This is a genomic window from Sinobaca qinghaiensis (genome assembly GCF_003610495.1).
GTDB classification, from domain to species: Bacteria; Bacillota; Bacilli; order Bacillales; family Marinococcaceae; genus Sinobaca; species Sinobaca qinghaiensis.
The window spans coordinates 343882-400741 of record NZ_RAPK01000007.1 but is presented as its reverse complement, the minus strand read 5'-3'; the positions used below and the strand labels follow the sequence as shown (position 1 = coordinate 400741).

Below are 56860 nucleotides of genomic sequence, written 5' to 3'. Positions count from 1 at the left end.
ATTGCTGAAGCTTCCAGACTGGAAGGGACCATCCGCACGCTCTCGGAAGAAAGCATGCAGAAAGTGAAAACAAGAATCAGGCAGCTCACTGCCGGTATAGAAACAGCTTTCGACTGCGAAGCAGAAATTGACTGGGGCGCCAACTACTGTCAGGTATACAATAATCATGAGATCGCCGCTTCTTTTCGGGAATTTGCACAACAGCATGGAGGTGTAACCTATGTGGAGAGCGGGGAAGCGATGACCGGAGAGGATTTCGGCTACTTCCTGCGCGAAGTGCCGGGATTGATGTTCTGGCTTGGTGTTGATACCCCATACGGCCTCCATGATTCGCGGCTGGAGCCTAAAGAAGAAGCAATGAATACCGCTGTTGAATTTATGACTGATTTTCTAAAAAGCAGATAATAAAAAACGGCTCTCTTTTATAAGAGACGCCGTTTTTTTTCGGATTGTCGATCACTGCTTTTATTTGTTAACAGGAGCGGGCTCGTGTTTATCAATATACACTTGGTGTGGAAATGGTATTTCTATTCCGTTTTCCTCGAGAGCTTCTTTGCAGGCTTTTAAAATCTCACGCTGCATAGCCCACTGCATCATATTTTCTGTTTTTCCGATAATACGAAGCACTACTTCAGAATCTCCGAGTGACTGAACACCAACGACATCAGGTCCTTCTACAATTTCAGGATGAACAGACGCTACTTTGTTACACGCTTCCTGTAGAACCGAAATTGCTTTATCAATATCATCATTATACGAAATGCCTATATCGATAAGTGCCTGCATGTTTCCTCTGGAATAGTTGCTGACCGTAATAATTTCTCTGTTGGGAATAAAGTGAAGAACTCCGTCAAAGCTTCTGATCTGAGTGGTGCGGAGACCGATTTCTTCTACTACGCCGTCCAGGCCTGCCACGGAAATATAATCATCAACGTCAATCTGCTTTTCAATTAGCAGAAAAACTCCCGTTACAACGTCGCTTACGAGGCCCTGCGCACCGAAACCGACTGCCAGTCCTACAACACCTGCGCCTGCAATCAATGAAGCAATTGGCAGGTTAAAAATACCTAAAATAATAGTAATCAGCACAAAAATAAGTACGTAGGAAAAAACGTTAACGAGCAGCTTGGAAATAGTTTTTACTCTTCCGGGATGCATGTTTCGTTTTTCCTGCATTTTGGAAAACCCACGTGTAATGATCCGCTTTCCCACGGCTCTTGCAATAAAGTAGCCTACAACAGCTAAGATAATTTGGATAACCACCATAAGGGCGGCGCTTAAAATTCCAGTAAGAATTGTTTCGTCAATAAAACCCGGCATAAACGGATCTCCTCTCTTTATTGTCTATTAGAATAAAGCACGATAAAGAGTATACCATACGTTAAGGATGTTGAAAAAACATAATTGCCATAAAGGCTGGTGTACTCTGTTTGACTTTCAAAACAGCTCCATATTACAATTAAATACGTGAAAAGCAGTACACAAGGAGTGGAACACTGTATGACTGAAAAACGAATGGTAGGTATGCAGGCACCAGGATTTAAAATGGATGCTGTCATGCCAAACAAAGAGTTCGGCACAGTAAGTCTCGAAGAGAATATGAAAAATGATCTATGGACGGTATTGTTTTTCTACCCGATGGACTTTACTGTAATATGCCCTACAGAAATCACATCAGTGAGCGATCAATTTGATGAATTTAAAGAACTGGATACAGAAGTAATCGGCGTCTCTACAGATACTATACATGCACATAAAGCCTGGATTAATACCTCACGGGACGATAATGGACTGGGCGGTCTTAACTATCCGCTGGCAGCAGATACGAATCATAGAGTATCTCGTGATTACGGCGTACTAATTGAAGATGAAGGAATAGCGCTGCGCGGATTATTTATTATCAGCCCGGAAGGTGAACTGATGTATTCTGCGGTTAATCATAATAATATCGGACGTGATGTAGATGAAACGCTGCGCGTGCTTCAGGCTCTTCAGACAGGCGGATTGTGTCCGGCCAACTGGCAGCCCGGTCAGGAAACCCTTTAAATAAAAGCGATGCCCCGTTCTAGTATAGAGAAAAGCATAAAATAAACGGGCAGCGGTACACGAAATCTTCATTTCGTGTGCTTTTTCATGTAAAATTAAAGAGAAACAACCGGTTTAAATGAAGAGTGGAGGAAAAGGCATGAAAAAGCAATTTGCGGTTATCGGACTTGGCCGGTTCGGCGGCAGCATCTGCAAGTCACTGATGAATGAAGGAATGGACGTACTGGCTATTGACCAGGATGAAGAAAAGGTAAATGAATTCGCCTCTATTGCCACACAGGCGGTTATCGCGGACAGTACAGATGAAAAAGCATTAAAAAGTCTTGGGATACGAAATTTTGACCACGTGGTTGTAGCGATCGGAGATAATATCCAGGCAAGCATTTTAACAACCCTTATTTTAGATGAAATGAAAGTGAAGCATATTACCGTAAAAGCACAAAATGACTATCATGAAACAGTGCTCAACCGAATTGGTGCCCATGAGATTGTTCATCCGGAAAGAGATATGGGTATTCGCATTGCCCATAACGTTGTATCGGATAACGTTCTTGATTATCTTGAGCTGTCGGATGAACACAGCATAGTAGAGCTGGCAGCGGGACCGACTATTGATGGAAAAACGATAGTTGACCTGGACGTCAGGTCAACTTATGGTTGTAATATTCTGGCTATCAAACGAAATGAAGAATTGACTGTCTCTCCTGAACCGGAAGTGAAGCTCTATGAAGGGGATATTTTAATTATTATAGGCGCTGATGCCGATATCAGCCGGCTCGAATCCTACTGGATTGATGAAAATTAAAAACTATCAAATTGTACGGGCTGATGGACTGGTTTCATAAATGGCCGGTTTTCCTGACAGACAAAAAAGGAGTTTCCATTTTTAAATGGAAACTCCTTTTTATTAAACTTCCATAATAATAGGAAGAATCATAGGCTTACGTTTTGTCTTTTCGTATAAATAAGGAGAAAGCTGGTCAATAATTTCATTTTTGATTTCAGCCCACTGCTTTGTTTTACGTTTCATAACTTCATCTAAATGAGTGGAAAGCATCTTCTGAGCATCGTTGATCATATCACTGGATTCCCTCATATAAACGAAGCCTCTGGAAATAATATCCGGACCGGCGGAAACCGTGAAGTTTTTCATATCAATACTCACGACAACTACGACGAGCCCTTCTTCAGAGAGAATGCGGCGGTCCCGCAGAACGATATTTCCTATATCACCGATTCCGTTACCGTCAACGTAAACAGAGCCGGACGGGATTTTCCCTACAATAGAGGCGGAATCCTTTTTCAAACCAAGCACTTCACCTATTTCCATTACAAAGGAACGATCCAACGGAATGTCACAATCCTCTGCGAGCTTCGTATGCATTTTCAGCATCCGGTATTCTCCGTGAATAGGCATGAAATATTTTGGTTTCATCAGGCGGAGCATCAGCTTCTGTTCTTCCTGAGCGCCGTGGCCGGAAGTATGAATGTTGTTTAATGAGCCGTGAATTACTTTAGCACCGGCTTTAAGAAGCTGATTAATAATTTTATTTACGGATAAATTGTTACCCGGAATAGGGGAGCTTGAGAAAACAATGGTATCCCCGGGAATAATCTGGATCTGCCGGTGGGTGCCATGGGCAATTCTCGATAAAGCGGCCATTGGTTCACCCTGGCTTCCCGTGCATAGTATAGCTGTTTCATTATCAGGCATCCGGTTCAGCTGGCCCGGTTCAATGAATGTGTCTTTAGGTGCTTTAATATAGCCAAGCTCCTGGCCGATCGTAATAGCATTATCCATGCTTCGGCCGAATACTGCTATTTTTCTGCCGTGATGAACAGCAGCGTTTACAGCCTGCTGGAGACGGTAAATATTGGAAGCGAAGGTGGCGAATATAACCCGTCCTTCTGCATTCTGGAATATTTTATCAATACTCTTGCTTACCGTTCTCTCCGACATGCTGAATCCCGGAACTTCACTGTTTGTACTGTCAGAAAGAAGGCACAATACTCCTTCATCCCCGATCTGGGCCATTTTGGAAAGGTTCGCAGGCTGGCTTACCGGAGTGAAATCAAATTTGAAGTCACCAGTATGAACAATATTCCCTTCAGGTGTGTTTACAACAACACCGAGAGAATCGGGAATGCTGTGCGTTGTTTTGAAAAATGAAATAGAAAGATTCGCAAAGCTGATCACATCTTCTTCCTTAATAACATGCAGCTTCGTTTTACGGAGCAGACCATGTTCCTCAAGCTTTCTTTTCAGAAGGCCCAGAGCAAGCTGCCCGCCGTAAACGGGAATGTTCATCTCGCGAAGAAAATAAGGAATGCCGCCGATGTGATCTTCGTGTCCGTGCGTAATAAATAAGCCCTTTATCTTATGCTGGTTTCGAACAAGGTATGTGTAATCCGGGATAACATAATCGATACCCAGAAGTTCATCCTCGGGAAACATAATCCCTGCATCAATAACAATAATTTCTTCTTTATATTCAATTGCATACGTATTTTTGCCGATTTCCCCAAGTCCTCCAAGGGCAAATACAGCTACCTGGTCGTTTTGTAGTTGTTTCATATTTTAGATGTTCTCCACTTTGAAGTCTTCTTTTTGTTTTTCAAAAGCAAGAAGAGCTTCTGATACAGGCTGAACAAATTCAATATTGTATGGACGGTCTTTTAGTTTTATTCTAACGTCCATTTCTGAATCTGCTTCTATATACATAGACTCTGTGTTTTCGCGAACAGCTATTTCCGTTGAATCCTTTTGATATAATACTTTGTAAATCATAGGTATAGTCTCTCCTTTGTATTGGGTGATTTTCTATTAAGCAGGATGCGTGAACCCCGTTATTACTTCATGTACCGGATAAGAAAAATTAAGGACCTCGTTTCTTGTGCATCCGAAAAAAACATCAAGAAATAAGCATAGGATTTCATAATATAAATTAAGAAAAGGGCTTCAAATATTTATACGCAAAGCGGAACGGGCGGACAGTCCACTTTGATAAAACACTCGATTCTCAAATTGTAATCGATTTACAGCTTTTTTTCAATAGACGAAGCTATCTAAAGGACGGGGACCGATCTTTAGTATGCTAAAGCTTTAAAACAAAAATCCCTCCTCTCATCTACTCCCCGGCAAATTAATAAAGCTGCAAGGCAGAAATGAAAGGGGGGACTCGGTTAATTGGATTCTTCTTCAATTCTGTCATAAAACATAATACCGTCAAGATGGTCAAGCTCGTGCTGAAAAGCAATAGAAGGAAGGCCTCTGAGGCGCAGGCGGATTTTCTCATTATCCATCGTGTATCCTTCAATAGTAACGCGTGAATAGCGGGGGACTTCCCCTTCTATTTCTCTATCTACAGACAGGCAGCCTTCGCCGCCCTCTAAATGATTGAGTTCTACAGAATGACTGACTATTTTTGGATTAACCAGGCCGTAGCTGTACAATTTATCCTTATCATCTGTAAGATGCAGTGCAAACATTCGTTTATTAATTCCTAATTGAGGAGCCGCAATACCTACTCCAGAACGCAGGTCGTACTTTTCTGCTATATCATCGTCCTGTGAATTTTGAAGAAATTCAAGCATGTCCTCCAGTGTTTTTTTGTCCTCAGCTGATAAGGGCAGCTGCACAGGCTCTGAGATTTTACGTAGAGCAGGGTGTCCTTCACGGACAATGTCATTCATTGTTATCATTATATGTGCCTCCTGCATAATCTGCTTCATCGAATCAAAATGAATGAAGATGACTCGCTGATTTTGTCTATAAAATAGTATAGCAAAACAGGTGCTATTACAAAAGAAAAATCATTCCGAAGAATAATTATCCAAACAGTAATATAGGAAGAAATGTGAAAGGAATAATAGAAGCAGGTGTTTGTACCTCCAGTTTATTGATTTCCCTATTTTTTTCCTATATGATGAACAAATAGAAGGAATTTTAAGAATAGAAAGGAACAAACATGCCCATACATAAAAAAACAGCGATCACGTACACGGCTATAGGCGCAGCATTATTATTAGGAGGATGTGGAGGAAGTCCCGAGGAACAGATGCAGAATAGTCTGGAAGGGGCTGCAGAAGCAGAGGAAGAATTTGCAGAACAGCAGCAGCCAATGATGGATCTTCATGAAGAAGAACAAAGCCTGTTTGCTTCCATGCAGGAGCTTTCTGTCGAAGAAATGGACGAAATTGAATCGCAGTCAGAAGAGGCAGTCAGCCTGGCTGAAGAGCGGGAAAGTCACCTGGAAACGGAAAAAGAAAGTATTGAAAGTTCTTATGAAGAATTTCAGCAGGGCATCGAAAGCGGGGAAGAGGCAGAAGCGGATCTCAGCTCAGAGCTTCAATCGGCACAGGAGTCAATGGAAGGACGCTACAATGCCTATCAGAACCTCAACGAAGCTTATGCAGAAGGTATTGATCGAGATAAAGAATTGTACGAGGCTCTAACGAACGAAAACCTTACTATAGATGAGCTTCAAAATCAGATTGACAAGGTTAACGAGTCCTACACAATTGTGGCAGATGAACAGGAGCAGTTTAACACGTATACCGACCAGTATAATGAAGCAAAAACTTCTCTTTATGAAGCAGCCGGTATTGAACAGGAATGAATAGTAACCTGAATGGATTATTCATTCAGGTTTTTTCTTTAGAAAAATAAGGGAAGACAGATGGGCAGGGGTGTTGCTTATCTGTATTAACACCTAAAAAAGAATATTCTCCTCTTAATCGGAAAAGCTGTTAGTGTCGGGGAAGGAAATGCTATATAACAGTTTACATAAAGATTCAATCCGCATAAACATAAATTATGCTGAAAAGCCTTTAGTTAAAAAGGATTGACTAACCTTTTTAATATAGTATATTCTAACAATATAGCTTTATTGTTATAATCTTTATTTCTTTTCTAATGAGACAGTTTCCGCAAAATGATAAATGCAATAACAGGTTATTTTTTCTCCGAATCAGGGTAGTAAGTTTAGAGTTAACGTATCTGACTGGACACGGGCTTTAATGCTGGCTGCCTGTTTGGAATGAAGAGGAAATTGTTTTAATAGAAAATAATCGAACAATTAGGAAGGTAGAGGTGACTGCAGTGGCTGAAAAAACACTGAAAAATATTGAAGAGCAGTTTGAAATGTTCCAAATCCTCAATGAAGAAGGCAAGATAGTAAACAAAGATGCTCTTCCGGATTTATCAGATGAAGAGCTTCAGGAACTAATGAGAAGAATGGTTTATACAAGAATATGGGATCAGCGTGCAATTTCCCTTAATAGACAGGGAAGACTTGGATTTTATGCACCGGTAGCCGGACAGGAAGCGTCTATGCTAGGTTCTCAGTTCAGCCTGGATAAAGAAGACTGGATTCTGCCGGGTTACCGGGATATTCCACAGATGGTATGGCATGGTATGTCACTTCATCAGGCATTTCTTTTCTCCCGCGGCCATTTCAAAGGCGGCCAGATGGCAGAAGGACTTAATCTTGTTATGCCCCAGATTATTATTGGAGCACAGATTATTCAGACAGCCGGCGTAGCACTTGGATTGAAACGCAGAGGCAAGGACAATGTCGCTATTACGTATACCGGTGACGGCGGTGCCTCGCAGGGTGACTTCTATGAAGGTATGAACTTTGCAGGCGCATATAAAGCCCCGGCTATTTTTGTTGTGCAGAACAACTACTTTGCCATTTCTGTTCCCGTTGAAGAGCAGTCTGCTGCAAAGACTATTGCCCAAAAAGCAGTGGCAGCAGGAATTAATGGAATTCAGGTAGATGGAATGGACGTTCTTGCAGTTTATGCGGCAACTAAAGAAGCCCGTAAAAACGCATTAGAAGGTACACCTACCCTTATTGAAACATTAACGTACAGATATGGACCGCACACGATGGCCGGTGATGACCCAACAAGATATAGAACGTCCGAGCTTGACAGTGAATGGGAAAAGAAGGATCCAATCGTTCGTTTCCGTAAATACCTTGAAAGCAAAAAGCTCTGGTCTGAAGAAGAAGAAAACAAAGTAGTTGAAAAAGCTAAAGAAGAAATCAAAGCAGCAATTAAAGAAACAGACGAAGTTGCTCCTCAAAAAGTAACAGATTTAATCGGCAACATGTTTGAAGAGCTTCCAGTAAATCTGCAGCAGCAGATGGACGAATATAAAGAGAAGGAGTCGAAGTAAGCTATGGCGCAAATGACAATGATTCAGGCTATTACCGATGCGATGCGTACGGAGCTGAAAAACGACGAAAATGTCTTAGTTTTCGGCGAAGATGTCGGTAAAAACGGTGGAGTATTTAGAGCAACAGAAGGACTGCAGGATGAATTCGGCGAAGAACGCGTATTCGACACACCACTTGCAGAGTCAGGAATCGGCGGGCTTTCAATCGGTCTTGGCCTTACAGGCTTCCGTCCTGTTATGGAAATTCAGTTTTTCGGTTTCGTATTCGAAACAATGGATGCAGTAGTAGGACAGATGGCAAGAATGCGCTATCGTTCAGGCGGGCATTATAACATGCCGGTAACGATCCGCTCTCCATTTGGAGGCGGGGTTAAAACACCTGAGCTTCACGCGGACAGCCTTGAAGGCTTAATTGCGCAATCGCCCGGCGTACGTGTAGTTATTCCGTCCACTCCTTATGATGCAAAAGGTCTTCTTATTTCTTCTATCCGTAATAACGACCCGGTTGTTTTTCTTGAGCACATGAAGCTTTATCGTTCTTTCCGTGAGGAAGTACCAGAGGAAGAATACACTATTGATCTTGATAAAGCAGACGTAAAGCGTGAAGGTAAAGATGTAACGCTTATCGCTTACGGTGCCATGGTTCACACTTCACTCAAAGCAGCGGAAGAACTATCAGAAGAAGGCATTGAAGCGGAAGTTATTGACCTTCGCACGATCAGCCCTATTGATATAGAGACTATTCTTGAGTCCGTGAAGAAAACAAACCGTGCCGTTGTTGTTCAGGAAGCGCAGAAAATGGCTGGTATCGCAGCAAGCGTAGCAGCTGCTATTACAGATGAAGCTATTCTTCATTTGGAAGCGCCTGTTCTTCGTGTTACAGCTCCGGACACTGTCTTTCCATTTGCAGCAGCAGAAGATGTGTGGCTGCCTAATGAAACAGATGTTAAAGAGCGCGTAAAAGCAGTTATAAACTTCTAAATAAAGCAATTCAAGAAAGCAGGCTGAAAAAGAAATCAGAAACAAGGTTTCCTTTTTCAGTCTCTTTTATCCTTTATATAAAAAATGATAGGTAGCAGAAAGGGAGGCAATTATAGTGGCTTTCGAATTTAAATTACCAGATATTGGTGAAGGTATCCATGAAGGCGAAATCGTTAAATGGTTCGTCAAAGTAGGAGACACCATTAAAGAAGACGATATCCTTGTTGAAGTGCAAAACGATAAAGCTGTAGTAGAGATTCCTTCTTCAGTTGACGGCACGGTTAAAGAAGTAAGGGTAGATGAAGGTGTTACAACTACTGTAGGTGAAGTCATTCTCGTTATAGATGATGGCAGTGAAGATGCACCTTCAGAAGAAGCGCCGAAAGAAGAGCCAAAAGAAGATAAAAGTAAATCAGGTGAAGAACAAAACGCAGAAAATCCTGCAGACGAAACAGAAAAACAGCCTGATGAACAGCCATCTGAAAAGCCGGCTGCTGAAGATACAGAGGATGATGACTCCAGAGTAATCGCAATGCCATCTGTACGTAAGTTCGCCAGAGAAAAAGATGTTAACATCCGTAAAGTCAGCGGAAGCGGCAAAAACGGACGAGTGTTAAAAGAAGATATTGAGTCCTACTTGAGCGGCGGACAGGAAACTGAGGAAGCATCATCAGATTCTGCTGACGCAAAAGAAGAAAGCAAATCTGCTTCTAAAGCTCCTGTTTCCCAGAACACAACGGAACTTGAAGAGCGTGTACCGATGAAAGGTATTAGAAAAGCAATTGCCAAGGCAATGGTTAATTCTAAGCACACCGCTCCTCACGTAACGCATATGGATGAAATTGATGTAACAAACCTTGTAGCAAACCGTAAAAAATTCAAGCCGATTGCTGCAGATAAAGGAACAAAACTTACGTATCTGCCATATGTCGTTAAAGCACTTACTTCAGCTTTAAGAGCATATCCTTCATTAAATGCATCAATTGATGACGAAAACCAAGAAATTGTTTACAAAAACTATTATAATATAGGTATTGCTGCAGATACGGAGCAAGGACTTGTTGTTCCTGTAGTAAAAGATGCTGATCGTAAATCAATTTTCATGCTTGCTGATGAAATTAATGAGCTGGCTGTAAAAGCCCGCGACGGCAAGCTCAGCTCTGATGAAATGAGAGGCGGAACAAGCACTATTTCCAACGTAGGATCTGCTCAGGGTCTCTGGTTTACTCCAGTTATTAATCACCCGGAAGTAGCAATCCTTGGTATTGGCCGTATTGAAGAAAAAGCAGTTGTACGCGATGGGGAAATTGTAGCCGCACCAATGCTTGCTCTTTCATTAAGCTATGACCACAGACTAGTGGACGGCGTAACAGCTCAAAGCGCATTGAACCACGTGAAGCGTCTATTGAATGATCCAGAACTAATCATCATGGAGGGATAAGAATGGTAGTAGGAGATTTCGCAGAAGAAGTAGATACACTGATAGTAGGTTCTGGTCCAGGGGGCTATGTCGCGGCAATCCGTGCAGCCCAGCTTGGACAAAAAGTAACAATCGTAGAAAAAGGCGAAATAGGCGGTGTCTGCCTTAACGTCGGATGCATTCCATCTAAAGCGCTTATTCAGGCCGGTCACCGTTTCCATGATGCACAGCATGGAAGCGAAGATATGGGAATTGCTACAGAAAAAGCAACAGTAGATTTTTCGAAAGTCCAGGAATGGAAAGCCGGCGTTGTGAAAAAGCTGACCGGCGGCGTTGAAGGGCTTCTTAAAGGTAATAAAGTTAACATCGTACAGGGAGAAGCATACTTTTCTGATAAAAATCAGGTTAAGGTTTCTTCTGATGAATACAACTCACAGACGTACAAGTTTAAAAACTGCATTATCGCTACTGGTTCAAGACCAATTGAGATTCCGACTCTTAAGTACACGGACCGTGTGATCAATTCCACAGGCGCCCTGCAGCTTGAAGAAATTCCTAAAAAGCTGGTTGTTGTCGGTGGAGGATATATTGGTGTCGAGCTTGCTACAGCCTATGCAAACCTTGGTTCTGAAGTAACTATTCTTGAAGGTGAAAAGCGGATTCTTGGCGGATTTGAAAAGCAGATGAGCCAATTGGTTGACCGCCGCCTGAAAAAGAATGGTGTAACGGTAGAAACAGAGGCATTTGCTCAATCTGTTAAAGAAACGAAAAAAAGCGTTAAGCTTACAGCTGAAGTTAAAGGCGAAGAAAAAACGTTTGAAGCAGACTATGTTCTTGTATCTGTAGGCCGCAGACCAAACACGGAAGAACTCGGTCTGGAGCAGATCGGTGTAGATATGACGGACAGAGGGCTTATTAAAATCGACAAGCAGTCCCGTACAAGCTTAGATAATATCTATGCTATCGGAGATATTGTAGATGGTCCTGCACTTGCTCATAAAGCTTCTTATGAAGGTAAAGTAGCAGCAGAAGCAATTTCCGGTGAAGCATCGGCTATTGACTATCTTGCTATCCCTCTTGTAGCCTTTACAGAGCCTGAACTTGCAAGCGTCGGCTATACTGAGGACGAAGCGAAAGAAGCGGGCTATGATGCTAAAGCATCTAAATTCCCATTCCAGGCAAATGGAAGAGCACTTTCTCTTAACGACTCAGAAGGCTTTATGAAGCTCATTACCCGCAAAGAAGATGGATTAGTGATCGGTGCACAAATCGCAGGTCCTAACGCTTCTGATATGGTAGCAGAACTTGGTTTGGCTATCGAAGCTGGTATGACAGCTGAAGATGTAGCAATGACTATTCACGCCCACCCAACTCTTGGTGAAATTACGATGGAAGCAGCAGAAGTTGCTTTGGGATTACCAATCCACATTAAATAAAATGCGTCAAAGAGCGGCCTTCTTCCTAAGAGGCCGCTCTTTTTTTATTTCAATAAGATGGAAGAAGTAAATAGTATAAATACATACAAAAAAGGCTGCCCCATTTAGGGACAGCCTTTTAATTAAAATGATTATTTTTTTCCTGCGCTGAGATCTTCTTTTTCTTTTTTGATTTTTTCTCTTTCTTCACGAAGGCGTCTGCGTTCAGCCTGATTATTTAATTTATCAGCCTGCAGAATTTCATGCTCCGTCTGAAGCGATTTTAAGAGGGAGACGATCATTGCCAGCATTATAAAGGTGAAAGGCAGAGCTGCAATAATCATGGCCGTCTCGAGACCGCCGATACCGCCGGAAATTAAAAGGACGGCAGCAGCAGCCGAGATAATAATACCCCATGTGAATTTAACAGAGTTGGAAGGATTCAGGCTTCCATTTGTTGTTAGCATACCGAGTACAAATGTACCGGAGTCTGCTGATGTAATAAAGAAGGAGATAATCAGCAGTATGGCTAGAATGAGTGTTACTGAGCTTAATGGAAATTGATCGAGCAGGGAGAATAAGGCAATTTCATCGCCGCGTTCTACCATGATGTTATATAATCCTCCGCTGTTCTGTCCATCAAGGAAGATAGCCGTTGAACCAAATACAGAGAACCAGAGGCCGCTGAAAATAGTCGGTACAGCAAGCACACCGATAAGAAACTCGCGAATCGTACGTCCGCGGGATACGCGTGCGATAAATGTACCAACAAATGCAGACCAGGCAATCCACCAGGCCCAATAGAAAATGGTCCAGCTTTCGAGCCAGTCACGGTCACCGCTGAATGTATTTGTACTGAAACTCATGCTTGGAAGGTTTTGAACATAGCTTCCAATTGTGGTCGTAAAGGAATCCATAATATATACAGTAGGGCCTAAAATCAACACGAACAGCATAAGCAGGATGGCAAGTACAACGTTTGTCATACTTAAGATCCGTATACCTTTGTTCAGGCCGGTCATAGCTGAAGCCAGGAATAATACAGTAATAACAATAATGACAACTACTTGTGTAAATGTATTGTTTGTAATGAAGTCAAATGTATAACCAAGACCACCGGTTACCTGTACGGCACCAAAACCAAGTGAGGTAGCTATACCAAATATGGTTGCAAAAACAGCAATTACATCGATAGTAGTACCGATAGGTCCATCCACTTTGTCGCCAATAAGAGGACGGAATGTGGCGCTGATTACACCAGGTGCATCTTTTCTAAACTTAAAGTAAGCAAGAGTAAGAGCTACAATAGCGTAAATAGCCCACGGATGAAGTCCCCAGTGAAAGAAGGAATACTGAAGCGCTGCTGCTGCTGCGGCAGTACTTTCTGCTTCCTGATCAGGAGGACCATAGTAATGGTAAAGTGGCTCTGCCACGCCCCAGAAGACAAGGCCGATTCCCATACCGGCTGTAAATAAAAAAGCAAACCAGGTAAAGTAACTATACTCAGGCCGCTCATCCGGTTTTCCTAATCTGATTTTTCCATACGGGCTGACAATAAGAAACAAAGCAAACAACAAGAAGATTGTTGCCGCAATTAAGTAGAACCAGCCAAATGATTCTGAAATGTTAGCCTGGATTCCGCTTGTAATACTGTTCACATTTTCAGGAGCAATAACACCCCATAATATGAAAGCAATAGCAATTGCCAGGGAAATAAAGAACACGGGTGTTAATTTCTTCATAACGGACGTCAACCACCTTTCTTCGATTTTAAAATTTTACAGCTTGTAATATTATACCGATTTATGCAAGTATCATGCAAAATCCCTTTAAAGCCACAAAGATTATTATAACATGGTACGGGTATGTTGCAAGTTCAGTACTAAGTATATATAGGCCCGAAAAGTTTTATTCAGAAAAAGTGATCTTAAATCCATTACGTACTATCTATATATTTAACAATTTATTCCTTATATATATAATTAATCTAATGGTTTTGATATGATATAGATATTCTACAGGCTGGAGGCATACATAGTGAAAAAGTTTATGATGATTAGTTTTACGGCGCTTGTGTTAGCAGGCTGTTCCGATAGCGGACAGGAAAATTCAGAAGCGGAAGAAGTGGAAGAAACAGAAGAAACTGAGGAAGCAGCTGAACAGGAGGAAACGGATACCGAATCCGAATCATCGCAGGAGGAAGAGCAGCAATCGGATAATGCAGCAGCTTATTCTGTGAATGAAGCGGATGCTTCTCTGCAGGCAGAGACAGAAACAGAAAATCCAGCTGTACTTTTAACAATTGATGACGCACCTGATACATACGGGGTGGAAATGGCTGAAAAGTTAAAAGAAAGAGATATTCCAGCTATTTTCTTTGTTAATGGGCACTTCATTAACGACGAAGAAGGTAAAAAAGATCTTCAGGCGATATATAACATGGGCTTTGAGATTGGCAATCATACCATGTCGCATCCGGATCTGACATCTCTTTCTGAAGAAGAACAAAAAACAGAAATAGTAGAACTTAATAATGAAATAGAAGAAATAACAGGAGAAAAACCACAATTTTTCCGTGCTCCGTTTGGTATGAATACAGAGTATTCAAAAGCGCTGATGGAAGAAGAAGATATGATTTGGATGAACTGGACCTATGGTTATGACTGGGAACCGGAATATCAAAATGCAGAGGCACTTGCAGACATTATGGTCAACACAGAGCTGGTAAGAGACGGTGCTAATTTATTAATGCACGATAGAGAGTGGACAAACGAAGCTCTTCCGGAAATAATTGATGGATTCGAAGAAAATGGCTATGATTTTATTGATCCGGCTCATATTGAATCCAATTAAAGCATATAAAAGACTGCCCCTATTTCAGGGGCAGTCTTTTAATATTTAAATAAGTTATACTATTTAGTGTTGACAAAGCAAATGTGACATACTAATATAAAGGTACAGCATTTTTAAAACGCTTACAAAAAAGGGAGAGATTAGAATGGGAACAATTGTATGCCAGGTATGTAACGAAACAATTGAGCACTTTGAAGGAGAAAAGGTTGCTACACTGTACTCATCCTGCTCTTCATGTGGTTCTGAGAAAAAAAATCACGGACAACGGTAAATATAACTAGAAAAACCGGAGAGAAATTCTCCGGTTTTTTATTTGCCTTTTCGCCTGGAGGAAAAGCTATGCATGATGATGCCTGCTACAATAATAAAAATACCTGTCCAGGCATAGGTGTTTGGCATAGGGCTCGATAAAAGCAGCCATTCGCCGACAACGACAAATAAAATCTGCAGGGACTGTGTGGCTTCTACGGAAGCGAGCGCAGTTTTATTTTTTCTGGCTGCGTTTGTTGCGATGAAAAACAAGGTAGTAGCAATTACCCCGGAACAGACAGCTACAATAAACGTCTGAACGGTCTGGTTTACAGAAGGCGGCCCGGACTGTACTAATTCTATTCCTGCGACAATAAGCCATACAGGTAGGGTGCATAACAGCATTCCTAAAATGCGCTGAAAAGTATCCAGTCTCCCGTCACAGAGATCCATCATTTTTCTATTTCCAAGCGGATATGCAAAAGCTGCTGCCAGCACAGGAATAAGAATAAACATCATATCCTGAGAAGAGATGTAGGTAAAGGACTGGGCCTGAATAAGAGCAATACCGGATAAAATGAAAAGTGAAATCCATAAAGAACGAACCGGCCATTTATCCTTTAGTTTTTCTTTGCGGCTGGAGGCAGAAAGAAAAGGAGATATGAGTACTCCGGCAACAATCGTAATCTGCCATGAGCCTGCAACGAGCCACCCCGGTCCGTAGGCAGCCGCAAATGTAAGCGGGGCATAGAACAGGACAAAGCCTGTAAAGCTCCATATTATCCAGGGGAGGGGCTTAGCGGCTATTTCAATGAATACTTGTTTCACTCCCCTGCGCAGAAGTACAATAAGAAGAAGGAAAGGAATCATGAATAAAAATCGCAGGGATGCACTCCATGCCCAGCTTCCGCCATCCAGTTCCATAGCACGGTTTAATATAAAAGTAATCGAAAAAAATAAAGAAGCTAAGAGCCCCAGTCCCATTTCACGCATAAACTTCACCTCAATTTAAAAAGTTCATTATAATATACCATAAGTTAATTATAATTATAAGGGGGCGTAAAAGATGAAAGAAGAAGATCCGCTTAGACTATCAAAAAAGCTTGGTACCATCTTAAAAAAGTATCGGAAGGAGCGGGGGATAGGAATTCAGGAGCTTGCAGAAATGTCTTCTGTAAGTAAACTGACGTTAATTAATATTGAAAAAGGGGAAGCAAATCCATCTTTATCTATTATGTGGAAACTGGCAAACAGTCTGCAGATTCCAATTTCTTCACTGCTTGAGGAAGAAAGAAGCATTACCATATCTAGAAGCGGAAAAGGCTATCAAATGCTTAGTGCTAATGAAGCGTGTACGCTTGAAACTGTTTTTCACACGACTCACAGCGGAAAAATAGAAATGCACAGGGCTTTTTTGAAACCGGGTGGAAGTTATTTTTCAGAAAGCCACCAGCCGGGCGTTGTGGAATATGTAACCGTGATGAAAGGATCGGCTGCCATTATGATTGGGGAGGAAATAGTCGAACTGAGACAGTGGGACAGCGTAAGCTTCACCGCTGACGTAGAGCACGGATACGTAAACAGAAACCAGGAGGAAGAAACCGTTCTTCATTTTGTTATGACATATTCGGGCACTACTACATAAAAAAAGAAGCACATTGCTGTGCTTCTAACGAATTGGCCGTGCTTCTTTGATAACACGTATTTGTTCAAGGGAAGAATCTTCCGGTCCCTGAACAGGAAGCCCGGCCGCGGCATTTTCTTTAATATAAACAATGTTGGTTTCCGTAATCACTTCACCAGGAAGCAGGACGGGAATACCTGGGGGGTAAATCATAACAAATTCAGCAATAATCCGGCCGGCGCTTTCTTCAAAGGGAATTGTTTCCGTAGGTGCATAAAAAGCATCGCGCGGAGGGATGGCAAGAACCGGTATGTCTGGAAGGTGAATGGAGACGGGACTTCCAAGTTTACCGGCTCCGACAAACGCTTCGGATAGATTCCTAAGGGCGCGTAATAAAAAATCTGTATCGCTTCTGTCGTCTCCAAAGGAGATAATGCAGAGAATATTATATAAATCAGAAAGCTCAATTTCAATATTGTACTGGGAGCGAAGCCATTTCTCTACTTCATAGCCGGTTATTCCAAGATCGGCAACAGAGATTAAAATTTTTGTCGGATCAAAGGCAAAAGCGGCGTTGCTGTCGAGCATTTCCCGGCCCGGACAGTACAGGCCGGGAATGGCGTTAACTTCTTTTCTCACGGATTCAGCAAGAGCGATGGTCTGCTCCAGCAGACGCTCTCCCTGCGTGGCAAGGTACTTTCTTGCTGTATCCAGAGAAGCAAGAAGAAGATAAGACGTGGAGGTGGTAGTGAGCATGCTCATTACTGCCTGGACGTGGTGGGGGTCCACCAGTCCTTTCTTCACGTTTAATACAGAACTCTGTGTCATCGACCCCCCAAGTTTATGAACGCTTGTAGCGGCCAGATCAGCACCTGCCTGCATGGCGGATAAGGGGAGATCCGGGTGGAAATGAATGTGAACGCCGTGGGCTTCATCAACTAAAACCGGTATACCGGCCTGATGAGCAGTATCAACGATCAGCTTCAAATCAGCAGAAACGCCGAAATAAGTAGGATTAATGACAAGAAGAGCTTTCGCCTCGGGATGTTCCTGCACAGCGGTCTGAACAGAGGCTGGAGTAATACCATGCGAAATTCCCAGTTTTTTATCAAGTTCCGGATAAATAAATACCGGAACGGCACCGGCAAAAATGATCGCTGACATAATTGATTTATGCACATTGCGCGGAACGAGAATCTTATCACCGGGGGCGCAGACAGATAATATCATCGTCATAATCGCGCCGCTTGTTCCCTGTACCGAAAAAAAAGTATAATCAGCAGAAAATGCGTCGGCGGCAAGCTCCTGTGCTTCATGGATGATGCCATGCGGATGATGGAGGTCGTCGAGCGGTTCAATATTTATTAGATCTATAGATAAAGCATTATGGCCGATAAAATCCCGGAATTCGGGATTCATTCCTTTTCCTTTTTTATGGCCGGGAATATGAAAAGGTTTTGGTTCGGCGGAAGCATGCTTTAATAACGCATGAAATAAAGGTGTTTCCCATTGGTTGAGCATATGACGGCTCCTTCTATTAAAAATTCAAAACAAGAAAAAGTATACCAAACATACAGGCAGGTGCAAACAAATACTATTTGCTGGAGGCAGAAATTATGGACTGGACAACCCGTATTACATCTATGCTGGGAATCAAATATCCAATTATTCAGGGAGGGCTTGCTTATTTAGCCTACTCGGATCTGGCGGCAGCCGTATCAAATGCGGGCGGGCTCGGTCAGATAACGGCGATGTCTTTAAATAATGAGGAAGAACTGGTCGAGGAAATACGTAAAGTCCGGATGAAAACGGATCGTCCTTTTGGCGTAAATTTTGCTATCGGCCAGCACGGCCGCCCTTTTGAACATATGGTGCAGGCAGCTGTTGAGGCAGAAGTTCCTGTCATCTCCATGACTGGAGGCAACCCAAAACCTATTTTGGACATGCTGGAACATACTCCTATTAAAAAGCTGGTTCTCGTGGCTGCTAAACGGCAGGCGGTAAAAGCAGAAGAACTTGGCGCGGATGCTGTAATGGTTGTGGGTCAGGAAGGTGGAGGGCATTTAGGACGGAATGATACCGGAACGATGGTGCTTATCCCACAGGTCGTCGACGCTGTTTCCATCCCGGTTATTGCTTCCGGCGGCATTGGAGATGGTCGTGGATTGATGGCTGCTTTTTCGCTCGGAGCAGAAGGTATTGAAATGGGGACAAGGTTTATCGCTACAAAAGAATGCGTACATGCCCATCATGTTTACAAGCAGGCATTGATAGAAGCCGGCGATGGTGATACGGTAGTAATCAAAAGAACGCTGGGCGCTCCTGCCAGAGCACTTAAGAATACATGGACAGAACAGATACTGGAAGCAGAAGAACAAAACCCTTCTTACGAAAATATAAAGCATCTGATCAGCGGAGAAGCAAATAAAGCCTATATATATGAAGGAAAAAAAGAAAATGGATTCGGCTGGGCGGGCCAAATTGCTGCTTCTATAGACGACTGTCCCAATGTTGAAACACTAATTGATTCATTAATCGGGCAGGCAGAACAAATCCGTAACAGATGGAAAGGAGAATAACATGGAAGAATCAGTAAATATTCCAATTTCAATGGATTGGTCTACAGAAGAAGTGGTAGATGTAGTGGAGTTTTTTACAATTATTGAAAAAGCATACGACAAAGGAGTGAAAAAAGAAGTACTCCTGGATCATTACAATCGTTTTAAAAAAGTGGTCCCTTCAAAATCCGAAGAAAAAACAATCTGCGGTGAATTTGAAGGAAAAACAAATGTCTCGTGCTGGCACACTGTGCAGGCTGCGAGAAAAGCAGAAAGCGCAGCGCTTATTAAAATGAGTTAATATATAAAGCCCTTCCGGAAAATGATTCCGGAAGGGCTTTATTATATTATTGATACTGCTTCTGTTTCTCAAAAGAAAGCTGATAAAATGGGATCAGCTGCCTCATAACAGAAAGAGCTTCGTTAAAAAATGCTTCACCGTCCTGAAGAACGGCGTCTCCTGCCTGATAATGACGGCCAATCAGTAATTCGCCTTTTTTCACATCACGGAAACGCTTCAGCATAGTTGACAATTCTTCTTCGGAAAGATTCTCAAGTGCATAAGCCTCTTTTTTCATATGATCCGGAGAAATAACAAATTCACCGGGGAGATTTTCGAACATGTCCAGCTGCTCTAGAAAACGATCGGCAGCTTTTGCTTTGTCAGGCATTTCATAAATGAAAGCAAGCCATACAAAAACATGGTCATCGAACATGCCTACCTGAAAATGAGGGTGTTTTTTATAGCCTCTTTTATTATCCGCAATGCCAAGCCATGTATCATTAGGTGGATTTACTTTGCGGCGGGCGTGTTTTGCAATATGCAGAAACATTTCTTTATTGAGCTCCATCGTCAGTTCTTCAGAAAGAGCTGTACCAAGCTGCTGGAATTTAGGCTGGATACGCTCTTGTATAGCTTTCATCCGGCCATCCAGCCCTTCAATAGAAAATGCATCAAAATCGTGCTGCGAAAATCCTGTAAAGTCCATGTGTGTTTCCCCCTTTTTTCCAATAGATACATCATATCCGTTATTAAAAAAAGTCGCAAATATTAGCAGGAGATTTTTTGTTGCTTTTCATTAATCATGTGATATACTATCAGAAACAAAATGTCTGAAAATTTTGTTATATGTGCCGATGCAGCCAGGTCCAGAGAATATCCATTTAAAAAAGGGGTGTGGAGACGATGGAACAAGTCATAGAAACGCTGAAAAGAAGAGATGCCGAAGAGCGGATTCCAGTATTGAAGCTTGAAATAGACTATGAACTCGTGACGCTGCATGATGCATTAATACAAAATTGCATGGATGAAATCGCAAACTGTAAAATCAGGCTTGAAAAATTCCGGCAGGAACTAATACGGCTTGAAGTATAATAAATAAATGCAGCCAGCAGGTAAACATAAGTGAATATCCAATAAATCAAAGTCCGCCGCAGGCGGGCTTTTCTTTTTCAAGCGTCATGGTTACAAGCGACATTTTTCGGGAAATAAGATAAGATGTAGAAACAGACACAATAGTAGGAGTGGTCAAGGTGAGTATAAACTATCCAGAATTATTACATATAGTGAAAGGCTGGGTTGAAGAAGCAGGGGAAACGATAAGAACCTCTATGGATAAACCTTTAAATATAGAAACAAAATCAAATGTGAATGATTTAGTAACCGAAATGGACTATCAAACAGAAGCTTTCTTTAAAGAAAAAATAGCGGCTCATTACCCGCACCATCAAATGCTGGGGGAAGAAGGAACAGGAGAGTCGCTTCGTTCTACTAAAGGCGTGCTCTGGATTATAGATCCTATTGACGGTACGACTAATTTTGTTCATCAGCAGTATAACTTTGCCATCTCAATAGGAATTTTTGAAGATGGGGTAGGGCAGCTGGGGATTGTCTATGACGTGATGAAGCGGGAATGGTTTACAGCTCTAAAAGGGGAAGGTGCCTTCCAAAATGATAAACAACTGGAAAAAAGAAAACCGGTAACGCTTGAAAAAGCAATAGTCGGCCTGAACAGCCGCTGGCTTGTATGGGAGCATAAAAATGGCGGGGAAAAGCTTCATGACCTGGTACATAAATCGAGGAGTGCCCGTTCCTATGGTTCAGCTGCGCTGGAATTGTGCTATGTTGCCTGTGGAAGGCTCGATACGTATATTAATCTTCGACTGTCTCCCTGGGATTATGCCGGAAGTTTAATTATATTAAAAGAGGTAGGAGCATCCGCTACGACATTTTCTAATGAAAATCCCTCACTTTTGGAAAAGGGAACGTTTATTGCAAGTGCTCCTTCCCTGCATGAGGAATTACTGTCTTATATGCCGGAAATAAAGTAAAAAAAGTCTTTGACAACGTTTTCATATGCGTTTATAATCAAGTTAAGTTAATGAAGAGCTACTAAGAGAAGATGAGACCAGTAGATATTTTTCACGCCGATAGTATCGTGATTAATTTTCCACTGGTCTTTTTTGCGTAGCGATAGCTGTAACCTAGGAAAACAGCTTTTATTTTCTGAATATTTATAATTTTTAATAATATAAAGGAGGAACAAACATGTCGCCATTTATTGGAGAACTGCTGGGCACAATGATACTTATTATTTTCGGTGGTGGTGTTGTAGCAGGCGTAGTATTGAAGAAATCAAAATCAGAAGGGTCCGGCTGGATAGTTATTACTATTGCCTGGGGTCTCGGGGTTGCAATGGCTATTTATGCGGTAGGACAGATAAGTGATGCGCACATTAATCCAGCTGTAACGGTTGGTCTTGCAATGGCAGGAGATTTCCCTTGGGCAAGCGTACCAGGCTACATTGCAGCTCAGGTGATTGGAGCATTTATTGGAGGCACGCTCGTATGGCTCCACTACTATCCTCATTTCAAAGAAACAGAAGATCAGGGTGCAAAACTTGCAGTTTTTGCTACAGATCCGGCAATTCGTTTCCGGCCGTCCAACTTTTTTGGTGAAGCACTCGGTACATTTATGCTGGTATTCGGAATCCTGGCTATCGGAGCAAACGATTTTACGGAAGGATTGAATCCTCTCATTGTAGGAGCGTTAATTATTGTTATCGGTTTATCTCTCGGCGGTACTACCGGGTATGCAATCAACCCGGCACGTGATTTTGGACCGCGGCTTGTACACTTTTTCATGCCTATTGCAGGAAAAGGAAAGTCAGACTGGGGCTATGCCTGGGTACCAATAGTAGGACCGCTTCTTGGCGGATCACTCGGGGCACTCAGCTATAATTCCTGGTTTAATGGAATAACCACGCCGGCTTATTTCATCGTATTAGCTGTATTCTTGGCTGTTCAGCTTACAACCATTATGATGGAGCGCAAATCAACGAAACAAGACAGACCGGGACGCAATATTGTTCATGAAAAAGCAACACCTAAAATGTAGCGTTCAACAGCTCTCTGCTAAAAGCAGAGGGCTTTTTTTTGTTCATTTTTATGAGCAGAATGTTTTTAACTTTCTTTTCATTTCAATATGTTTCTAAGGTTACACTCGAAAGAATTGTCTGATAAATTTAGCAGATAAATCTTTCTGCTTTATTATGCAAGCGCATACAAATAAAGCTAACCGAAGATAGAGTGGAGGAGGAACGAATAATGACTAGTTTATTAGGATTTATAACGATTTTTACTATTGTTACCCTGCTTATTACCAAAAAAATATCCCCCGTAGTAGCATTAATACTTATTCCTGTTATTAGTGCACTGCTTCTGGGGACCGGTGCCGCTGAATTAACAGGATACTTTGAAGATGGTATTGATGCCGTCATATCTGTCGTTATTATGTTTATATTTGCTATATTGTTTTTCGGAATTATGCAGGATGCTGGTTTATTTGATCCAATAATAAAAAAACTTGTTTCCCTTACAAGAGGAAATGTGATAATCGTAGCGATGGTAACTATCGCTATTGCAATCATTGCAGGACTTGACGGATCGGGGGCATCAACCTTTCTTATTACGATCCCTGCACTACTGCCTTTATACAAACGACTGCATATGAGTCCTTATTTATTGATGCTGCTTGTTGTCCTGAGTATTGGAGTGATGAACCTGCTTCCCTGGGCAGGACCGATCGGGAGAGCGGCTTCTGTATTGAATATGGATCCTGTCGAATTGTGGAGGCCTCTCATTCCTCTTCAGCTTATAGAAATCGGACTGCTGTTTATTATCGGAGCATTGTTTGGATGGAGAGAGAAGAAACGTATAGAACAAAAATTTGGTATAGAAGCGTACCGTGAATCAGCTGCAGCCGTAGATGTGACTGCAAAGGAAATGACGGTTCATGAGGAAGAGCGGGAAAAGCTGAGAAGACCGAAACTGCTGTGGATTAATATTCTGCTGACCGCTGGGGTAATAGGCATGCTGATGAGCGGCTTTCTTCCTTCCGGATTTGTATTTATGATAGGTCTTGCGATTGCACTTCCGTTGAATTACCCAAAAGTGGATGAGCAAATGGACCGCATTAAGGCCCACGCACCAAATGCCCTGATGATGGCAGGTATTATTTTGGCTGCGGGTTCATTTTTAGGAATTTTAGAAGGAACGGGAATGCTTGATGAAATGGCAGGGGATATTGTTAACCTGCTGCCGGCTGTTTTTATTCCATATCTGCACATTATTATCGGCTTGTTCGGTGTTCCATTTGATTTAGTATTAAGTACAGATGCTTATTACTTTGCCTTGGTTCCAATTGTAGAACAAATTGTCTCTCAGGCAGGAGTAGCTTCAACAACGATTATATATACGCTGGTAATTGGAAATATCATTGGAACGATGGTGAGTCCATTTGCCCCTGCTTTATGGCTTGGACTTGGCCTTGCTGGTATTGAGATGGGCAGGCACCTGCGCTATTCGTTTTTCTGGGTATGGGGGTTCAGCATCATTCTATTAGGCGTTGCATGGATGATTGGCATTATAGGAGTATAGAAAAAGCACCTGCCCCGGCAGGTGCTTTTTAATTTCTACGGGCTGTAACCTGGTAAAGACGCTGAGGCCTTCCCGGATCTCCGTAGCTTGAAAATACTTCTGCATAATTTATGCTGGCCAGATATTCCAGATAACGCCGGGCTGTAGGGCGGCTTACCCCTGCCAGGCCGGCAGCTTTTGCTGCAGAAACGCCCGCCTGCTCTTTATTAAGGGAATGTTTAATATGTTCAAGAGTGGCAGGATCGATTCCTTTAGGCAGCACTTCGTCCAGTCGGGAAGCCGTGTTTTTCTTCTGATGGATAAGCCGATCGATATCCTCCTGTTCAAGCTCTTCCTGCTGCTGAAGCATGGCATGATGGCTGGCATATTGCTTCAGCGTTTCCTGAAACCGCTGAAAATCTATCGGCTTTAAAATATAATCGTAAATACCTGATCGAATTGCTTCCTGTATCGTTTCAGTCTCGCGGGCAGCCGTAATCATAATAATATCAAGCTTCCCGTATAACTCCCGTATCTCACGAAGAAGGGAAAGGCCGTCCGCATCCGGAATATATACATCGAGAAGAACTAAGTCTGGAAGCGAGGGACAGCTTTTAAGAAAATCGATTGTTTCCCGTGCTGTTTTGGTTTTATTGATAACCTGGTACGAGGAACTATTATGAACCGCATCTTCGATGATGCCGGCAACTCTGAAGTCGTCTTCTACAATTAATACGCTTAGCGTGGTCAACGCCGATTCCTCCTTTTATTTAGGGATCACTGCAATAAAGCAGGCACCGCCGTATTCTCCCTCTTCTACATAGATTGTGCCGCCTGCCTCCTTTATCTGGATATGACAGAGGTGAAGTCCGATACCGCGGTCTTTTTCTTGTTTTGTCGTTATTCCTTTTTCAAATAAAGAATCTGTTACATCCTCAGAAATACCAGGACCATTATCTTCAACTTCTATAATAATATTGTTACCGGCATCATGAAAATGAATCCATACAGCTGGATCAGGCTGCCCTGCCAATGCGTCAAAGGCGTTCTCGATTAAATTACCGATAACGGTTAACAGCGTTCTGCGCTGTTGTTCGGACAGTAGAGAGGTTAAGCTGCTTTCCTCGTCAATATGCAGGGCTGTTTTTAATTCAGAAGCCTGATTGTACTTTCCGATTAAAAGTCCTGCCAGTGCCGGATCAGATACATTTTTAATGAAAAACTGCAGGCGGCTCTGCTGGATATTGGTTTCTTCTTGGATATACTGAACGGCGTCTTCTTTTTTTCCAAGCTGCAGCATTCCTGAAATAGTAAATAGCTTGTTGAAAAACTCATGTGACTGCGCTCTCAATGTATCTGCATACTGCAGCGTCTGGGATAGTTCCTTCGCCATTACATCCAGCTCGGACTTATGGTGAAAGGAAGCAACTGCTCCTACAGATTCTTTTTCATGTTTAATCGGAATAAGACTCAGTATTAAAGTCGTGTTATCAAATGGTATTTCCTGCTTCGACAAGCTTTCTCCGGAATAGTATACATCCTCTACCATGGAAGCAGGGATCAGGCCGACGAGATAATTTTCTTTTTCATCTTTATGGGAGTATTTTAAGGAAGCTGCAATAGTGGAAGCAGCATGGTTAATTAAAGTTGGCTCAAAGTGGCGGTCAAAAGCAATAATTCCCTCATAAGTAGTCTGCAGTATCGTTTCTTTTTGAAGATAAAGCTGTGAAATTTCTGCCGGTTCTAGGCCGAATAATTGTTTTTTTATATGATAGGCAATAAACACGGCACCTATAATACTGACGGTCAGCAGAAAAGCCAGAAGAAACATGATTTCTGTACGAAATGCGTTTATCGTATCATTTACTTCGTTTACAAGGAAACCAACAGACACAACTCCGATAATTGTGCCGTCTTCATCATAAACAGGTGCCTTACCGCGGATAGAAGGGCCAAGCGATCCTTCCTCCCGGCTTACATAGCTTTCGCCCCGAAGCAGAGCACGGTCATTGTCTGCTCCGATCATCTGCTCTCCTATACGGTCCGGATCCGGATGGGAGTAACGTATTTCTTCGGTATTGCCTACTACAATAAATTCAGCATCGGTCTGCTCGCGCATCGGGTCCACTATCGGCTGAATAACAGCTTCAGGATTTTCTCTGCCGAATGCTTCCTGTATATCAGGTATATTAGCTACTGTAATCGCAAGATTCAAAGCATTGTCACCTACATTTTTTTCCAGGGAATCGGAAAGCACTACGAACACAAAAAAGGCAGCTGTGCCAATGCTGATAACTAAAAGCACGCTCATTAATAAAATCATTTTATGCAGGAGCTTTAAGGGAAACTGCTTAAAAGAAGAAAACATATGTATCCATCCTATCCTGGGAATCTCCTTCTATTATATAGCCTTCCATAGTCAAAACTAAAGAAGCACCTGGAAAGAAAACACTCCTGGGGGAAGCGCATGAGATTTTCTTAAAGGTGGCTGATGGAAAAAGAAGGATTCAGGTCATGGCATGGACCTGCTATACTATAAAAAAAACGTTCTACTGGAGGGAATCATGAAAATAGGAATAATTGGACTAGGTAATATAGCGTTAAAAGCATATCTGCCCAGTATATCCCAAATGAAGCAGATAGATATTCACTTGTGCACCAGAAATGAACAAGTACTGCAGGACGTAATGGATCGTTTTCATATTAGTAATGGCCACACCTCTTTAGAAACTCTCGTAGAACAAAAGCTTGATGCAGCCTTTGTTCATTCATCCACCGACTCCCATGAGAAAATTATTGATTTTCTACTCGATCACAATATACATGTGTATGTAGATAAGCCGTTAACAAATAATGCAGAGGCCACCAACCGGTTGATTGATAAAGCAAATCGACTAGGTTTATTACTTATGGTTGGATTTAACAGGCGGTATGCTAAAGTCTACCAGAAGCTTAAAGAAGTAAAAGACCCTACTATGATTCTGATGCAGAAAAACCGAACCTTCCAATTGGATACTGTAAGAGAATTTGTGCTGGATGATTTTATCCATGTGATTGATACTGTTCTTTTTCTATTTCCGCACGATATTGAACACGTGCATGTTTCCGGTGAAGTGAAAGAAAACTGCCTGCATCACGCAGTGGTGCAGATAACAGGCGGAGGGAGTACAGCAATCGCTGTAATGAACAGAGTGAATGGAGCATCGGAGGAACGTGCGGAAGCGGCCGGAGCGGATGAAAAAAGAGTAGCGGAGAATGTTCGGGAGCTGTATATTTTAAAAGATAAACGAACAGAAAAGCAGGCAGAAGATGACTGGGAACCAACATTAACGAAGAGAGGATTTACACCTATGATTGAAGATTTCCTGTCTGCAGTTCGGAATGGTTCATCGCCTGCGGAAAACACAAATGACCAGGTCCGCCTTGTGCATGAACTGGCTGAAGATATTATTCAAAAATTAGAATTCAGTAAGTAATAATAGTTCCGATCTATTAAGATGAATCAACAAGCTCCCTTGCGGCAGCTTGTTTTTTTTATTCCTCTAATTCGTACATAAAAGCTATGGCACCGGGACCTGTGTGTGTGCTGATAACCGGTGTAGTGTCCTCAATGGGAATGGTAAGCCCGGGAGCAGTTTTTCTGATCGCCTCAGATGTTTTTAAAGCAAGCTCTTTTCCATCCGCGTGAGCAATGCCGGCTTTTTTAACGGTGCGTCCGGCAGTATCGGAAGCGAACTGTTCACTTAGAAAACGAATGACCTGAGAGGAACTTCTTACTTTTGTTACCGGCGCATATACACCATCTTCAAGAACAGCAATAGGTTTTATTTTAAGCAGAGTGCCGATCAGTCCGCGTCCTTTCCCAATCCGGCCGCCTTTTATTAAATTCTCCAGAGTATGCACTACGACAAACAGGTGGGTGTTCTTTTGAACCTGTTCCAATTTCGTAACTATTTCAGCCATGGATTTATCCTCGGCTGCCATCTCGCATGCTTCTTCCACTTGAAAAGACAGCGCTTTCGAAATGAACTTGGAATCTACTATAGTGACATCAGCTTCTGTCATCTCAGAAGCAGTATAGGCAGCATTAATCGTACCACTGAGTCCGCTTGAGGCATGTATCGATAAAACCTGGAAACCTTCTTTATGAATCTCATCGTATACCTTGGCAAAAGCACCCGGAGAAGGCTGGGAGGTTTTAGGTAATTCATTAGAAGCTTTCATTTTTTTTATGAATTCCTGTGGAGAAATATCTATTCTGTCCAAAAAGGTTTCTTCATCTATGGAAATAGAAAGCGGAACTACTTTTACTCCGTACTTTAGAATGTCTTCTTCACTCATATCAAGAGTTGAATCCGTTACGATTTTTATTTTTTTCATAAATAGACGCCTGCTTTCCTGTCATTTAATTAAAATCATGAAAGATCCCAGTATACCAACGTATACAAAGTGAATTAAACGTATCAAACAGGCGGGGAGAAGTCAATGTCAGAACTTTCTAGTATCGTCAACATTGACATTGATAATCATTATCAGTTATGGTGAGTGTATCCTGATAGTTGAAAGGAGAACGCTGCGATGGCTTCTATTCTACTTGTTTTTGCCAGCTTATCCGGAAATACAGAGGAAATAGCTGATATTATACAGAGTCAACTCAAGCCTCATGCAGATGTAACAAGAAGGCATATCGATATGGATGATATCGAAGCTGCAGAACTGGAAAGCTACGATGGTATATTATTTGGAACGTACACATGGGGAGATGGAGATCTGCCGTATGAACTGGAAGATTTCTATGATGATATGGAAGACATTGACCTGAAGGGGATACCGGCCGCCTGCTTTGGTTCCTGTGATTCCTCCTACCTGGAATATGGAGCAGCAGTAGATACAGTCAGCATGAAGCTTCAGAAAAAAGGAGCCGTGCTTGTGGAACCTAACTTAAAAATTGAGCTGGATCCGGAAGGTGAAGAAATAACCCGCTGCGAGGAATTTGCACAGCAGTTTTTAGTTAAGTGGAAAATACATCTTCAGAAGGCTTAATGAAAGCAGGCATTTGGGTATGAAGAAACCCAGCTGTCTGTTTTTTTGAATCATTATTTCAAAAAAACTCCTGCCGTGCTAAACTGCTTATGATATAAGCGAATCAAGACAAAAATATTACCATTAGGAGGATACGGAATGGATAAATCCAGCATGGATTTTTTATTAACATTGCTCAACACTCCATCTCCTTCCGGAAGCGAAGAAGATATCCAGCGGAAGTGGCTCAATTACACGAAGCCATTTGCCGACGAGCAGAGAGCGGATGGAGCGGGGAACGCTATTTCAATTATTAATCCAGAGGGCACATTAAAAATTATGCTCGCCGGCCATTGCGATGAGATTGGTTTTATGGTTAAAGAAATAGATGCAGAGGGCTATATACGAGTGGAAAAACTTGGCGGTATCAGTCATAAGCCTGCGCTTGGTATGAAGGTAGACATACTGGGGGAAAAAGAAGTTGTTACCGGGGTATTCGGGGTGAATGCCGAGCATCAGGGAGGGACCGGAGACGGCTTTTCTTTTTCCGATTTGTTCATTGACTGCGGAGCGTCTAATAGAGAAGAGGTCGCCGAAGTTATATCTATTGGTGATACAGCCGTTTACCATAGATCTCCGGAATTACTTTTTGGAAATAAAATAAGCGGCAGGGGTCTGGATAATCGTACAGGTGCATTTATCGCGGCAGAAACGATAAAACGTTTAAAACTGAAAACAATTCCGGCCAGCGTAGCAGCAGTCAGTACAGTGAATGAAGAAACCAATATGGGCGGTGCGTACTATGCAGGAGCTGCCATTCAGCCGGATCTGGCCATAGTAATTGATGTAACATTTGCTTACGATTATCCGGGTTCCAACCGGGGCGGTCAGCCGGAAGTGAAGCTGGGCGGAGGCCCAGTACTCGCTGTAGGTCCTCCGGTAAATAAAAAAGCCGGTCTTGGATTAAAAGAGACGGCAGAAAAGCAGGGTATAAATATACAATATGAACTAACCCCAAGACAAACAGGAACAGATGCAGACAAGATCCGCTATACGGGCAGCGGAATTACTACAGTTAATGTATCTCTTCCTCTCCGTTACATGCACTCTCCTGTTGAAACAGCAAGCCTCGAGGATATAGAGGACGTAATTACCCTGCTGGCGGCTTATATTGAAGGTCTGGGGGCTGATACATCTTTTCAGCCGCTGATATTGGATTGATATCTATACACGTGCGAAGATAAAGATAGTATAATAAACACCATCCTGAATAAAGAAAGGATACTTTAGTTTGATTTCATTAAAAACAAAAAGAGAAATACAGTTGATGGAAGATGCCGGTAAACTTCTGGCATCATGCCATAAAGAAATAGAGCAGCGCATAAAGCCGGGTGTTTCTACGAAAGAAATAAATGCGTTTGTGGAAACATATTTAAAAAAACATGGAGCAGTGCCTGAGCAGAAAGGATACATGGGATATAAGTACGCTACCTGTGCCAGCATAAATGATGAAATCTGCCACGGCTTTCCGAGAGCTTCTTTATTAAAAGAAGGGGATATTGTTACCGTGGATATGGTAGTCAATTTAAGGGGAGGGCTGGCAGATTCGGCCTGGACTTATAAAGCCGGCAGAGTATCCGATAAGACAGAAAAATTACTGAAAGTCACTAAACAATCCCTCGATTTAGGTATAGAGCAGGCGGTGGATGGGAATAGAATTGGTGACATCGGCCATGCGATCCAAAGCTATGCAGAAAAAGAAGGCTATTCCGTAGTCAGGGATTTTTCCGGTCACGGCATTGGACGTACTATTCACGAAGATCCACAAATTCCCCATTATGGAGAAGCCGGCAAAGGACAGCGGTTGAAAAAAGGGATGGCGGTAACTATAGAACCGATGATTAATGAAGGAAGCTGGCACAGCAGAATGGACAGCAACGGCTGGACAGCCCGTACAAAAGATGGGAAAAAATCGGCTCAGTATGAACATACGATCATCATTACAGAGGATGAGCCTATAATATTAACCCGGCAGTCATAAAATATTGTAGGAGGAATGCAGGATGAAACAAGTAAATGATTATATTCAATCCGTTTTTCAGCCAAATGATGATGAATTAACAGAGGTACTCAAATCGATCCGGGAAAACAATATGCCGGAAATTTCCGTGAGCCCTAATGTAGGAAAGATATTAACTATGCTGGTGAAAATATCCCGTTCCAAAAACATACTGGAAATCGGTGCCCTCGGAGGGTACAGCGGTATCTGCCTTGCCAGAGGATTTGGAAAAGAAGGACATTTAACCAGCCTGGAAGTAAATGAAGATTTTGCGCAGGTATCCAAGCAGAACCATATCCGCGCCGGATTTGAAGGCCAGACAACCATTATGGTCGGCGAGGCCCTTGATACATTAAAGCATCTAAGAGAAAGTGAAAATTCCTACGATTTTATTTTTATTGATGCGGATAAAAAGAATTATGTAAATTATCTCGATTATGCTGTAGAACTTGCCAATCCCCAGGCTTTAATTGTCGCAGATAACGTTCTGGCAGGAGATACCGTGTTCAATGCCGACCTGGAAGATAAGCGCTACACGGAAGCCATCCGGCAGTTTAATGAAAAAGTAGCATCACATCCTCAGCTGGAATCCACCCTTATACCAAGTGGAGACGGAATTACTGTATCCCGGGTTGTAAAAAACGAAAACCGGGAATAATACGGCCGGTGCAGATATGTGCCGGCAGCGGAAACGGCTGATCTAAGGCAGGTGAAAGAATGAAACATTTAAAAGGGAAAAAAGCAGTGATTGCCACCGTGCTGTCATTGCTGCTCCCCGGAATAGGGCAGATGTATTTAAAAAAATTCATCAGCGGAATCCTTTTTTTTATAATATATATTGCACTGTTCACAACCGTATATGCGCCTTCCATATTTGTGGCGGGAATTGCGGCTGTGCATGCCTATGCTTACGCACCGGATGAAAATAAAGCAGAAAAAAACAGCAGCGTTCAATGAACACTGCTGTTTTCTTATGCGTTGGACTGCTGCTTTACACGTAATTTTCTCGCACCATAAAAAGATACGAGCAAACCGGCAATACATAGTACAGCAATCAAAAGAGAGCCTTCTGCAACAGCAATGCCAAGGCTGGCAATGCTGAAAGTAGCAAGAAAGGCGAGGAAAAGAAATACCCATTTTACTGCAGTCATCGTAGTAAACACCACTTTTCGCTATTACTTTATTCTACTTAATAGTCTACAATGGAATAAGAGAATTTAAAAGCATGACAGATATTTTACCTTAATTAAGCAAAAAGTACTTCCAATCAAAAGGGAATGTGCTACAATTGATAGGTTAAGGAATGATAGTATCGGATAGGAGCGGTAAACGAATGGAATTACGTAATGATTTAAGAAATATTGCTATTATAGCTCACGTTGACCACGGAAAAACAACATTGGTAGACGAGCTGTTAAAACAGTCTGGAACGTATCGGGAAAATGAGCATGTCGATGAGCGTGCAATGGACAATAACGACATTGAAAAAGAACGCGGTATTACTATTCTTGCTAAAAACACGGCAGTAAAGTATAAAGACACCCGCATTAACATAATGGATACTCCAGGACACGCCGATTTTGGCGGAGAAGTTGAACGTATCCTTAAAATGGTGGATGGTGTACTTCTAGTAGTGGACGCATACGAAGGATGTATGCCGCAGACACGTTTTGTGCTTAAGAAAGCATTGGAACAAAAGCTTACTCCTCTTGTAGTAGTGAACAAAATTGACCGTCCTATGGCCCGTCCTGATGAGGTCGTGGATGAAGTACTTGATCTATTCATCGAGCTTGGCGCTGATGAAGAGCAGATCGAGTTTCCGGTAGTATTTGCTTCTGCAATTAATGGAACAGCAAGCATGGATTCAGAGAACCAGGATGGTAAAATGGATATCCTGTTTGATGTTATCCTTGATACTGTACCGGCACCTATTGATAACAGCAGCGAGCCGGCACAATTCCAGGTTACTATGCTTGATTATAATGATTACCTTGGACGTATCGGTATTGGAAGAGTATTCCGGGGAACCATTAAAAACGGAGATCAGGTTTCTTTAATTAAACTTGATGGTACAGTTAGAAGCTTTAGAATTACAAAGCTTTTCGGTTTTATGGGATTGAAGCGTATGGAAATCGATGTGGCAACAGCCGGTGACCTTATTGCTATTGCAGGTATTGAAGACATCATGGTCGGAGAAACAATCTGTCCGGCAGATCACCAGGATCCGCTTCCGGCACTTCGTATTGATGAACCTACTCTTCAAATGACTTTTCTTGTAAACAACAGTCCTTTTGCAGGCCGTGAAGGCGACTACGTTACAAGCAGAAAAATTGAAGAACGTCTGATGACACAGCTTGAAACGGATGTCAGCCTCCGCGTGGAACACACCGAATCGCCGGACGTATGGACAGTTTCAGGACGAGGCGAGCTTCATTTGAGTATTCTCATTGAAAACCTCCGCCGTGAAGGTTATGAAATTCAAGTATCCAAGCCCCAGGTTATTATTAAAGAAGTAGATGGTGTTGTATCTGAGCCGGTTGAACGGGTGCAGGTAGATGTACCGGAAGACTATACTGGTGCAGTAATGGAATCTCTTGGAGAAAGAAAAGGAGAAATGCGTGACATGGTTAACCGTGGAGACGGTCAGGTCCGCATGGAATTTTATGTTCCTTCCAGAGGCCTTATTGGTTATTCCACGGAATTTATGGCACAGACTAAAGGTTACGGTATTATTAACCACGTGTTTGACGGCTATCGTCCCCTTCACAGCGGACAGGTCGGCGGACGCCGCCAGGGTGTACTTGTTTCTATGGAAACAGGAAAATGTACTCCTTACGGCATGATGCAGGTAGAAGACCGCGGTACCCTTTTCCTTGAGCCGGGTACGGAAATATACGAAGGTATGATCGTCGGTGAGCACACGCGTGACAACGACTTAACTGTTAACATCACTAAGATGAAGCAGCAGACAAACGTTCGTTCCGCTAACAAAGACAACACGGTTACGATGAAGCGCCCAAGAATTCTGACGCTTGAAGAAGCATTGGAATATCTAAACGAGGACGAGTACTGTGAAGTAACACCAAAATCAATCCGCCTTCGTAAAAAGATTCTTGATAAGAGTGCCAGAGAGCGCGATGAGAAGCGGAGCAAAGTATCGAAATAAAGCACTACCTCAGCATAAACGGCATTTCATGAGGAGGGAAACGTAATGAACGGCGGATCAACCAACTCCGGAGATATTGCTGTCACGCAGGATCAGCTGTCATGGACGGCCGGTATGCTTGGCATCCATGAATATCCGATTACGGGCTTTTGGCTTTTGTATGCAGCTGTAGTAATTATGTGTATTCTTGTGTTCAACATGGGTTTTGCACGAAAGCTGCCTCTGCTCAAAAACGTTATCGTTTATAGTGCCCTTCTCATAGGTGCCCTTCCTTTAACTATCTTTGCTATTGGGATGGCGGTAGTGGAGTCTTTATTTGCAGCAGCAGTTGTGCTGGCCATATATCGTCTGCGGCTGAAACGCCATAAACAAGAGCAGAACCAGCAGCCATCTGCATAAAAAAGCTTTCCCTTTTGGGAAAGCTTTTTTTATTACAGCTTATACGGAGAAAAAAGAATGGATACAAAAAAACGCTCCCGGGGGAGCGCTTTTGACACAGCATGTTTTACCATCCATCATCCTGAGTAGGGTCCCGGTATAAATGAAAATTACCGGTCTCCGCTCTTTCTTCTGTACGTTTAGCAATTCGTGCCCGGCAGGTTTCGCACATATACGTATGAATCGGGCGGTTCCGCAGCTTCTTAGCCAGCGGATTTCCATCATCAAGATCATGAATGTCATCGCAGAGTACACATTTGACTTTCATATCTAAATCCTCCAGTAGGATGAGCAATTTTATCGAGATTGTTTCATTTATAGTATAACATGAAAGGTGGAAGGCTATCACTGATGAACTTCCAAAGAACGATTAGTGAACAGGAAATTAAAGGAGTTTCCACCTGAAATGTCGTATATGTAAAATAATAGGCATACGCATCGCCTGTTAAGGGAATTAAAAAATACATAAGGGGGTTATGGAATGGCAAACCGAATGGAAAAAAATCTCAACGATGAACTGCTGGCTCTTCTAAAAAAAGAACGGTACATTTCATTAACTACAGTAGATTATGAAACGAAGGCTCCAGATGTGAGAGTTCTCTCGTGGATATACGCACCGGATAGAGAAACACTTCGATTTACTATTGATAATCGGTCCAAAATGATGGAAAACATGAAGCACAATTCCGGAATCGTCATTACTGTTATAGGCAACGGATCTACGTATGCGATTGCCGGCGAAGTGAAAATACTCAAAGAAGAAATAGAAGATGTGCCTATTAAGCTGGCGCTGGCGGAACTCGATATTAAGGAAGTAAAGGATATTATGTTTTACGGAGCTAAGATGACGCTGGAGCCGCGCTACGAAAAAACATACGACGCGGAAGCGGCAGCAAAGCTGGATAATCAAGTGATGAAGGCCATGAAAACAGTCTGATCGTATACGGCCTCCTCCACAACCTATAGACATCATTCTATTCTTATAAGAATAGAACAGACTTTCACTTACTTCTGGGGGGAATAACGTTGAAAAAAATATACGTGCTCGATACTAATGTGCTTCTTCAGGACCCTCGTGCTATATACCAGTTTAAAGAAAACGATGTTGTGATTCCAGCGGTAGTGCTGGAAGAAATTGATTCAAAAAAGCGATACATGGATGAAATCGGCCGGAATGCCCGGGAGACTGCCAGAATTCTGGACAGCCTGAGAGCTGTAGGGAAGCTTCATGAAGGCGTGCCGCTTGATTCAGGCGGTTCTGTACGGGTAGAGCTGAACCATAAATCCTATCAGTATCTAAAAGACATGTTTATAGAGGTAACAAACGATAACCGTATTTTAGCAGTAGCCCATAATCTTCATACGCAGCAGCTTGAAGAAAAAACAGGAAAAAGCGTTATTATAGTAAGCAAAGATGGGCTGGTGCGTGTAAAAGCTGATGCTCTGGGCCTGCATGCTGAAGATTTCCTGAATGACCGCGTAACGGAATTTGATAATATGTACAGAGGCAAGCGGCATATCGCTGTGTCAAAAGATCTTATTGATACCTTCTATGCAGAGAATGCGCTTCCACTGGAACAATTAGAAGAAAAAGGGATGTACCCGCATGAATTTGTCGTGCTTCGGGACAGCGCAGGAGGATCTTCGTCTGCTCTTTGTAAGGTTAATACGGCAGCAACCCAATTAGTGCCTTTTACGAATGAACACGAGCACGCCTGGGGTATTAAGCCACGGAATGTGGAACAAAAAATGGCGCTCGAGCTTCTTTTACGAAACGATATTCCGCTCGTTACTCTTACCGGAAAAGCAGGAACAGGAAAAACGCTTCTAACGCTTGCCTGTGGACTTATGCTTACGGAAGACTACGGCAATTACAATAAGCTGCTGGTGGCAAGACCCGTTGTGCCAATGGGAAAAGATATAGGCTACCTTCCTGGTGAAAAAGATGAAAAACTGAGGCCGTGGATGCAGCCAATCTTCGATAACCTCGAGTATTTATTTAACGCTAAAAAGCCCGGCGAACTCGATCAAATTCTAGCCGGAATGGGTTCTATTGAAGTAGAAGCACTGACATACATTAGGGGCAGAAGTATTCCTGATCAGTTTATTATTATTGATGAAGCGCAGAATTTAACAAAACATGAAGTGAAAACTATCCTGACAAGAGTAGGGGAAGGAAGTAAAATTGTATTGATGGGGGATCCGAAACAAATTGATCACCCATATTTAGATGAATTAAATAACGGGCTTGCCTACGTGGTGGAAGTGTTCAAAGATCAATCGATCAGCGGCCACGTAAAGCTGGAAAAGGGAGAAAGATCCGGCCTTGCCCAGCTCGCAGCTGATCTATTGTAGCTAAACGATGCGGAATCCTGTCACGAAAGTGATGGGATTTTCTTTATTATCCCCGTTTCCATAATAAATATGAACAGGTCCGTCTTCTTTCAGGCTGGCCCCGTCTTTGGAAAATCCTGCAATAAAGTCTTTTGCCGTATCCAGATCTACAATAAGTTCTGATCCTTCAGAACGTTCTACAACTACTTTAGAGGCGTCTTCACCAGGTTCTGCATTTTCAATAAAAGAGTGAAAAGGAATGCCGAAGGTACCATTAATCAGCGTTTCTTTTTTGTTCCGGACCTCATTTGTTTTTGTTCGTTTTGGAATGCGGGCGCCTTCTGTCATTTCTCTATCCCAATGCTCAGAAGCAGCCCGTGTATATTCTTCAAGAGAAGTGTCTGCTTTTTTCTCCTGCTCAAACCAGGTGGTCAAATCAACTTTTCTGTCATCAAAAATCCAAACGGTAGGATCAATGGTAATCGTGTATTTGGTATTTCCATATATGAAAAGAATAAACTCCATAATGTGATTCCTCCTTGTATATGCAATAGTACTATAATATCATAGGAAAGGAAGTCTTGGAAAATAAGCAGGATGTTTAAAAATGGTGAACTTTTCAATACTTTCTTGCATTTTTCCCGGTAAATAGATAAGATAGATTTAATTAGCTAAATATTAGGAGGGGTCACCTTGAGCGTAAAGGCAGAAACCGAACATAAAGAAAAAGCATATGCCCTTCTTGTTGCCGATGCCGAAAAAATCAGAAAACTGATTGAAGTCCAGATGGAAAACTTAACCATGCCTCAATGTCCTCTTTATGAAGAGGTATTGGATACGCAGATGTTTGGTCTTTCCCGTGAGATAGACTTTGCTATCCGTTTGAATCTTATTGAAGATGCGACGGGTAAACATATTCTTTCCGAACTAGAGCGGAAGCTTTCCGCTTTCCATGAAGCAACAGTAAATAGTTAAAAACAAGCTGCAGGCCGCAGCTTGTTTTTTTATGTATGAAACACCCGAAAAAAATTTCGACTTTTGACAAAAATGAATGGCATGGTATGATAAAATATATTTGGAATTGTCAGTAAATAAACGTAAAAGAGATAATGGAAACCGGGAGGAACGAGATGAGCCAACTGAAAAATATTAAAAAAGTATTAGTTGCAAACCGTGGAGAAATCGCGATCCGGATTTTTAGAGCGTGTACCGAGCTGCATATCCGCACCGTAGCTATTTACTCTAAGGAAGATACAGGGGCTTTTCATCGTTATAAAGCAGATGAAGCTTACCTGGTGGGTGAAGGAAAAAAGCCCATTGACGCTTATCTTGATATTGAAGACATTATTGCGACTGCAAAAGAAAATAATATTGATGCCATTCACCCAGGCTATGGATTTTTGTCTGAAAACATTGGTTTTGCCAGACGGTGTGAAGAAGAAGGCATCATTTTTATTGGACCGGAAACCAAACATTTAAACATGTTCGGCGACAAAGTTAAGGCCCGAACCACGGCGCTGGAGGCAGGCCTTCCTGTTATTCCGGGAAGTGACGGCCCGGTGGAGAGCCTGGAGGAGGTCCGCTCATTTGCCGAAGCCAATGGCTATCCGTTTATTATTAAAGCATCTCTTGGCGGCGGCGGACGCGGTATGAGAATTGTCCGCGACGCAGATTCTTTATCTGAATCTTACGACAGGGCCAAATCAGAAGCCAAGTCAGCATTTGGTAACGATGAGGTCTACGTAGAGAAGTTTGTGGAAAGTCCGAAACACATAGAAGTCCAGATTCTTGGAGACTCGCACGGCAACGTCGTGCACTTATATGAAAGAGACTGCTCGGTGCAAAGAAGGCACCAGAAAGTAGTGGAGATTGCTCCAAGCGTATCATTGAGTGATGAACTTCGGGAGGAAATCTGTGAAGCTGCCGTCAAGCTGAGTAAAAATATTGATTATGTGAATGCGGGAACGGTTGAATTTCTGGTTGATCCCCACGGCGAATTTTTCTTCATCGAAGTAAATCCCAGAGTGCAGGTAGAACATACGATTACAGAAATGATTACAGGTTTTGATATTGTGCAGGCCCAGCTCTATATAGCGGACGGAAAATCCCTGCACGGAAAAGAATTAAACATACCGGAGCAGAAAGATATAAAAACGTTTGGCTATGCGATCCAGTCCCGTGTGACAACAGAGGATCCGGCTAACGATTTTATGCCTGATACCGGAAAAATTATGGCTTACCGCTCCAGCGGCGGATTCGGCGTACGGCTTGATGCCGGAAATGGCTTTCAGGGGGCTGTTATTTCCCCGCACTATGATTCCCTGCTCGTGAAAGTATCGACCTGGTCGCTAACGTTTGAAGGAGCTGCAGCCAAAATGCTTCGGAACCTTCGCGAATTCCGGATCCGGGGCATTATCACCAACATTCCGTTTCTGGAAAATCTCGTGCAGCACAGCGGCTTTCTGAGCGGCGATTACAACACGTCCTTTATTGACCAGACACAGGAACTGTTCGTTTTCCCGAAACGAAAAGACCGGGGTACGAAAATGCTTACCTTTATTGGCGAAACGATTGTGAACGGCTACCCGGGACTGGAAAAAATGAAAAAGCCTGTTCTGGACAAGCCGCCGGTACCTATTATTGAAAAAGCGGCAGAGCCGCTGAAAGGAACCAAACAGATTTTGGATGAACGCGGTCCGGAGGGGCTCGCCGACTGGGTGAAAAGCCAAAAGCAGGTGCTGTTAACGGATACAACGTTCCGTGATGCCCACCAGTCGCTGCTCGCTACAAGAGTCCGGACGCAGGATCTAAAGAAAATTGCGGCGCCGACGTCCCACATGCTGCCACAGCTGTTTTCGTCAGAAATGTGGGGCGGAGCAACGTTTGACGTGTCCATGCGCTTTCTGCACGAAGATCCGTGGGAGCGTCTCCTGCTGCTAAGAGAGAAGATGCCTAATATTCTGCTGCAGATGCTGCTCCGGGCTTCCAATGCCGTTGGATACAAAAACTATCCGGATAACGTGATAAAAGAATTTGTCGAAAAAAGTGCCGATGCCGGTATTGATGTATTCCGTATTTTTGACTCCCTGAACTGGCTCGAGGGTATGCAGCTTGCCATTGATGAAGTGAGAAACCAGCAGAAGGTGGCGGAAGCATCGATCTGCTACACCGGTGATATTCTTGATTCTGCACGTACCAAATACGACCTTCAGTATTATAAAGACATGGCTGTATCTCTTGAAAAGGCAGGCGCTCATATTTTAGGCATTAAAGATATGGCGGGGCTTCTTAAACCGGAAGCGGCCTATCAGCTCGTGACCGAGCTCAAGCAGACGATTTCGATTCCTATTCATCTGCATACCCACGATACGAGCGGAAATGGTATTTTTACGTATGCTAAAGCGATTGAAGCGGGCGTCGATATTGTCGATGTCGCTATCAGTTCGATGGCGGGATTAACATCTCAGCCAAGCATGAACAGCCTGTATTATGCGATCAAAGGCACGGAAAGACAGCCTGATATCGATATTAAAGCAGTCGAAGAGCTGAATGAATACTGGGACTATACCCGGAAATATTACCAGGGCTTTGAAAGCGGCATGAATGCACCGCATACAGAGGTGTATGAGCACGAAATGCCGGGAGGCCAGTACAGCAACCTGCAGCAGCAGGCGAAAGCGGTAGGGCTTGGAGCACGCTGGAATGACGTGAAAAAAATGTACCGCCGGGTGAACGATATGTTTGGAGATGTCGTGAAGGTTACACCTTCTTCCAAAGTGGTTGGCGACATGGCTTTGTATATGGTCCAAAATAACCTTTCGGAAGAAGATGTGCTGGAAAAAGGCGGAAGTCTCGACTTTCCTGATTCTGTGGTAGAACTGTTCCAGGGATATCTGGGCCAGCCGTATCAAGGCTTCCCGAAAGACCTGCAGGACGTTATTCTCAAAGGGCGCGAGGCGATCACCAATCGTCCCGGCGAAAATATGCATGATGTGGACTTTAAAAGCCTGCAGGAAGAGCTGTATAAAGAAGTAGACCGCCAGATTACCAGCCATGACTTATTGTCCTATGCGCTGTATCCGAAAGTGTATATGGATTTCGAGCGTTTCCGCCAGCAGTTCGGCGATGTTACGGTGCTCGATACGGCTACTTTCTTTTATGGACTCCGCCTGGGTGAAGAGATTGAAGTGGAGATTGAACAGGGAAAAACGTTGATTGTGAAGCTGATTTCGATTTCCAAACCGCAGGACAATGGTACAAGAATTGTGTATTTCGAACTTAACGGCCAGCCGCGGGAAGTGAATATTAAAGACCAGAACGTGGCAGCTTCTGTCACGGAGCGGCCAAAGGTAGATAAGAAAAACGCGAATCAAATTGGTGCCTCTATGCCTGGGACTGTGATTAAGACCCTGGTGGTAGACGGAGAAAAAGTGAAAAAAGGCGATCATTTGATGATCACCGAAGCCATGAAAATGGAAACAACCGTTCAGGCTCCGTTCGATGGGGAAGTGAAGTCCATTCACGTAGCCGATGGCGATGCAATCGCCACCGGCGACCTGCTGATCGAATTTTCCTCCTGATAAAAAAGGAACCGTCTGAAGACGTAATATCTTCAGGCGGTTTTTTTATTTTTAAAAACGTTTAAAAGGGGTATAAGAAAAAGTGAAGCAGAGAGGATGATGGAAGATGGCAGAGACAGCACTATTATGGTTTAGAAGGGACTTACGGCTCACTGATAATCACGCGATGTATGCGCTCGAACAGTGGCTGCAGGAAGACAATTCCAGAACATGGATGGCTTTTTTCCATATAGAGAAAAAACGGATTGAAGATCCATGCCCCCACCACGATTATTTTTTTCAGAATCTGGAAGCTTTCTCTAAAGAATGCAAAGAAAAAGATATCCGCCTTTACATAAAAGTGGGAAAAATCGGGAAAGTATTCGAAAGTTTAGGCAAAGAAAAAGAAATCAGCGCAGTTTTCTTTAACGAAGATGAAGTACCCAGGGCAGTAAAAAGAGATGAAAAAGCACGGAAGGGCCTAAAACAAGCTGTCTTCTATCCTTTTAAAGATGCTCATTTTCACGCCTCCGATGAAGTGCTGAAAAAAGATGACAGCTACTATGAGGTATTTACGCCATATTACAGAAGCTGGTTTAAAAAGCAAAAAGATAAGCCATTTCGTGCGGATCCTGCTTTTCTGGCATCCCGTCAGGTAAACAAAGCTCTATCTGATAAAAAAGACCGGGATATATTGAAAGAGTACAATAAACAGGCTGAAACAAATTGGGAGAAAGTAAAGGAACAGGATGCCCTCGATCGTCTGGATACGTTTGCTGATGATCCGGTTAAATATTACGAAAACGAACGGGATATTCTGGCAGAGGATGGAACAAGCAGACTGTCAGCTTATTTAAAAACAGGAAGAATATCAGTACGTACTATTTATGAGGCTTTGCTTCCAAAACTGGAAGAAGAAGATAAAGGAGCCGGGACATTTTTAAGCGAGCTGGCATGGAGGGATTTTTATAATATGATTCATGTATCTCATCCTGACTTGAAAAATAAGGAATTAAAAGAAGCCTACCAGTCCCTGAGCTGGAGTAATAATAAAGAAAATCTGGATAAGTGGAAGAATGCGGAAACAGGATATCCGGTAGTTGACGCCTGTATGACCCAATTAAATGAAACAGGCTGGATGCATAACCGCGGCAGAATGATAACTGCCTCTTTCCTGGTTAAGGACTTTTTGGAAGATTGGAGGGAGGGAGAGCAGTATTTCGGACGGCGTCTGATAGACTACGATCCATCCTCCAATGCCGGGGGATGGCAGTGGGCTGCTTCCACCGGTTCTGATGCAGTACCTTATTTTCGGGTATTTTCTCCGATACGGCAAAGTCAGCGTTTTGATGAAAAAGGAGAATTTATTAAAAAATACCTGCCCGTTTTAAAAGATGTGCCTTCCCGATTTATTCATGAGCCCTGGAAAATGAGTAAAGAGGAGCAGGAAAAAGCATCATGCATTATAGGAAAGGATTATCCAGAGCCGATAGTAGATCATGCTGTTCAGCGGAAACGGGCTATCGCTATGTTCAAAGGAGAGGACGAATAAGGTGGAAATACGAAAAATGAAGCCGGCAGAGATTGACCAGAATATAACACTAGGTGAATTTGCTTTTCAGTTTGAACTTTCAACGGAACAGCGGGAGGATCGCAAAAAAATCATTAAGCCGGAAAATACCTGGGTGGCAGTGGAAAATAAAGAAATAGCCTCAAAGCTTACAATTTTTCCATCCGACATTTATATTGCCGGGGAAGTAATGAGAATGGGAGGCATTTCCGGAGTAGCCACCTGGCCGGAGAAACGACGCAGTGGATTGGTACGGGAACTGCTCCGGGCGGCCATGAAAGATGTGAAAGAGAGGGGCTGTGAAGTTTCTCTGCTATATCCGTTTTCCTTTTCATTTTATCGGAAATTTGGATGGGAGCTGTTTGCAGATGCTAAAATATGGACACTTTCAAGCTCACAGCTGCCCCAGCCTGCACCTTTGGAACAAGGCACTATTTACAGAGTGACGCAAAAGGCAGCGGCTGTCCTGCAGCCCATTTATGAGAAGTGGGCAGTTTCCTATACCGGGGCTGTTCTCCGTGATAAACAATGGTGGGAAGATATGGTGTTAAAGCGTAAAACAGGGGAAATAGTGGTGTTCAAAAACGAACAGGGAGAAGATAGAGGGTACATTATTTATAAAATAAAAAATCAAAAGATGGAAGTGAAAGAATTTATATGGCTTGATGAAGAGACAAGAACGGCGCTCTGGAGTTTCTTAGCCCAGCATGATTCGATGATAACGGAAGTAGAAATAAGACCGGCTGTAAACGATCCAAGCCGTTTTCTGCTTGCGGATTCCAGAATCACTGAAAAGCGGGAAAGTTATTTCATGGCCAGAATTGTAGACATGACCTCCTTTCTGCAGAAATATCCACTGCACTTAAAAGAAGGGGAAGAACTTGATCTGAAAATAGAAGACGATTTCTGTGAGTGGAATAAAGGATTTTACAGTCTGGAAAATGTAGATGGCAGCATTCACATCCGTTTTTATCCGGGACACTCGGAAAAAAAAGGACTGGAAATGAATATTCAAACAGCAGCAGCAGTCTTTATGGGATACATCACCGCCGAACAGGCCTGGAAAGCCGGAAGAATTCAGGGGGAACCGGAGCAGGTGACTCTTCTGCAGGCAGGCGTCAGCGATTTGGAGCCATTTATATACGATTTTTTTTAATAAGCAGAAAAGCTTTCTGAAGTCATGATATCTTGGATAAGAGAGGACTCGTCCTGCGGTTTCCTCTATTCTAAAAGAATTCGGGCATCCTGCTTATTAACAAAAGCCCCGCCTCTCTTTCAAGGAGAGGCGGGGCTTTTGCGTATCTTATTAATGAGTGGTTATTTATAATGTCGGCCGACTGCCGGCTTCCTCGTGGCAATCATCACCATATATCCGAGCGTTGTAAATAAAAACGTGACGGTAATGGCATGGGTTAAGGCGGAAGCCAGGTAAGCAGTAACGTATACGACAGATATTCCTGCCGCGATCTGGACAATAGTTAAAGCAAAAACAAGAATACTTGCTGTTTTTAATGAAGCAGATGAAGCGAAGCGCCTAATGGTCCAGATCATCAGAATGGCGATAAAAATAAATAAGATAGTAGCAAATACACGATGGGCAAAATGAATGCCTATCTGAAAACCTAATGCACCGCTGATATCCGGTATAATCTGGTTGTTGCAGAGCGGAAAGCCTTCACACGCATAAGTGGCATCCGTATGCTTTACATAGGCACCGGTATAAATAACAGCATAGCAGTAGATGATAACAAACAGAAGATAGTTTCTATATCCTTTGCTTACTGTAGGAGCAGGGGCATTTTTTTTATTTTCAAATGCTAAAATCGTCAGAAGAACGACGGTAGCAAAAGATATAGTGGAAATGCCAAAATGAAGAGCAAGTACAAGGCTGGAATTACCCCATATAACAGCACCGGCTCCCATCATTCCCTGAAACACAATAAAAAGAACAGCCATCAGGGCCATAAATTTTGTTTCTCTTAAGTGCGGGAGCTTTTTCCAGGCCCACACCGCCAGAATGATAACAAACAGGCCCATAAGCCCTGACCATAATCGGTGGCTGTATTCTATAATAGTTTCCAAAGCAGGCGAATCAGGTATGACTTCTCCAAAGCAGAGGGGCCACGTTGCTCCGCATCCTTCTCCGGAACCTGTCTTTGTTACAAGGGAACCTTGAATAAGTACAATTAACATTCCAATAGAAGTAAAAACACCAAAAACCTTTAAGCCAATATTGTTCACTGCTATTCACCTCAGTCCAATCTGTGCTGTATAAGTAACGAACCTATTGTAATCGTAGGGATTCTGCATATAAAAGTCAATTTAATAGTAATGAACATTTAGAGGCGTTTCGTAAACATGAATAAATTGTGAAAATAAGGAAACAGATGAAAGCGGAGAACATTTAAGCTATAATATTATAGTAAGGTTGCGGTGTGACCTTGTAATTGTTGTTTCTAACCAGTGTATTTTAATGCTACAATATAAACAGTGAAGCGTACACACAGGGGGATTAATTTAATAGGAGGTGTAATCATGAATAGGACAGAATCATCTGCTGATTCGCTTCATCATCCAGCGGCCTCCGGGAAAAACCAATTTACTGCGCGTCCATTCTTTTTATTCAGGAGAACAGCGCTTTTATTTTCTGTATTTTTGATAACGTTTACAGTAATGCTGGCTGCAGAACCTTTCTCCAGCTTTCAATGGCAGCAGAATCTGCATCTGTTTATTCTTACTTTTGCCGGAACAGGACTGCTTCTACAGGGGTGCTTTATGGTGGAAACCCTTCTTGGTAAAAAGCGCGGGAACGTTACGGAAAAAAAGGATAAACAGACGCTTGGCACAGGGCTTCTGATAACAGCTGTAGGTGTTATGCTGCTTTTTTCCATCAGCATGACAACCGGACTGCTTGGAACAGCCGCGGCTTTCGGATATATTATAGGATTTGCTTACTGGCTCAAGTATCGTTCAAGCTTTGGAAGTTTTATGCAGGCAGGTGTTTTCGCTGTGTTTCCTTTAATTGCCTGGTCTGCAGCAGATGACTCGCTGCATGCAGCGGCCTGGATTTTGGCATTTCTTTTTTTCATCTGGTACTGCACATACTCGCTGGCTCTTTCCGTTTTGAAAAAGGAAGAATACATAAAAGCAGGTATACCTGTACTGGCAGTAATAACTGGAAACAAAACCGCCAAACTTCAAAGCATTTTATACGCATCCGTTTTTATATTGGGAGCTCTTATGCTTGGACAATATGGAACCGTGTATCTTGTATCTGTAATGGTTGGAGGGGCTGTCTGGCTGATCTGGCTGGCAGCCGGACTGAAGATGCAGTCGGATAAAAAATGGGCAGCCGGAGCACTCGCCTGCTCGATCGGATGTTTTTCTATCGTATTAATTACCATGGCAATACCGGCTTTATGAACTGCGCCAATCAGGCGTTAATATATCATTTATTAAAGAAAGAGGGGTTAAGTGAATGATGAATAAGCATACGTTTATGATGCGGCTTCTGCCTTTATCTTTCATACTGCTTTTACTGTCAGGATGCGGTGAAGAACGTCTTACTGCACTGGACCCATACGGCCCTCAGGCGGAATGGATTCTTGATAACCTGATTTTAAGTTTGTATGTGATGGCAGTAGTAATTATTGTTGTGTTTGCACTGTACTTTATCGCCGTAGTGAAATTTAGAAGAAAACCGGGTGATAATGAGTATCCTAAGCAGGTAGAAGGAAGCAAAGCACTGGAGCTTACCTGGACTATTATTCCTTTATTTTTACTGGCAATTCTAGCCGTACCAACGATTACAGGTACATATTATTTTGCGGATACTACGCCTCAGGCCGCAGGGTCAAGCGGCGAGGGAGAAGGAGAAGGTGTCTCCATCAATGTAACAGGTCATCAATACTGGTGGCAGTTTGATTATGAAGACGGTTTTACCTCTGGAAATGAAGTATACATTCCTGTGGGGGAAAAAGTAGAATTTACGCTTACTGCTGAAGACGTTATCCACTCTTTCTGGGTACCGGCACTTGGCGGAAAGATTGATGCCATCCCTGGAATTGAAAACCAGCTTTGGCTGGAAGCAGATGAACCAGGCATTTATAAAGGGAAATGCGCCGAGTTGTGCGGACCTTCCCATGCATTAATGGATTTTAAAGTAGTAGCACTTGAGCGTGACGAGTATAACAGCTGGGTTGAAACAATGGCGTCTGAGCCGGCTGAACCTGAGGAAAATACAACAGCTTCAGAAGGACGCCAGGTATTTGAAGACCAGGGCTGTATCGGCTGTCACGCTGTAGGAGGCCAGGGTACTGCCCAGGGACCGACGCTGACTAACTTTGCCGACCGGGAAACTATCGCCGGGGTCGTGGAATACAACGAAGAAAATCTTGAAGCCTGGATCCGTGATCCACAGTCTTTCAAACAGGGAAACAATATGCAGGCTTATCCGGATATGGAAGACCAGGATATGGACGCACTGCTTGAGTATCTTGCCAGCCTGGAAGTAGAACAGCCGGCTCTTGGAAGACAAGTGGAGACAGACGGCTCAGACAGGATTGAAGAACCACAAAATGAATAAAGAGTAAGGGAGGGTAAACCCAATGGCGGATTATTCAGCAATTATAAAAGAAAAGAAAGATAAAAGCGTCTTAATGGACTGGCTTACCACAGTCGACCATAAAAAGTTAGGCGTTATGTATTTGATAGCAGGTACGCTGTTTTTCCTGAAAGCAGGCCTAATGGCAGTTTTTATGAGAATACAGCTTATGTTTCCGGAAAGTAATTTTCTGGACGGACAAACATACAATGAATTCATTACGATGCATGGAACCATCATGCTGTTCCTTGCAGCCACACCATTATTGTTTGCTTTTATGAACTACATTATTCCTCTTCAAATAGGGGCGCGGGATGTAGCGTTTCCTTTTGTCAATGCTCTTGGTTTTTGGATTTTCTTTTTCGGCGGGCTGCTATTAAGCGTCAGCTGGTTTTTCGGAGGTGCTCCCGATGCGGGGTGGACAGCTTATGTTCCACTGTCAGCTGGAGATTACGGGCATTTAGGAATGGATTTCTATGTTATCGGTCTTCAAATAAGCGGTATTGGAACATTAATCTCCGCTATTAACTTTATTGTAACGATTGTAAACATGCGTGCTCCAGGTATGACGATGATGAGAATGCCGCTTTTCTGCTGGACCTCACTCGTTACTTCCCTGCTGATCGTATTTGCTTTTACGCCTTTGGCTGCCGGACTTGCGCTTCTTATGCTCGATAGATTGTTCGGCGCTCAGTTCTTTTCTCCTGACAGCGGAGGAAATGCCGTTTTATGGCAGCATATTTTCTGGATTTTCGGTCACCCGGAAGTATATATTTTAGTGCTGCCGGCTTTCGGAATCATTTCCGAAGTTATACCAGCCTTCTCCAGAAAGCGTTTATTCGGGTATACGGCAATGGTGTTCGCTACATTGATTATTGCTTTTCTCGGATTTATGGTATGGGTCCACCACATGTTTACCGTTGGTATCGGCCCGGTAACAAACTCTGTTTTCGCTATTGCTACTATGGCAATAGGAATACCTACTGGTATTAAAATATTCAACTGGCTCTTCACGATGTGGGGCGGTAAGCTTACGTTTAATACAGCTATGCTCTGCGCTTCTTCTTTTGTCCCTACCTTTGTGCTGGGTGGTGTAACAGGTGTTATGCTTTCCATGGTGCCGGTCGACTATTTGTACCATGACACGTACTTTGTAGTAGCCCACTTCCACTACATAATTGTTGGGGGTATCGTTCTCGGGCTGCTGGCCGGATTGTACTACTGGTATCCAAAAATGTTTGGACATCATTTAAATGAAAAACTTGGTATGCTCATGTTCTGGATGTTTTATATTGGTTTTCACATGACATTCTTTGTTCAGCATATTCTCGGCCTTATTGGAATGCCAAGACGGGTATACACGTATCTGGAAGGCCAGGGTATGGATACGATGAACCTGATTTCTTCTATTGGAGCATTTCTAATGTCTGCGGGCATTATCGTACTGGTTATTAACATCGTATACTCTGCCTTGAAATCAGAGCGTGTAGTAGTAAGTGATCCTTGGGATGCCAGAACACTGGAATGGTCAACTCCTACTCCAATTCCGGAATATAATTTCGCCCAGGTTCCACAGGTACGTTCTCTTGATCCTTTGTTTTATGAAAAGATTCATGGAGACGGAAAAATGAAGCCGGCTGAACCATTATCCGATATTCATATGCCAAACGGCTCTATTTTACCCTTTATTATTGGGATTGGCATGTTCGTATGGGGATTTGGCATGATTATGCTTAATATGGAAAATGCTATCATAACTCCTTACGCCGTCATTATTCCAGGTTTTCTGCTTACATTTGGTTCTATGCTGGTGCGTTCGATTAAAGAGGACCACGGCTACCATATTACAGTGGAAGAATTAAAAAAGCTGGAAAAGGAGGTAAGTTAACATGGCCGATCACGTAGATATGACAAAAGGCCTTCCTTCCAACCCCGAAAAAGCAACGTTGGAAGGAAGAAATAAATTTCTCGGTTTTTGGATCTTTCTCAGCGGTGAAACAATCATGTTTGCCACCTTCTTTGGAGCTTTTCTCGGATTAAGGGAAGGAACAGCAGGCGGCCCGACGGCGGAAGAATTATTTCAGCTGCCGCTTGTATTTATTATGACCATGCTTTTGTTAACCAGTTCGCTTACAAGTGTTCTTGCCATGTATGCGATGAAACGGAATAATTTTAAAGCGATGATGATCTGGATGAGCACTACGGTGCTGTTAGGTCTTGCGTTTCTTGGTTTAGAAATCTATGAATTTGTGGAATATGTACATCATGGGCTTGGTTATACGACAAGTGCTTTTGGCTCTTCTTTCTATACGCTTGTCGGACTGCACGGGGCCCACGTTGTATTCGGCCTGGCATGGATCAGCACACTGCTTATCCGCTATGCGAAATCCGGTATAACATTAACAAATGCCCCCAAGTTTTACGTGGCCAGTCTTTACTGGCATTTCATTGACGTTGTGTGGGTATTTATATTTACTGTCGTTTATCTTATGGGAATAGGGGGAGCTTAAAAATGGCAAATGAGTTATCCAAACCATTCGAAAAAAGCGCGCTTTCAGAAGAAGACCTGTATAAGATGAACAAAGAAAAGAAAGTACAGATTACTTCGTTTGCTTTTATGATTTTTCTAACCTTCCTGGCATTTATTGCGGTGGCAACGGAAATGGTGGCTCCGGCCTTTGCGGTTCCATTTATACTTGTACTGGCAGGGATGCAGTTTTTTCTGCAGATGTTTTACTTCATGCACTTGAAGGATAAGGGACATGAATGGGCAAATACTTTTATCATTGCCGGTGTGGTGCTTTCCACTCCAGCATTAATTGCATTAACGTTTCTGCTTGGTATGACAAAATATTAAAAAAGAAACGGTCTTCCATATCGGGAGACTGTTTCTTTTTGCTTGTTCACTGATTTGTTAGAGATTAGAGGGGAATGACAGCTGCTTTCCTGTATAATGAAGAACAGATAAATAGAGAAATGGGGGAGAAGATGAGTAAATCTTCAAATCAAATATCAACACAACAAAAAGGTACTTCGGATAAAAGCCATGTGGCGATAGTAGTTACCCTTACTATTGTTATTAATGGCCTCGTCACCCTTCTATTTTTTATGGAAGGACTGGGCGGAGACGTTGAAGGTTTTGATTTAACTATTCTGCCGATGATGAATGCTATTTTTAACAGTTTTACAACGGTCTTTTTATTTACGGCACTGTTTTTTATTTTACGAAAAAATATTACGATGCATAAGCGTTTTATTTACGCAGCCTTTACATCCACTGCGTTGTTTCTTGTAACCTACCTTACGTATCATGCGCTGTCGGAATCAACGGCTTTTGGCGGCTCTGGAGCCATTGCTGCTATTTATTACTTTATTTTAATTTCGCATATCATCCTCGCAATTATTATTGTGCCGCTTGCGCTGTGGACGTTCTTGAAAGGTATAACATCCCAGGTGGAAAAGCACCGGAAAATTGCCAGATGGACCATGCCGCTCTGGCTTTATGTCAGCATAACGGGAGTAATTGTTTATTTAATGATTTCTCCTTACTATTAAAGAATAAAAAACGGACTGCTCAAAAGAGCGGTCCGTTTTTGTCAGGTTAAATTTTAAAGTCAAGCTTAATGAGGCCGGCTTCCCTGGCGGATGTAAACGCAATGACAGCCAGAGGACCTACGATAAAGCCGATAATACCCAGCAGGGAAAGGCCGATGTATAAAGATATCAAAGTGGCCAGCGGCGATAAGCCAATGTGATGACCCATTACTTTAGGTTCAACCGTACGGCGGATAATGAGAAGGATGATGCCGAGTACGAGCAGCTGCGTACCAAGCACAGCATCGCCTGCCAGATATTGAAATATCGCCCAGGGGGCAAGTATAGCAATAGAGCCGATGATAGGAATAAAGTCAATGACCCATATAACGAGAGCCATCACCAGGGCCACTTCAGGCGCAATAAAGTATAAGCCAATATAAGTAACGGTAACAATAATCAGACTCACCAGGAACTGGGCCTTAAAAAAGCCTATAATAACCTTTCCAAGACGGGCGGTCATAAAGTGGACTTTCTGGGCTGTTTCCACTTTCATGAAAGAATACATCTTCCTGCTCAAGCGGGGAAGATCCATCATAAATAGGAACAATGCGATTAAGTATACAATAAATGACACAAGGTATCCTGGAATAGAAGCAACGATACTCGTAACGGTATTTAGAAACTGGCCGTCCGTAAAGCGATTACGAAAGTTATTAAGCATATCCGTTATCTGGGCATTGATTTCGTTAATGACATCAGGCGGGAGATTCATTCGATCATAGGTATTCTCAATAGAAATCTGCATATCATTCCATGAGCGATTCACTTCAGCTATGTAATCCGGCAGATTTTCCACAAATAAAATAGCCTGTGTTACCACCTGGGTAATAATTAAATACCCGGCGATTCCGAGAGAAATAAGAAATAAGGTGAAGACAACCATAACGGCAATAGAACGACGCCATTTGGCCTTTTCATTTAACAGCCTGACGAGAGGTGACAGGGCAAGAGCTGTAAGCAGGGCAAGTATAATAGGTCCTGAAACTGGAAGAATAAAAACTAAAGCTATAATAATTAAAACAACGGATAAAAAACGGATCAAATTCTTTTTCGTAAGCAACGATGACACAGCTATTCCCCTTTCAGACATTCGGACAAGATAGTATAACAATTAGTATATAGGATTTGATAGAAGAGAACAAAATATTTATCCCGGAGAAATAGAAAAGAAGCTGATATCAGCTTCTTTTCTGTTACGTTTTAGTTTTTAGAACATCCCATACTGCTTTCGTTTTATCCCTGCATTTTTGAATGATTTTTTCCGGGAATTCTTCATCGTATTCTATCCCGTGCGGATAATAGTGTCTTCCAAAGTAAGGAGTGAGGATTTGAACGACTGTGTCTTCAGCCGGAATGTCTCCTTCTACTGCGTAAGCCGGGATACGCAGGTAGTACGTTGCGTCATCAGTCCGGTCAAAAAATTTATAATCAAACGTTACACGTTCATAGTCCCACTGCCCGGCGTGAATAAAGCCCGCATCTTTAATAATCCTATGTAGCCTGCCGAACGTGATTTGAGTGCCCTCAAATTCATAGTCTGTAATTTGCATGTGCAGTGCCCCCTATTTATCCATATAGTCTTATCTTAATATTAAAATAAAGCGTTTGCAATGGAAGAGACAGAATTTCATGCTCTAGGCGAGAAAATCAATCACATAAAAGGTGCCGGTTCCATAAGCAATGATTTGATCTTTTTCATCTTTAATTGTAGAAGCTAAAAAAAGCGTTTTTGAGCTTTGGGATATAATTTCGGAACGGCAGTATAAATAATCCCCTTTTCCAGGTTTTAAATAATTCACTTTTATTTCCATTGTAACGGCAGCCTTTTTGGAAGGAGTGGAGTGATTGGCCAGTGTGCCCATACAGGTATCCATTAATGTAGCCGTTACGCCGCCATGGACAATTTCAAGCGGATTTTGAACGCCCTTATGAATGGGTATGCGTATTTGATAGCTTCCATCTTCATTCCAATCACCTTCGGCCTGAATCCAGCCGCTGACATAAGACGGATGATGCCCTTCGTGTTTCTGCCTGAGTCCGTTTAAAAACTGCTGCAGTACTTCTTTTTCGCCGTCTGTGGCGGCCTGAAGAAAATCCTGAATATCTGTGGATAGCGTTTTTGTATCAGTCATATAGAATCCTTTCCTAGTGCTTTGATATGTATATTGTAGCAATCCGTCCCGGCCCTGCCAATTAAATCTTCGAACAAAGGCCGGTTACATGTTATACTCCCGGTAGGAGGTGCAATCATGAACAGTACTGCATATACGTCAACACCAGCTGACATTTTAACAGCATCAGAGGAGCTGACAGCCTTGTTGTTTACCTCTGATATATACATCACCTACACAAGGGCCAAAAACGAAATGGAAACCGATAAAGAAGCCCGCAGGCTTATTTCTGAATTCAACGCATGGAAAGACCGCTATGAGGAAGTCCAGCGCTTCGGAAAATATCATCCGGACTACAAAATGGTTTCAAAAGAAATCCGTCTTAAAAAAAGGGAAATGGATGTTCATCCAGCTATTACTGCTTTTAAAAAAGCGGAAAAAGATCTGGAAACCCTTTTAAATGAAATTTCCGGCGAAATTGCAGGGGCCGTTTCCCCAAACATAAAAGTACCGACAGGTAATCCATTTTTCGATAATGCTTCCTGCGGAAGCGGCGGATGTGGATCCGGCGGTTCGTGTGGATGCAGTGCATAATCAGCCTTTACCTGTTTCAAGATTTTTTTCTTTCATCCAGTAATCGCTGTCGAGGAGGAATAGTATGTTTAAAGGAAGTATTGAGTACCAGACTATCGTAAAAGCTCCGAGAAGCGAAGTGTGGAATTTCTTTCAGGACTCTAAGGCGCTGGAAGGACTGACAGATTTTCCGAAGGTGACAGTATTATCCAACGGAGAATCAAAAGCCGGGGAAACAGTGGAGATCCAAATTGAAGCGGGGCCGTTGAAGGCCAACTGGCTTTCTGCGATTACGGAGAGCAAAGAGGAAGAATTTTTTGTGGATATAGGACAAGAGATGCCTTTTCCTTTGATCAAATGGAAGCACACTCATTCTTTTCAAGCACTGGCTGAAGGAGAGCTCACAGGAATTACCGATCATGTAGAGTTCGAAAGCTATGTCCCGTCTGTATTCATTAAAGCAGGTTTATATAATATGTTTAAAGACAGGGAAAAAGCGCTGCAAAGCCAATTTAAGGATAACTAAAAGAGCCGTCCGGAGGGACGGCTCTTTCGGTTTGCGGCAGTTGCCTGAGTATGTTTATTACTTTTCAAAATGACGGTGAATTAGAGCAAGAATGGATCGTCTTGTTAAAATACCGACAAACGAATGGTCATGATCTTCAATGCAGACAAAGGGATGATTAATAGAAAGCATCAGCGCTTTTCCAAAGGTTTCATCTTTGTGCATTCGAGGAACTTTCGGAGACATCACGTCTTTTACTTTGTAATCGTGAAGGCGCTCCATTTCAATACGTTCAATTCCCAGGATGGAATCCAGAATATGGGCTTTGCTGATCTGGCCCTGCACCCGGTAGGATTTATCAAGCACAGGAATAGCGGTATACCCTGATTTAATCAAAATAAGTAAAGCATGGTCAAGCGGATTTTCAAGCTGAACGTGCGCCACTTTTTCATCTGATACAATAAGCTGTTTTATTTCATTATCCATGATCTGGCTGTTTTTTAATGTTTGCATGTGTTTCATCACTTTCTTTCTGTAGGCGCTGCCGCGCCGGAAGTTTCAATAAAGCATCTCAGCACAAAGTGTGGCATTCAGAGTGGCTGTGAAAAAGCTGATACCTCTTTAATCGTATTCTCAAAAAATAGGAAAGTCAAGAAAATATTGTAAGCGTTCCATAAAGAAGAAAGAAGGTATGCCGCCACTTACATATACCCCTTTACTTTTGTATTTAATCCAAAATATGTTTATTTCCGCAGGTTGAAAGCAGCATTCAGCTGGCCGCGAAGCATTTTGTCGCGAAGTTCTGAATTCTTCATTTTCTTCTGTTCCATCCGGCGTATCTCAAACGTCTGCATACCATCTTCCATTTTATCAGCTATGTCAATAAGGCGTTCTACATCTCCAAAAGAATATTTTCTGGTGCCTCCGGAAGACCGCTCCGGAAATATCAATTTTCTCTCTTCATAGTATCTTATTTTTCTTTCCGACAAGCCTGTAAGTTCACTAATAACCCCTATTGTAATGACTTTTTTGTCTTTGTAGTTTGAAGACATCTACAAGCGCCCCTTTTTCTCTAATGTTTCTAACAACATATCATAAAATCTCACATAGTAAATGTACATTGTTAGATTTCCTCACATGATTGACGTCCTTTTCTGCCTGTCATACGTTATACTAAAAGAAGAAACAAATGAAAAAGACTGCTTGAAGGGGAAAGCTCCATCTCCGGGGAACTGAAAGGAAAGCAGGATACATACAATATCCAATGCGTTAGGCAAAAGAGCTTCCGTAAGGGCGTCTAAGCGCTCTATACGTGGTGTCAGCAGAATAAACGTCCTTTGTGGCAGTTCCATATTTGTGATAAGCTAATGTTTGTGAAATTTTCAGAATTTAAATTAAAGGAATTTATTTAATTGGGAGAGTGTGAACGAATGAATGTAGCAAAATTTGGAGGATCTTCTCTTGCTGATGCAGGGCAGATCAAAAAAGTAGCGTCAATCATCACGGCTGATACAGATAGAAAAATTATTGTCGTTTCCGCACCTGGAAAAAGAAGCGATGAAGATACAAAAGTAACGGACCTGCTGATACATTTAGGAGAAACCGCGCTGGCTGGAAAAGATACGGCAGACGCGCTCCAAAACGTAGTGGAACGGTTTCGTTCCATTACCGAAGAATTAGGGCTGTCTGAAGACATGCTCCGCATCATAGAGAAAGACCTGCAGGAAAGAGTTGATTACACGAAGGAAAGCCCCGAACGTTTTCTTGATCAAATGAAAGCTGCAGGCGAAGACAATAATGCGAAAGTTATTGCGGGTTATCTGCAGAGCCAGGGTGTGCTGTCAGAATACATAAATCCGGCAGAAGCCGGCCTCTATGTCAGCGATACGCCGGGTAATGCACAGGTACTTCCGGAATCCTATGACAACCTGTATAAGCTGAGGGAACGTAAAGGCATTTTAATATTTCCTGGATTTTTTGGCTATTCCAAGGAAGGAAAGCTGGTTACTTTTTCCAGAGGAGGATCTGATATTACAGGTTCAATCGTTGCAGCCGGTATTAAAGCTGATTTATACG

The 56860-nt window shown here is 42.6% G+C and carries 60 protein-coding genes (2 of these 60 running past the window's edge); 40 read left to right on the top strand and 20 right to left on the bottom strand.

Features of this window, described 5'->3' with window-relative positions; all coding sequences use genetic code 11:
* A protein-coding gene (locus ATL39_RS06105; RefSeq protein WP_120192652.1) for an N-acetyldiaminopimelate deacetylase crosses the window boundary here: on the top strand, positions 1 to 405 show its 3' portion. The gene continues 699 nt to the left of window position 1, outside the view; the window shows 405 of its 1104 coding nt (coding positions 700-1104); the start codon falls outside the window, past its left edge; it ends in the stop codon at positions 403 to 405.
* A 60-nt stretch (positions 406 to 465) separates the two neighbouring features.
* Here ATL39_RS06105 and ATL39_RS06100 read toward each other — a convergent pair whose 3' ends face one another.
* Positions 466 to 1320 (bottom strand): mechanosensitive ion channel family protein, encoded by an 855-nt coding sequence (locus ATL39_RS06100; RefSeq protein ID WP_120192406.1) that lies wholly within the window; start codon positions 1318 to 1320, stop codon positions 466 to 468.
* 180 nt (positions 1321 to 1500) lie between these two features.
* On the opposite strand from ATL39_RS06100, the gene ATL39_RS06095 reads away from it, so the two are divergent.
* Entirely contained in the window at positions 1501 to 2046 is a 546-nt protein-coding gene (locus tag ATL39_RS06095) for a peroxiredoxin (protein WP_120192405.1), read from the top strand.
* Between the two features lie 139 nt (positions 2047 to 2185).
* Positions 2186 to 2851 carry a potassium channel family protein gene (locus ATL39_RS06090; protein WP_120192404.1) on the top strand — a complete coding sequence of 222 codons (666 nt, stop codon included), beginning with the start codon at positions 2186 to 2188 and terminating at the stop codon, positions 2849 to 2851.
* Between the two features lie 102 nt (positions 2852 to 2953).
* On the opposite strand, the gene rnjA is transcribed toward ATL39_RS06090, so the two are convergent.
* From rnjA to def, 3 genes are all read right to left on the bottom strand, one after another.
* A complete protein-coding gene (gene rnjA, locus ATL39_RS06085) occupies positions 2954 to 4621 on the bottom strand; it encodes a ribonuclease J1 (protein WP_120192403.1) in 1668 nt (555 codons plus the stop codon).
* 3 nt (positions 4622 to 4624) lie between these two features.
* A complete protein-coding gene (locus ATL39_RS06080; protein ID WP_120192402.1) occupies positions 4625 to 4834 on the bottom strand; it encodes a DNA-dependent RNA polymerase subunit epsilon in 210 nt (69 codons plus the stop codon).
* A gap of 395 nt (positions 4835 to 5229) precedes the next feature.
* Positions 5230 to 5748, bottom strand: a complete 519-nt coding sequence (gene def, locus ATL39_RS06075; RefSeq protein WP_120192401.1) for a peptide deformylase — start codon at positions 5746 to 5748, stop codon at positions 5230 to 5232.
* Between the two features lie 266 nt (positions 5749 to 6014).
* Between def and ATL39_RS06070 the strand changes: the two genes are divergently transcribed.
* The 5 genes from ATL39_RS06070 (at position 6015) to lpdA (ending at position 12067) form a co-directional block, all read left to right on the top strand.
* Positions 6015 to 6665, top strand: a complete 651-nt coding sequence (locus ATL39_RS06070) for a YkyA family protein (RefSeq protein WP_120192400.1) — start codon at positions 6015 to 6017, stop codon at positions 6663 to 6665.
* A gap of 524 nt (positions 6666 to 7189) precedes the next feature.
* A complete protein-coding gene (pdhA, locus tag ATL39_RS06065) occupies positions 7190 to 8230 on the top strand; it encodes a pyruvate dehydrogenase (acetyl-transferring) E1 component subunit alpha (RefSeq protein WP_120192651.1) in 1041 nt (346 codons plus the stop codon).
* 3 nt (positions 8231 to 8233) lie between these two features.
* Positions 8234 to 9211 (top strand): alpha-ketoacid dehydrogenase subunit beta, encoded by a 978-nt coding sequence (locus tag ATL39_RS06060; protein ID WP_120192399.1) that lies wholly within the window; start codon positions 8234 to 8236, stop codon positions 9209 to 9211.
* Positions 9212 to 9326: 115 nt separating this feature from the next.
* Positions 9327 to 10652, top strand: a complete 1326-nt coding sequence (locus tag ATL39_RS06055) for a dihydrolipoamide acetyltransferase family protein (protein ID WP_120192398.1) — start codon at positions 9327 to 9329, stop codon at positions 10650 to 10652.
* Between the two features lie 2 nt (positions 10653 to 10654).
* Positions 10655 to 12067, top strand: a complete 1413-nt coding sequence (gene lpdA / locus ATL39_RS06050; RefSeq protein WP_120192397.1) for a dihydrolipoyl dehydrogenase — start codon at positions 10655 to 10657, stop codon at positions 12065 to 12067.
* 131 nt (positions 12068 to 12198) lie between these two features.
* Here lpdA and ATL39_RS06045 read toward each other — a convergent pair whose 3' ends face one another.
* Entirely contained in the window at positions 12199 to 13788 is a 1590-nt protein-coding gene (locus ATL39_RS06045; RefSeq protein WP_120192396.1) for a glycine betaine uptake BCCT transporter, read from the bottom strand.
* 295 nt (positions 13789 to 14083) lie between these two features.
* On the opposite strand from ATL39_RS06045, the gene ATL39_RS06040 reads away from it, so the two are divergent.
* Together ATL39_RS06040 and ATL39_RS06035 are read left to right on the top strand one after the other, a co-directional pair.
* On the top strand, positions 14084 to 14899 hold the full coding sequence (locus ATL39_RS06040; protein ID WP_245960929.1) for a polysaccharide deacetylase family protein: 816 nt from the start codon (positions 14084 to 14086) through the stop codon (positions 14897 to 14899).
* Positions 14900 to 15044: 145 nt separating this feature from the next.
* On the top strand, positions 15045 to 15170 hold the full coding sequence (locus tag ATL39_RS06035; protein ID WP_120192395.1) for a GapA-binding peptide SR1P: 126 nt from the start codon (positions 15045 to 15047) through the stop codon (positions 15168 to 15170).
* 38 nt (positions 15171 to 15208) lie between these two features.
* Here the strand turns inward: ATL39_RS06035 and ATL39_RS06030 are convergent, their stop codons facing one another.
* Positions 15209 to 16141 (bottom strand): DMT family transporter, encoded by a 933-nt coding sequence (locus tag ATL39_RS06030; protein ID WP_120192394.1) that lies wholly within the window; start codon positions 16139 to 16141, stop codon positions 15209 to 15211.
* Between the two features lie 73 nt (positions 16142 to 16214).
* On the opposite strand from ATL39_RS06030, the gene ATL39_RS06025 reads away from it, so the two are divergent.
* Positions 16215 to 16793 (top strand): XRE family transcriptional regulator, encoded by a 579-nt coding sequence (locus ATL39_RS06025; RefSeq protein ID WP_120192393.1) that lies wholly within the window; start codon positions 16215 to 16217, stop codon positions 16791 to 16793.
* A 24-nt stretch (positions 16794 to 16817) separates the two neighbouring features.
* Here the strand turns inward: ATL39_RS06025 and ATL39_RS06020 are convergent, their stop codons facing one another.
* On the bottom strand, positions 16818 to 18293 hold the full coding sequence (locus tag ATL39_RS06020) for an aminotransferase class I/II-fold pyridoxal phosphate-dependent enzyme (protein WP_120192392.1): 1476 nt from the start codon (positions 18291 to 18293) through the stop codon (positions 16818 to 16820).
* A gap of 95 nt (positions 18294 to 18388) precedes the next feature.
* On the opposite strand from ATL39_RS06020, the gene ATL39_RS06015 reads away from it, so the two are divergent.
* Together ATL39_RS06015 and ATL39_RS06010 are read left to right on the top strand one after the other, a co-directional pair.
* The gene (locus tag ATL39_RS06015) at positions 18389 to 19351 is read left to right on the top strand and encodes an NAD(P)H-dependent flavin oxidoreductase (RefSeq protein WP_120192391.1); all 963 of its coding nucleotides are present in this window, start codon (positions 18389 to 18391) and stop codon (positions 19349 to 19351) included.
* A gap of 1 nt (position 19352) precedes the next feature.
* Positions 19353 to 19631: a UPF0223 family protein gene (locus ATL39_RS06010; RefSeq protein WP_120192390.1), complete on the top strand. Its 279-nt coding sequence runs from the start codon at positions 19353 to 19355 to the stop codon at positions 19629 to 19631.
* Between the two features lie 46 nt (positions 19632 to 19677).
* On the opposite strand, the gene ATL39_RS06005 is transcribed toward ATL39_RS06010, so the two are convergent.
* Positions 19678 to 20319 (bottom strand): YktB family protein, encoded by a 642-nt coding sequence (locus ATL39_RS06005; protein ID WP_120192389.1) that lies wholly within the window; start codon positions 20317 to 20319, stop codon positions 19678 to 19680.
* Positions 20320 to 20516: 197 nt separating this feature from the next.
* On the opposite strand from ATL39_RS06005, the gene ATL39_RS06000 reads away from it, so the two are divergent.
* The 4 genes from ATL39_RS06000 to ATL39_RS05985 all read left to right on the top strand — a co-directional run bounded on the left by ATL39_RS06000 (position 20517) and on the right by ATL39_RS05985 (position 24268).
* Positions 20517 to 20705 (top strand): hypothetical protein, encoded by a 189-nt coding sequence (locus ATL39_RS06000; RefSeq protein ID WP_120192388.1) that lies wholly within the window; start codon positions 20517 to 20519, stop codon positions 20703 to 20705.
* 158 nt (positions 20706 to 20863) lie between these two features.
* Complete coding sequence (locus ATL39_RS05995; RefSeq protein ID WP_120192387.1) at positions 20864 to 21661, top strand: inositol monophosphatase family protein; 798 nt, start codon at positions 20864 to 20866, stop codon at positions 21659 to 21661.
* Positions 21662 to 21878: 217 nt separating this feature from the next.
* Positions 21879 to 22727: an MIP/aquaporin family protein gene (locus tag ATL39_RS05990; RefSeq protein ID WP_120192386.1), complete on the top strand. Its 849-nt coding sequence runs from the start codon at positions 21879 to 21881 to the stop codon at positions 22725 to 22727.
* A gap of 209 nt (positions 22728 to 22936) precedes the next feature.
* On the top strand, positions 22937 to 24268 hold the full coding sequence (locus tag ATL39_RS05985; protein WP_120192385.1) for a CitMHS family transporter: 1332 nt from the start codon (positions 22937 to 22939) through the stop codon (positions 24266 to 24268).
* A gap of 28 nt (positions 24269 to 24296) precedes the next feature.
* Here the strand turns inward: ATL39_RS05985 and ATL39_RS05980 are convergent, their stop codons facing one another.
* Both ATL39_RS05980 and ATL39_RS05975 read right to left on the bottom strand, forming a co-directional pair.
* Positions 24297 to 24998, bottom strand: a complete 702-nt coding sequence (locus ATL39_RS05980) for a response regulator (RefSeq protein ID WP_120192384.1) — start codon at positions 24996 to 24998, stop codon at positions 24297 to 24299.
* A 15-nt stretch (positions 24999 to 25013) separates the two neighbouring features.
* Positions 25014 to 26615, bottom strand: a complete 1602-nt coding sequence (locus ATL39_RS05975; RefSeq protein ID WP_120192383.1) for an ATP-binding protein — start codon at positions 26613 to 26615, stop codon at positions 25014 to 25016.
* Between the two features lie 196 nt (positions 26616 to 26811).
* On the opposite strand from ATL39_RS05975, the gene ATL39_RS05970 reads away from it, so the two are divergent.
* Positions 26812 to 27723, top strand: a complete 912-nt coding sequence (locus ATL39_RS05970; protein ID WP_170146849.1) for a Gfo/Idh/MocA family protein — start codon at positions 26812 to 26814, stop codon at positions 27721 to 27723.
* A 58-nt stretch (positions 27724 to 27781) separates the two neighbouring features.
* On the opposite strand, the gene ATL39_RS05965 is transcribed toward ATL39_RS05970, so the two are convergent.
* On the bottom strand, positions 27782 to 28627 hold the full coding sequence (locus ATL39_RS05965) for a DegV family protein (RefSeq protein ID WP_120192381.1): 846 nt from the start codon (positions 28625 to 28627) through the stop codon (positions 27782 to 27784).
* 198 nt (positions 28628 to 28825) lie between these two features.
* On the opposite strand from ATL39_RS05965, the gene ATL39_RS05960 reads away from it, so the two are divergent.
* From ATL39_RS05960 to ATL39_RS05940, 5 genes are all read left to right on the top strand, one after another.
* On the top strand, positions 28826 to 29290 hold the full coding sequence (locus tag ATL39_RS05960) for a flavodoxin (RefSeq protein ID WP_120192380.1): 465 nt from the start codon (positions 28826 to 28828) through the stop codon (positions 29288 to 29290).
* Positions 29291 to 29428: 138 nt separating this feature from the next.
* On the top strand, positions 29429 to 30490 hold the full coding sequence (locus tag ATL39_RS05955; protein WP_120192379.1) for a zinc-binding metallopeptidase family protein: 1062 nt from the start codon (positions 29429 to 29431) through the stop codon (positions 30488 to 30490).
* A 70-nt stretch (positions 30491 to 30560) separates the two neighbouring features.
* Positions 30561 to 31310, top strand: coding sequence for a type I methionyl aminopeptidase (map, locus tag ATL39_RS05950; protein ID WP_120192378.1), 750 nt, complete (start codon positions 30561 to 30563; stop codon positions 31308 to 31310).
* A gap of 22 nt (positions 31311 to 31332) precedes the next feature.
* Positions 31333 to 31986 carry an O-methyltransferase gene (locus tag ATL39_RS05945; protein WP_120192377.1) on the top strand — a complete coding sequence of 218 codons (654 nt, stop codon included), beginning with the start codon at positions 31333 to 31335 and terminating at the stop codon, positions 31984 to 31986.
* Between the two features lie 59 nt (positions 31987 to 32045).
* Positions 32046 to 32285 carry a hypothetical protein gene (locus ATL39_RS05940; RefSeq protein WP_120192376.1) on the top strand — a complete coding sequence of 80 codons (240 nt, stop codon included), beginning with the start codon at positions 32046 to 32048 and terminating at the stop codon, positions 32283 to 32285.
* Between the two features lie 14 nt (positions 32286 to 32299).
* On the opposite strand, the gene ATL39_RS05935 is transcribed toward ATL39_RS05940, so the two are convergent.
* Entirely contained in the window at positions 32300 to 32479 is a 180-nt protein-coding gene (locus tag ATL39_RS05935) for a DUF5325 family protein (RefSeq protein WP_120192375.1), read from the bottom strand.
* Positions 32480 to 32661: 182 nt separating this feature from the next.
* On the opposite strand from ATL39_RS05935, the gene typA reads away from it, so the two are divergent.
* Both typA and ATL39_RS05925 read left to right on the top strand, forming a co-directional pair.
* Entirely contained in the window at positions 32662 to 34494 is a 1833-nt protein-coding gene (gene typA, locus ATL39_RS05930) for a translational GTPase TypA (RefSeq protein ID WP_120192374.1), read from the top strand.
* 45 nt (positions 34495 to 34539) lie between these two features.
* Complete coding sequence (locus ATL39_RS05925; RefSeq protein WP_120192373.1) at positions 34540 to 34893, top strand: YlaH-like family protein; 354 nt, start codon at positions 34540 to 34542, stop codon at positions 34891 to 34893.
* 106 nt (positions 34894 to 34999) lie between these two features.
* Here ATL39_RS05925 and ATL39_RS05920 read toward each other — a convergent pair whose 3' ends face one another.
* Entirely contained in the window at positions 35000 to 35200 is a 201-nt protein-coding gene (locus ATL39_RS05920; protein ID WP_120192372.1) for a YlaI family protein, read from the bottom strand.
* Positions 35201 to 35413: 213 nt separating this feature from the next.
* Between ATL39_RS05920 and ATL39_RS05915 the strand changes: the two genes are divergently transcribed.
* Together ATL39_RS05915 and ATL39_RS05910 are read left to right on the top strand one after the other, a co-directional pair.
* The gene (locus tag ATL39_RS05915) at positions 35414 to 35869 is read left to right on the top strand and encodes a pyridoxamine 5'-phosphate oxidase family protein (RefSeq protein WP_120192371.1); all 456 of its coding nucleotides are present in this window, start codon (positions 35414 to 35416) and stop codon (positions 35867 to 35869) included.
* A gap of 89 nt (positions 35870 to 35958) precedes the next feature.
* Positions 35959 to 37287 (top strand): PhoH family protein, encoded by a 1329-nt coding sequence (locus ATL39_RS05910; RefSeq protein WP_120192370.1) that lies wholly within the window; start codon positions 35959 to 35961, stop codon positions 37285 to 37287.
* On the opposite strand, the gene ATL39_RS05905 is transcribed toward ATL39_RS05910, so the two are convergent.
* Complete coding sequence (locus tag ATL39_RS05905) at positions 37288 to 37791, bottom strand: peptidyl-prolyl cis-trans isomerase (RefSeq protein WP_120192369.1); 504 nt, start codon at positions 37789 to 37791, stop codon at positions 37288 to 37290.
* A gap of 168 nt (positions 37792 to 37959) precedes the next feature.
* Here ATL39_RS05905 and ATL39_RS05900 point away from each other — a divergent pair, with 168 nt between their 5' ends.
* The 4 genes from ATL39_RS05900 to ATL39_RS05885 all read left to right on the top strand — a co-directional run bounded on the left by ATL39_RS05900 (position 37960) and on the right by ATL39_RS05885 (position 44551).
* The gene (locus ATL39_RS05900) at positions 37960 to 38241 is read left to right on the top strand and encodes an Fpa/YlaN family protein (RefSeq protein ID WP_120192368.1); all 282 of its coding nucleotides are present in this window, start codon (positions 37960 to 37962) and stop codon (positions 38239 to 38241) included.
* 155 nt (positions 38242 to 38396) lie between these two features.
* Positions 38397 to 41846, top strand: coding sequence for a pyruvate carboxylase (pyc, locus tag ATL39_RS05895; protein WP_120192367.1), 3450 nt, complete (start codon positions 38397 to 38399; stop codon positions 41844 to 41846).
* Between the two features lie 106 nt (positions 41847 to 41952).
* Positions 41953 to 43377: a cryptochrome/photolyase family protein gene (locus tag ATL39_RS05890; RefSeq protein ID WP_120192366.1), complete on the top strand. Its 1425-nt coding sequence runs from the start codon at positions 41953 to 41955 to the stop codon at positions 43375 to 43377.
* A gap of 1 nt (position 43378) precedes the next feature.
* The gene (locus ATL39_RS05885) at positions 43379 to 44551 is read left to right on the top strand and encodes a GNAT family N-acetyltransferase (RefSeq protein ID WP_170146848.1); all 1173 of its coding nucleotides are present in this window, start codon (positions 43379 to 43381) and stop codon (positions 44549 to 44551) included.
* A gap of 161 nt (positions 44552 to 44712) precedes the next feature.
* On the opposite strand, the gene ATL39_RS05880 is transcribed toward ATL39_RS05885, so the two are convergent.
* Entirely contained in the window at positions 44713 to 45636 is a 924-nt protein-coding gene (locus tag ATL39_RS05880) for a COX15/CtaA family protein (protein ID WP_245960928.1), read from the bottom strand.
* 294 nt (positions 45637 to 45930) lie between these two features.
* Between ATL39_RS05880 and ATL39_RS05875 the strand changes: the two genes are divergently transcribed.
* The 6 genes from ATL39_RS05875 to ATL39_RS05850 all read left to right on the top strand — a co-directional run bounded on the left by ATL39_RS05875 (position 45931) and on the right by ATL39_RS05850 (position 51553).
* On the top strand, positions 45931 to 46818 hold the full coding sequence (locus ATL39_RS05875) for a UbiA family prenyltransferase (RefSeq protein WP_120192364.1): 888 nt from the start codon (positions 45931 to 45933) through the stop codon (positions 46816 to 46818).
* A gap of 58 nt (positions 46819 to 46876) precedes the next feature.
* Positions 46877 to 47980, top strand: a complete 1104-nt coding sequence (coxB, locus tag ATL39_RS05870) for a cytochrome c oxidase subunit II (protein ID WP_374562657.1) — start codon at positions 46877 to 46879, stop codon at positions 47978 to 47980.
* A 22-nt stretch (positions 47981 to 48002) separates the two neighbouring features.
* Positions 48003 to 49886 (top strand): cytochrome c oxidase subunit I, encoded by a 1884-nt coding sequence (gene ctaD / locus ATL39_RS05865; protein WP_120192362.1) that lies wholly within the window; start codon positions 48003 to 48005, stop codon positions 49884 to 49886.
* 1 nt (position 49887) lies between these two features.
* Positions 49888 to 50508, top strand: a complete 621-nt coding sequence (locus ATL39_RS05860; RefSeq protein ID WP_120192361.1) for a cytochrome (ubi)quinol oxidase subunit III — start codon at positions 49888 to 49890, stop codon at positions 50506 to 50508.
* Positions 50509 to 50510: 2 nt separating this feature from the next.
* Positions 50511 to 50855, top strand: coding sequence for a cytochrome C oxidase subunit IV family protein (locus ATL39_RS05855; protein WP_120192360.1), 345 nt, complete (start codon positions 50511 to 50513; stop codon positions 50853 to 50855).
* Between the two features lie 131 nt (positions 50856 to 50986).
* A complete protein-coding gene (locus ATL39_RS05850) occupies positions 50987 to 51553 on the top strand; it encodes a DUF420 domain-containing protein (RefSeq protein ID WP_120192648.1) in 567 nt (188 codons plus the stop codon).
* A gap of 46 nt (positions 51554 to 51599) precedes the next feature.
* On the opposite strand, the gene ytvI is transcribed toward ATL39_RS05850, so the two are convergent.
* The 3 genes from ytvI to ATL39_RS05835 form a co-directional block, all read right to left on the bottom strand.
* A complete protein-coding gene (gene ytvI, locus ATL39_RS05845) occupies positions 51600 to 52664 on the bottom strand; it encodes a sporulation integral membrane protein YtvI (protein WP_120192359.1) in 1065 nt (354 codons plus the stop codon).
* 124 nt (positions 52665 to 52788) lie between these two features.
* On the bottom strand, positions 52789 to 53145 hold the full coding sequence (locus ATL39_RS05840) for a YugN family protein (RefSeq protein WP_120192358.1): 357 nt from the start codon (positions 53143 to 53145) through the stop codon (positions 52789 to 52791).
* An 84-nt stretch (positions 53146 to 53229) separates the two neighbouring features.
* Positions 53230 to 53727 (bottom strand): PaaI family thioesterase, encoded by a 498-nt coding sequence (locus ATL39_RS05835; RefSeq protein WP_120192357.1) that lies wholly within the window; start codon positions 53725 to 53727, stop codon positions 53230 to 53232.
* Between the two features lie 117 nt (positions 53728 to 53844).
* Here ATL39_RS05835 and ATL39_RS05830 point away from each other — a divergent pair, with 117 nt between their 5' ends.
* Positions 53845 to 54300, top strand: a complete 456-nt coding sequence (locus tag ATL39_RS05830; RefSeq protein ID WP_120192356.1) for a YlbF/YmcA family competence regulator — start codon at positions 53845 to 53847, stop codon at positions 54298 to 54300.
* A gap of 64 nt (positions 54301 to 54364) precedes the next feature.
* Entirely contained in the window at positions 54365 to 54805 is a 441-nt protein-coding gene (locus tag ATL39_RS05825) for an SRPBCC family protein (RefSeq protein WP_120192355.1), read from the top strand.
* Between the two features lie 57 nt (positions 54806 to 54862).
* Here ATL39_RS05825 and cbpB read toward each other — a convergent pair whose 3' ends face one another.
* Positions 54863 to 55297: a cyclic-di-AMP-binding protein CbpB gene (cbpB, locus tag ATL39_RS05820; RefSeq protein ID WP_120192647.1), complete on the bottom strand. Its 435-nt coding sequence runs from the start codon at positions 55295 to 55297 to the stop codon at positions 54863 to 54865.
* A gap of 230 nt (positions 55298 to 55527) precedes the next feature.
* Positions 55528 to 55836 carry a MerR family transcriptional regulator gene (locus ATL39_RS05815; RefSeq protein ID WP_120192354.1) on the bottom strand — a complete coding sequence of 103 codons (309 nt, stop codon included), beginning with the start codon at positions 55834 to 55836 and terminating at the stop codon, positions 55528 to 55530.
* A gap of 378 nt (positions 55837 to 56214) precedes the next feature.
* Here ATL39_RS05815 and ATL39_RS05810 point away from each other — a divergent pair, with 378 nt between their 5' ends.
* Positions 56215 to 56860 carry the start of an aspartate kinase gene (locus ATL39_RS05810; RefSeq protein WP_120192353.1) on the top strand. The gene runs 722 nt beyond the window's last position, so only the first 646 of its 1368 coding nucleotides appear in the window; the start codon lies at positions 56215 to 56217; its stop codon lies off the right edge, out of view.

Bases quoted from the DNA above. Each gene is read 5' to 3' on its own strand.
- ATL39_RS06035 (WP_120192395.1), top strand. From the start codon at position 15,045: ATGGGAACAATTGTATGCCAGGTATGTAACGAAACAATTGAGCACTTT.
- ATL39_RS05955 (WP_120192379.1), top strand. From the start codon at position 29,429: ATGGATAAATCCAGCATGGATTTTTTATTAACATTGCTCAACACTCCA.
- ATL39_RS06060 (WP_120192399.1), top strand. From the start codon at position 8,234: ATGGCGCAAATGACAATGATTCAGGCTATTACCGATGCGATGCGTACG.
- ATL39_RS06020 (WP_120192392.1), bottom strand. From the start codon at position 18,293: ATGCTCAACCAATGGGAAACACCTTTATTTCATGCGTTATTAAAGCAT.
- def (WP_120192401.1), bottom strand. From the start codon at position 5,748: ATGATAACAATGAATGACATTGTCCGTGAAGGACACCCTGCTCTACGT.
- ATL39_RS05875 (WP_120192364.1), top strand. From the start codon at position 45,931: ATGAATAGGACAGAATCATCTGCTGATTCGCTTCATCATCCAGCGGCC.
- rnjA (WP_120192403.1), bottom strand. From the start codon at position 4,621: ATGAAACAACTACAAAACGACCAGGTAGCTGTATTTGCCCTTGGAGGA.
- ATL39_RS05855 (WP_120192360.1), top strand. From the start codon at position 50,511: ATGGCAAATGAGTTATCCAAACCATTCGAAAAAAGCGCGCTTTCAGAA.
- ATL39_RS05920 (WP_120192372.1), bottom strand. From the start codon at position 35,200: ATGAAAGTCAAATGTGTACTCTGCGATGACATTCATGATCTTGATGAT.
- ATL39_RS06010 (WP_120192390.1), top strand. From the start codon at position 19,353: ATGGAAGAATCAGTAAATATTCCAATTTCAATGGATTGGTCTACAGAA.
- ATL39_RS05945 (WP_120192377.1), top strand. From the start codon at position 31,333: ATGAAACAAGTAAATGATTATATTCAATCCGTTTTTCAGCCAAATGAT.
- ATL39_RS06070 (WP_120192400.1), top strand. From the start codon at position 6,015: ATGCCCATACATAAAAAAACAGCGATCACGTACACGGCTATAGGCGCA.
- ATL39_RS05830 (WP_120192356.1), top strand. From the start codon at position 53,845: ATGAACAGTACTGCATATACGTCAACACCAGCTGACATTTTAACAGCA.
- ATL39_RS05850 (WP_120192648.1), top strand. From the start codon at position 50,987: ATGAGTAAATCTTCAAATCAAATATCAACACAACAAAAAGGTACTTCG.
- ATL39_RS05925 (WP_120192373.1), top strand. From the start codon at position 34,540: ATGAACGGCGGATCAACCAACTCCGGAGATATTGCTGTCACGCAGGAT.
- ATL39_RS05965 (WP_120192381.1), bottom strand. From the start codon at position 28,627: ATGAAAAAAATAAAAATCGTAACGGATTCAACTCTTGATATGAGTGAA.
- ATL39_RS06030 (WP_120192394.1), bottom strand. From the start codon at position 16,141: ATGCGTGAAATGGGACTGGGGCTCTTAGCTTCTTTATTTTTTTCGATT.
- cbpB (WP_120192647.1), bottom strand. From the start codon at position 55,297: ATGCAAACATTAAAAAACAGCCAGATCATGGATAATGAAATAAAACAG.
- ATL39_RS05825 (WP_120192355.1), top strand. From the start codon at position 54,365: ATGTTTAAAGGAAGTATTGAGTACCAGACTATCGTAAAAGCTCCGAGA.
- ATL39_RS06025 (WP_120192393.1), top strand. From the start codon at position 16,215: ATGAAAGAAGAAGATCCGCTTAGACTATCAAAAAAGCTTGGTACCATC.
- ATL39_RS06090 (WP_120192404.1), top strand. From the start codon at position 2,186: ATGAAAAAGCAATTTGCGGTTATCGGACTTGGCCGGTTCGGCGGCAGC.
- ATL39_RS05985 (WP_120192385.1), top strand. From the start codon at position 22,937: ATGACTAGTTTATTAGGATTTATAACGATTTTTACTATTGTTACCCTG.
- ATL39_RS06100 (WP_120192406.1), bottom strand. From the start codon at position 1,320: ATGCCGGGTTTTATTGACGAAACAATTCTTACTGGAATTTTAAGCGCC.
- ATL39_RS05890 (WP_120192366.1), top strand. From the start codon at position 41,953: ATGGCAGAGACAGCACTATTATGGTTTAGAAGGGACTTACGGCTCACT.
- ATL39_RS06015 (WP_120192391.1), top strand. From the start codon at position 18,389: ATGGACTGGACAACCCGTATTACATCTATGCTGGGAATCAAATATCCA.
- ATL39_RS05860 (WP_120192361.1), top strand. From the start codon at position 49,888: ATGGCCGATCACGTAGATATGACAAAAGGCCTTCCTTCCAACCCCGAA.
- ATL39_RS05840 (WP_120192358.1), bottom strand. From the start codon at position 53,145: ATGCAAATTACAGACTATGAATTTGAGGGCACTCAAATCACGTTCGGC.
- ATL39_RS05835 (WP_120192357.1), bottom strand. From the start codon at position 53,727: ATGACTGATACAAAAACGCTATCCACAGATATTCAGGATTTTCTTCAG.
- pyc (WP_120192367.1), top strand. From the start codon at position 38,397: ATGAGCCAACTGAAAAATATTAAAAAAGTATTAGTTGCAAACCGTGGA.
- ATL39_RS06045 (WP_120192396.1), bottom strand. From the start codon at position 13,788: ATGAAGAAATTAACACCCGTGTTCTTTATTTCCCTGGCAATTGCTATT.
- ATL39_RS05905 (WP_120192369.1), bottom strand. From the start codon at position 37,791: ATGGAGTTTATTCTTTTCATATATGGAAATACCAAATACACGATTACC.
- ATL39_RS06080 (WP_120192402.1), bottom strand. From the start codon at position 4,834: ATGATTTACAAAGTATTATATCAAAAGGATTCAACGGAAATAGCTGTT.
- lpdA (WP_120192397.1), top strand. From the start codon at position 10,655: ATGGTAGTAGGAGATTTCGCAGAAGAAGTAGATACACTGATAGTAGGT.
- ATL39_RS05815 (WP_120192354.1), bottom strand. From the start codon at position 55,836: ATGTCTTCAAACTACAAAGACAAAAAAGTCATTACAATAGGGGTTATT.
- ATL39_RS05940 (WP_120192376.1), top strand. From the start codon at position 32,046: ATGAAACATTTAAAAGGGAAAAAAGCAGTGATTGCCACCGTGCTGTCA.
- typA (WP_120192374.1), top strand. From the start codon at position 32,662: ATGGAATTACGTAATGATTTAAGAAATATTGCTATTATAGCTCACGTT.
- ATL39_RS06000 (WP_120192388.1), top strand. From the start codon at position 20,517: ATGGAACAAGTCATAGAAACGCTGAAAAGAAGAGATGCCGAAGAGCGG.
- ATL39_RS05970 (WP_170146849.1), top strand. From the start codon at position 26,812: ATGAAAATAGGAATAATTGGACTAGGTAATATAGCGTTAAAAGCATAT.
- ATL39_RS05935 (WP_120192375.1), bottom strand. From the start codon at position 32,479: ATGACTGCAGTAAAATGGGTATTTCTTTTCCTCGCCTTTCTTGCTACT.
- ATL39_RS06095 (WP_120192405.1), top strand. From the start codon at position 1,501: ATGACTGAAAAACGAATGGTAGGTATGCAGGCACCAGGATTTAAAATG.
- coxB (WP_374562657.1), top strand. From the start codon at position 46,877: ATGAATAAGCATACGTTTATGATGCGGCTTCTGCCTTTATCTTTCATA.
- ATL39_RS05915 (WP_120192371.1), top strand. From the start codon at position 35,414: ATGGCAAACCGAATGGAAAAAAATCTCAACGATGAACTGCTGGCTCTT.
- ATL39_RS05975 (WP_120192383.1), bottom strand. From the start codon at position 26,615: ATGTTTTCTTCTTTTAAGCAGTTTCCCTTAAAGCTCCTGCATAAAATG.
- ATL39_RS05960 (WP_120192380.1), top strand. From the start codon at position 28,826: ATGGCTTCTATTCTACTTGTTTTTGCCAGCTTATCCGGAAATACAGAG.
- ctaD (WP_120192362.1), top strand. From the start codon at position 48,003: ATGGCGGATTATTCAGCAATTATAAAAGAAAAGAAAGATAAAAGCGTC.
- pdhA (WP_120192651.1), top strand. From the start codon at position 7,190: ATGTTCCAAATCCTCAATGAAGAAGGCAAGATAGTAAACAAAGATGCT.
- ATL39_RS06005 (WP_120192389.1), bottom strand. From the start codon at position 20,319: ATGGACTTTACAGGATTTTCGCAGCACGATTTTGATGCATTTTCTATT.
- ATL39_RS05990 (WP_120192386.1), top strand. From the start codon at position 21,879: ATGTCGCCATTTATTGGAGAACTGCTGGGCACAATGATACTTATTATT.